We start from the raw sequence: 53,467 nt of genomic DNA on the forward strand, positions 1-53,467 counted from the left end.
GAGATTTCCGGACTGACCAAGCTCGGTGCCAGAGTCCACGCCAAGGCGAACGAACATCCCGAACGCCCATAAGCCAACATACCGGCGGCCAGCCCGCCGAACTCTCCGGAAATTCCGGACGGTTGCCGAAAACCATTGTGCGGTAAGGAGATTCCAACCATGCCAACCTACAAGGTCACCCTGCGCGTCTTCGAGGACGACCCCCTCAGCGAAGCAGCCGTCAAGGCGAAGATCTTGGACGCCTGCGAGGACGCGCCCATCAGCTTCGAGATCGATGGAGTGGAACTGGAGCAGTGATCGACCCCGCCGCCCTCAACGAAGACCCAGCCTATCCCTGCTACGACGGCGGCCGACACGCCTACCGCCAGTCGGACGACGACGCGCGGATCGAATGCCCCCGCTGCGGCGCGGAAGTTCTCACCGAGGAGCTGACCGAATGAGCACCGAGCACGAACCGAGCGGGCGGGAACCCAACAACAGAGTGGGTGGTCAGCCGTGACCAGCAACCCCGAACCAGACCTGAACTGGATAGACGAGTTGCTTCACGGAATCGACCACGAAGAGACAGAACACGAACACGGCTGGTGGGAGACATCAACCGGTGCCGCATTCGGCAAACGCATCCTGACCGAACTGAAACAACAGATCACCGCCCGCTACCACACCACCCCGGCCGACCATCACGTTCGAGATGGACGGCCGTAACACCCGCATGGCCAGCCAAGGCCGTACTCACGAGCAGATTCCCGGAGGCGACTGGATCGAGACCACAAACGGCGAGATCGCCTACTTTGTGCCGAAATTCCGGTTCGACCCACCCCCGACGATCACGTTCACAGGCGAGGAGGATCCGCGCGGCGGCTCGAGTTCTTCCCCGTAACCCGCTATCCTGGAGGTGCTTTCGTTCTGGCGCAACTTTCTTCGGCATCACGGCCGGTCGCGGTTCCCCTTCCGTGACCGGCCTTCCGCGTCTCTGCGGGTCGGCTCGAGATCGCCCCCGGTTTTCCCTACCCTGACAACCATGAGCAACCGGCAGTGCGCAGCGTGCAGTCGAGAGACCGACATGTTCCTGTGCTGGCACTGTTGCCGCACGCTACGGGACCGCCTGGAGACGGCGGCGTGGCTCGCAACCGAACTGGACGTCACCCTTGCCCGCCAGGATCGCATGGGCGGGCCGGGCAACATGGCGCGCCGCGGCGCGGAGATGCCCCTGCCGCTGCATCTCGCGGCCAGTGAAGCCGGTTGGGTTCTGCGCAACACCGTGACGGCGTGGGCTCGCGACGTCTGCGAGACTCGGGACATCGAATACCCCGACGCCGCCGGAACGGCGGACGTGGCGCGCTGGCTGGCCCGCAACGCCGTCTCCATCGCCCTGTCCGAAGGCGCCGGGCAGGCGTTCGAAGAGATCGACGCCGCAGTGAAATCCGCGCAGCGCGTCATCGACCGGCCGCCGGGACGGCTGTACGTCGGGCCGTGCGGTGCTGAATCCGACGGCGCGCAATGTCATGCCGACATCTATGTGCGGATGGGTAGTGAGGAGGCTCGCTGCCCAGTCTGTGGGACTGCCCACTCGGTCGAGCAGCGCCGGGAGGAGTTGCGTGCCCAGGTGCGCGAGTTGCTCGGCACGGCGGCGGAATTGGCGCGCCTGTTGCCGTGGATCATGGGCGCGCCGATCACCCGCAAGCGGATCACCTACTACGCGAACAAGGGCATGATCTCGCGGCGGGAGCATCGCGGGGAGACGGTGTTTCAGATCGGCGAGGTTATCGACGCGCACATCCAATGCGAGGGTCGCCGAGCGGCGTAGACACGCGATTTTCGGCGACCTGCAGGTATCCGCGCGAATGTTACGCTAAGCGCGTTGGCGCGTAGTGTGTCCCGCGCTGGACCGGATGGATGTTCCGGGAATCCCCGCGATTCCTCTCAGGAGCATCCATGCAGAACATCACCATCGGCCGATACGGCGACGACTGCGGCCTTGTCCATCGCGGCGAGACTGGCGCCATCGAGCGCATCGAGAAGACGCACGCCGGCTGGATCGAAGGCATCCGCGACGACGGTTCGGGTTGGATCATGTTCCTCGACGCCGAGGGCAGCCCGTGTGTCTTCTGGGCCTCGCGGGAGCCGGACGGCGGCGTGATCGGCGAAGGCATCCCGCTCGGCTGAGCGGGCCTATGGGTGGCAGCGCGTGAATCCGGTCCGACATTGTGCGAATCCGCCGGTAAGCGCCCCATGACCCCGAGACGCGCGGGAGAGGTCACCGCTGCGCGCTGCAACCCCCCAACGCCTTCCCTATGTTGGGGATCGTTCCGCCGAAGTCCTAGGGAAAGTTTGGCGGCCCCCGCTTACCACGACGAGGACCGCCCATTGTCGGCTCGCTACACCCGTTTACGCTGAACCTGACGCCAACCACTCAAGCGGCCGGATGCCCCGTCCCACAACGGGATTGCCGTCCCGCGTTCGTCCGGACTTGCGTCCGGCGTGTGGGACATCCCGCCGAGAGTATCGCGCACCACCGACAAGGGAGGTCGGATCGTGGACCACGTCGACGCGATCGAGGTCCAGCTGGTCGCATCCGTAACGAAGATCGCCGATGACATCAGCGCCATGCTCGCGGCGCCTTCCTTCGCCGACACCGCTGTGGCCACACTGCGGCCGACCTTGCGTGAGGCGGCTTTGGCTATCGAGGCAGGGGCGTTCTGATGGACCTGACGCAGATCCTTCTCCTGCTGATCGCCATCTTCACGGGCATCACGGCTCTGCGGAGCCTGCCGTTGTGGAGGCCCTGATGGACCTGTACGCCTGGCTGTGCACTCTCCTGCATCCCGCTCCGGCCGCAGTGCCGCAGGCACAGGAGATCCCGATCCGGGTGTGGACGTGGTGAGTGCGGTGAAGTATGCGGTTCTCCAGCTACGCCGCTGTATTGGCACACGGTTCCGCCGGGCTGGCTGGCACATGCTGGCCGCGCAGGTCGATACGGGACCGCGCGTGCGCCTGTGGGATGCCGATTGGAATCTGCTGCGTGACAGCGATCGCGGCGAGGATGTCAGCTTCGCATCGTTCGACGGGTCGGGCGCCAGGATGATTGTTTCCAAGCCCTTAAGCACGGCCCGATGGAGCGGTCGCGGTGCGTAAGCGGTTGGCGGCCTTGCTGATCCGTTTGGCGCACTGGATTCACCGGCCGACGGTCACGGAGTCGTGGACGCTGTCCGCCGCCGAATGGGACCGGCTGCTCAAGACCGCCCCGCGCGAATCCTGATGTCATGTCCGACGACGCGCAGCGGTACGAGGACGCCGAGCAGGACTACCGCGACGCCGTCGAGGCCCTGGAACAGGCGCAGCAGACCGTAGCCCGCGCGATGGCCGCGCGAATCGTTGCCATAGCCCGCGGCATCGCTTCTCGGACAAGGGGGTCCGATGGCTCGTAGCTGGTGGTTCCTGGCTCATGAGTGGGTTGTGCGGCTGCTTGTCCGTGTCGTGATGCGGTGAAGCTGCTCGATCACCCGATCGTCAAGACCGCGGTGGCACCACAAACGCAGATCAAGATTCACGGCGTTCTGCTGTTGGCCTACTTTCTCCAGATCCCGATCGCGGTGATCTGGTTGAGCGGTTCGATCTCGTACCTGACGTTCATCTCCGTGGAGACGGCGCTCGGTGCGCATTGGGCGGGCATCATTGCCGCGCTGTCATGGCTGTCGAGCAAGCGAGTAGAGGACAACGGATCGCCCTCGGGGACTGAGGCGGTGTCCGAATCGCCCGGCTGCTCCCGGTGTAGGTGCCGAGAAACGCCTGGTGAGACCGAAAACGGCGGTATGTAATTCCAGCCCGAACAAATCAGGAGTAGGCCATGGGCAGCGTCGATCTCGACACCCTCGTTCTCGTCGAAAAGGTCGGCCTCATCGTCATCAAGGCCGTCATCGAGATCATTGGCGCCCTGAACTGATGCCCACCATGAGCAGCCTCTCTGATTTCCTCAATCTCCCCACCACCATCCAACGATTGGAGAACACCATGGGACAGGTAGCCAACGCACTTACCGGCGTGACCGAGCAGCTGGCCAAGATCAAGGAGGAGGTTGCCCGCTCCGGCCAGATGGACGCCCAGGACCAAGAGGTCCTGCGCGCTGTGCGCGAAGGCATCAACGCCATCGACGAGATGAACCCCGACGTAGTCGACGAGCCGACTCCGGCCGAGCCCAGCGAGCCCGGCCAGCCCACTGAATAGCCCGGACCCATGGCGGCCGGATCCCTCGCAGGAATCTTCAAGCAGATGGTGAAGGCCCGCCACGAACTCGCCGGGCTGAAGGCGCTGGTGTCAGACCTGCAAACCTACCTCGCCAACACCGGCAGCCTCGACGCCGAGGCCAAGGCACGCATCGACCGCATCAACCTCGCCATCGATGCGGCGGACACCGAGATCCCCGTAGCCGCTGAGGGATCGGTACACGTGCACCCCGACTCCACGGCCTGACCGATGGCCCGAGCACGGCTACGTCCCTGCTCGCATCCGGGCTGCCCCCGCATCCAACCTGAAGCCCGATGCCCCAAGCATCGGACCGAGCGTGACCGTCAACTCCGCGCCACCACACCCACCAAGGCGACACGGGACTGGGCCGAACGCCAACGCCGAGCCCAGGCGGTAGCGCGACACCGATCCGAGCACGGTGACTGGTGTCCCGGATGGCAGCGACCAGCCCATCGGGCAACCGATCTGACAGCTGATCACGCCGATCCGGTAGCCAACGGCGATCCCACCGGTGCCCTGCGGGTCCTGTGCCGTTCATGCAACTCCGCCAAGGGAGCCCGCTAACCCATGACCACCGACGACCTGTTGGCCGCGGCGCAAGACCTGGCACAGCGGTACCCCCGAGCCGACCTCATCAAGAACAGCGTCGGCAACCTCGTCGTCGTGGACGAGGATGGCCAGTCGGTGGCCTACCTGGACCTGTCGACCGGCGAGATCGACACCTTCTAGCCCCACCCCAGGGGGAGGACCCCTGAGGCCCATCACCGCGCCACCCCGGCTGAGGGCGCTCGATGGTGCGAACGGTTCAACTTGCCCCCGACCGGGGGCGTTCTGCTGGTTCGGCGCGATGCCGTTCCGGTTCTGTCGCTGGTGGCGCGATGCCGCCGGAGGAGGTCGAAAAATGCCGCATGGAGGAGCGCGGAATCGTTCTGGGCCGCCTGTGGATCCGAAGTCGGGCCGCTCGGATCGCCGCGGCCTGACGTTCGCCCGGTTGCCGGTCGAGGGTTACGACGGTGAGGTGCCGGAGTTCCCGTTGATGCCTCGGCGTGTGATGCGCTGGGAGTACGGCGAGAAGGGGGCTCGCTGGCAGGTCGTCGACGCCGAGGCGACCGAGTTCGTCCAGCAGCGTGAGGCCGAGCTGTGGGGGTGGGCGTGGCGCACTCCGCAGGCGGTGGCGTGGGCTCGCGAGCCGTGGCGCTGGCAGGCGGTCGCGCATTGGGTGCGCACGTCGGTGATCTGCGAATCGGATGAAGCGATGGCTTCGGATCGCGGGTCGCTGCACCGGTTCGCGGACCAAATCGGAATGACCCCAGCCGGTTTGAAGGAGAACGGCTGGGCGATCGCCGCCGACGAGGTGGCGACGGCGCGGTCGGAGAAGAAGACGAAGGCGCCGAGTTCGGCACCGCCGGAGCGGCGGCTGCGGGCGGTGCCGGGTGGCGGGGACTGACGGCTTCGTCGTCGATTTCCCGACGATCGGCGATATCGCGGAGGCGTGGGTCCGGCAGCACTGCGTGATCCCGGACGGGTTCCGCCGCGGCGCGGAGTTCGTGTGGTCGGATTGGCAGTTCTGGTGCTCGGCGAACTACTACCGGATCAGGCCAGGGGTTGCGTGGCTGTCGCCGGATGAGCCGCTGCTGAATCAGGCGTTCGTCTATCGGCGTGCGCAGGTCGTGGCGCCGCAGAAGACCGGCAAGGGTCCTTGGTCTGCGTCGGTGACTTGCGTGGAGGCGGTTGGGCCGTCGCAGTTCCTCGGCTGGGCTGGCAAGGGCGACGGGTGGGCGTGCTCGGACTGGGGGTGCGGCTGCGGCTGGGAGTACGAGTACCAGCCGGGGGAGCCAATGGCGATGCGCCACCCCTCGCCGGTCATCCAGCTGACCGCGACGAACGAAGACCAGGTCGGCAACGTGTACCGCCCGCTCACGGCCATGATCAAGCTCGGTCCGCTGTCGGATCTGATGGCGGTGCGTGAGGGCTTCATCCGCATCATGGGCTCGGTGGGCGGGGACGACTTCGACCGGATTGACGCGGTCACCTCGAGCGCGACCGGCCGAGTCGGCAACCCGGTGTCGTGGGTGCTGCAGGACGAGACCGGGCTTTATACGAAGACGAACAAGATGGTCGGGATCGCCGAGACGCAGCGCCGCGGCGCCGCGGGTATGAACGGCCGGACGATGGAGACGACCAACGCGTGGGACCCGTCGGAGAACTCGACCGCGCAACGCACCTACGAGTCCCAGGCGCCGGACATCTGGAAGTTCTTCCGCATCCCGCCTGCGGGGTTGAGCTGGGGTAACAAGCGGGATCGGCGCAAGATCCTGCGCTACGTGTACGACGGGTCGCCGTGGGTGAATCTCGATTCGATCGAGGCCGAAGCGGTCGAGCTGAACGAGCTGGATCCGGCGCAGGCCGAAAGATTCTTCGGCAATCGGTTGGTGGCTCGGGCTGGTAGTTGGCTGCCGGACGGGTTGTGGGACAGCTGCTATGCCGAGAATCTGGCTTCCTAACCCTCCCTCGGGAACCGCTGTCTGCGCAGGGTTCGACGGGTCGGAGAACAACGACTGGACCGCCTTGCGCTGCGAAACACGGGACGGCTTCCAGTTCACTCCGCGGTACGGTCCCGACCGGCGGCCGACGATCTGGGCTCCCGAGCAGTGGGGCGGGCGCATCCCGCGCGGGGAAGTGCATGCCGCGATCGACGAGGTGTTCAACACCTGGGTCGTGCAACGGCTGTACGCGGACCCGCAGGATTGGCGGTCCGAGATCGGGGATTGGTCGCTGCGCTACGGCGCTGAGCATGTCTTCGAGTGGGCCACCAACCGCATCACCCAGATGTACGCGGCGATCCGGCGTTACGAGACCGACCTGAAGACCCACCGGACAACACACGACGGCTGCCCGATCACGGAGATCCATATGGCGAACTGCCGCAAGGTGATCAAGCCTGGTGACAAGTACGTACTCGGGAAACCGGCGGATCACCAGAAGATCGACGCGTCGATGGCGTCGATCCTCGCGCACGAGGCCGCCGCGGACGCTCGTGAAGCGGGTTGGGAAGACGTAGACGGTCGCATGTTCTGTTTCAGCTGAGGAGGTGAGCGTTGGTCGAATTGCGCACGAAGCTCACCGACGACGAGCGGGACATGGTCAATAAGCTGTCTGGCCGGTTGGGGACGCTGGCGAGGGCCGACAAGCTCAACGACGCTTATTACGAAGGCGCGCAACGGCTCAGGCACATCGGTTTGGCGGTGCCGGAGGAGTTCCGGATTTTCGAGCTGGTGGCGAACTGGCCCCGCATGTACATCGACGAGCTGTCACGTCGCCAGAAGCCCAAGAGCATCTACCGCCCGGGTGCCGACAGAGCGGACCCCGTGTTGCAGGAGGCATTCGACGCCAACAATCTTGCGGCGGAGGTGCCCATCTTGGCTAAGGAGAACATGATCTTTGGCCGGATGTTCACGGTGGTCGGCACCAACGAAGATGATCCAGAACATCCGCTGATCACGGTCGAGTCGCCGCGGCAGATGGCGTGCCTGGTGAACCAGCGTCGACGGCGCATGGACGCCGCGCTTCGCCGGTATCAGGAGCAAGACGGCACGCAGGTGGCGACATTGTTCCTGCCGGCCAAGACCATTCAGCTCGTCCAGTCTCGTGATGGCTGGGACATCGACATCGTGGGCTCCGATTCCGGCGTGGACGAGCACGGTCTTGGCCGAGTCCCCGTGGTGTTGTTCTTGAACCGGCGCCGATTGGGCAAATGGCACGGCACCACAGAGATGGCCGACATAATCCCCCTCACCGACGCCTGCGCACGCACCCTGACCGACCTGCAGTACGGCGTGGAAACCGTTGCCGTACAGAAGCGGTACGTCTTGGGCATCTCCAAGGGCGACTTCGTCGACAAGGACGGCAACCCGCAACCGGTGTGGAAGTCCTACCTTGACGCGCTGTGGGCGACGCAGAAGTCGGCCAAGGATGTCGCGATCGGGCAGTTGCCCGGGGCGGACCTGTCGAACTTCCACAACACGGTCAAGATGTACGCCGAACTCGCCAGCTCCGTGACCGGCCTGCCGTTCCGGTACTTCGGCGCCAACACCGCGAACCCGGCCGCGGAAGGCGCGATCCGCGCGGACGAGTCCCGCATCGTGTCCAACGCCGAGGAGAAGAACGCGCATCTGGGCGTGGGACTCGGTTGGACGCTGGCGATCTATGAGCGGTTCCGCACCGGCGAATGGCCCGCGGCGGGCGAGCCGATCGCGGTGGAATGGCGCAACCCTGCCACCCCGACCAAGGCCGAGGAAGCCGACGCCATCCAGAAACTCAACGGCGGTACCGCGGTGTTGTCACGTGAGGGTTCCTGGGACGAGATGGGCTGGGACGAGCATCGCAAGGCCCGCGAGCGGGGGCACTTCGAGTCCGAGGCGGAGAACTCGCCGCTGGCCCAGTTGAACCGGGGGCTGAACGCGGTCCCGACCAACCAGAACGCCGCCAATGCCAACGGCGCTGCTCCCGCAAACGTCGGCTGATCACTTCGCCGAACAGCACGCGATCAGCGGCTTGGTGCTCGCGGCTGTCGGCGAGATCTGGGGGCGGACAGCTCCGGACGACTTCGATGACTGGTTCGACGCCAATATCGATCAGATCGTCGCGGCGATCACGCTGGGACAGCGGCGAGCGGTCATCGGTGCCGACGACTACGTGGCCGCGGTACTCGCCGAGCTGGAGACCCCGGTCGAGGCGGACGTGGAGATCGACCCCGCCCCGCTGGTGGGAGTCGCCTCGGATGGGCGCGGTTTGGACGGACTGATGTATGGCCCGATCATCACCGCCAAACATCATGTGGCGCTGGGGGAGTCGCCGGGAATGGCGTGGTCGTCGGCTGGACAGGCCGCGTTGATGCAGGTTCAGACCCAACTCGCTGACGCGTCCCGGGTGGCCGTCGGGCTCGGAATTACAGCACGCCGGGGCGTTGGGTATGTGCGGATGCTCAACCGCCCCAGCTGCTCACGGTGTGCGGTGTTGGCTGGGCGTTGGTATCGCAAGGCGGGATTTCTGAGGCATCCGCGCTGCGACTGCCGCCACATTCCCTCGACACGGCGCCGCGCGCGCAGCCTGGCCACAGACGCGAGAAAGTACTTCGACAGCCTCACCGAGGCGGAGCAGAACCGCGCGTTCACCGTGTCTGGTGCGGAGGCGATCCGCGATGGATCCGATATCGCCCAGGTGGTGAATGCTCGCCGCGGCATGAACGAGGCGGGCGTCTACGGGCGGACCCTGCTCATCACGACCGAGGGCGTTACCCGGCGCGGCCTGGCGGGGAAGCGGATCCGCGCTCGTGGTCGGACCCCGAAAAGGACACCTCGACTGATGCCCGAGGCCATTTATCAGATCGCCGAGGACCGCGCAGACGTGTTGCGCCTGCTGCACCTGAACGGCTATCTGCGCTGACTTCCGCCGCGCGCGATGCGTGGCCGGATCACCCCCGCGATGGAGGACTCACGAATGACGGCACCTGCTACCGGAACCGCGCCTGCGGAGCCCGGGACGACAGAGCCCACCACGGCGCCGCAGGCGCCGGTGACACCGGCAGCGGAGCCCGCGACGGGCACGACGGACGGTGAACTCGGCGACGCCGGAAAGGCCGCGATCCAGAAGGAACGCGACGCGCGCAAAGCGGCGGAGAAGGCGCGACGCGAGGCCGAAGCTGAGTTGCAGAGGATCAAGGACGCGAACAAGTCCGAGGACGAGCGTCGCGCGGACCGCATCGCGCAGCTCGAGAAGGACGCCGCGAAGGCGCTCCGGTACGAGGCTGCCGAGAAGGCCGAACTGCCATTGGCCTTGGCCGCACGCCTGAAGGGCGAAACGCTCGACGAAATGATCGCCGACGCCCAAGAGCTCAAGCAGCTTCTCGGCGTCACCGCGACCACACCTGCGGCCCCGCCCACTCCGAAGCCCGACCCGCGGCAAGGCGGCGGACAAGCCGATGTCGGTGGGTCGATGGCTGCTGGCCGCGCTTATTACGAGGCGCGCAAGAACCGAACCTGACCCCCAGAAAAGGAGGGGAGCAATGGATCTGACCCTCAAGACCGAAACGTTCGGCCAGGACGATCAGTCGTGGCTGGCGTCGGCCGAGGGAACCGATCGTGCCCGCACGATCACCCTCGACCTGTCCACCTTCGCCGGAGCCGACTACACCGACGGCTACCTCAAGTCCGGCTGGACGTTGCGCAAGCTCGGCAGCGGCAAGTACGGCAAGCGCAGCGACGGCGACACCGAAGCCATCGCCGGGCACCTACTGACCGCGGTGCGCGTCCCCACAGGTGCCACCAAAGTGGCGGGCGCGCTGCTGTGGCACGGCGCCGTGTACGCCGCGAAGGTCCCCAATCCACCCAACGCTGCAGGCCAGGCCACGGCCAAGGCCGTCAGCTACTTCTGAGAGGAGGCGTAACCCATGGCACTCGTCATCAATTCGGACTACGTCACCCCCGCTGAGCTGACCGGCTACGTCCGTACCGCCCTGGCCGATCAGCCGATCAACGACCTGCAGCTGATCGACAACCTGCTGCCGGACACCACGGTCGACGACGTCGAGTTCCGCGCCAACATCACCCAGCGCGGCTTGCGGCGCGCCGGGCGGTTCCGGTCGTGGGACACCGAGGCACCGATCACTGGCCGCAAGGGCGTTACCCGGATCTCCGGTGAGCTGCCTCCGCTGTCGGAGAAGCGGCGACTCGGCGAGTACGACCGGCTGCGGCTGCGCAAGGCCGACAACCAGATCCGCGACCTGATCTTCAACGACGGTGTGGAGCTGGCGCAGGCGCTGCGGACCCGAATCATCATGGCCAAGGCATCGGCGCTGGTGAACGGCAAGGTCACCCTCGCCGAGAACGGCCTGGACCTCGAGGCGGACTTCCAGCGGCTGTCCGGCCATTCGGTGACCGCGGCGACTCTGTGGAGCGTCACGGGTGCAGGTGCTGCGGACCCGGTCGCAGATCAGGAGTCGTGGTTCTCCACGTTCCGGGCCACCCAGTCGGGCAACCCGATTCGGGCGATCACCTCCCAGCGGGTGATGTCGGCGCTGATGCGCAACGACAAGATCCGCGCCTACACGCTGCCGCCCGGCAGCACGCAGGGCATCGTGACCCGCGAGCAGGTGAACGCGCTGGTCACCTCGTTCGGGCATCCGCCGTTCGAGATCTTCGACGCCCAGGTGGAGGACGCGGACGGCAACGCCTCCCGGCTCATCCCGGACAACAAGATCCTCTACATCGGCGCCTCCCGAATCGGTGAAACCCTGTGGGGCACCACTGCGGAAGCGATCGAACCGGAGTACGGGATCGACGCGACCGACGCTCCGGGAATCGTGGTCGGCTCCTACATCGACAACGATCCGGTCGCACGCTGGACCAAGGCGTCGGGCATCGGGTTGCCGATGCTGCTCAACGCCAACGCCACCATGATTGCGACGGTGCTGTCATGAGGAAGCTGAACACCTACGTCCACGTGCACGACGGCGAGGGCAACACGCGCGTGTTCGGCCCCGACGACGACGTGCCCGCCGACATGGCGAAGCTCATCACCAATCCTGCGGTTTGGCAGTCCAATAAGGATGACCAAGCCGACGATGAGGATGAGGCGGGCTCGCGCAGCGGACGGCGGCGCGCGACCTCGTGACCGCGCTGTTCGATCTGACCGATGTGCAGGAAATTGCTGGCGAGACATACGAAGAACCCGAACTCACCCAGGTGAATCGGTTCATCGCGATCGCCGAGGCGAAGATCCGCAGCAAGGTCAGCCGGATCGATGACCGAATCGCTTCCGGCGATCTGGATCCGGTGCTGGTGAAGGGTGTCGGTGCCGAGGTGGTGATGCGGGCAGTCGCGACGCTGCGCCGCGGGCTCGGTGTGCGACGCACCGAATACCCCGAAATCAGCACCGAATACGAACCGGCAACCGCGCAAAACCTGGTCTACGTCACCGACGAGGACGTCGCCGACCTCATCGACACCGCCGAAGACGCAGACGCCTTCACCATCCGGACCGCGCTGTGAGCAAACTGCCCGAGCGGTGGACGCTGCTGCGACAAGGGCCTCCTACACAGGACCCCTCAACCGGCAACCACATCCCCGGCGTTGTCACAGAACTCCCCTGGTGGGGGCTCCTGCAGCAGCGAATCATCACAGATCCCCAAATCGAGGAATTCGACGACGGGCACGCGAGTCAGCGACTGACTCTGCTCCTGTTGCCGGGACTGCCGGGCGGCACCAACCGGCGGGACGTGTGGCGATTCGACGGTCCCGAGCATGTGTCAGACCTGGTTGCGGTGGGCGACACCGTCACCGTGCAGGGCACACCCCGGACACGCCGTCCCGCGGGGGGCTCTCGTAAGCCCGCCTACATCGCCGCGATCGTGCGGCACTCATCCGACCTCAAGGAGGGATGACCAATGATCGTCTCCTGGAAGGACTCCGACGGCCGCCAGCACTGGGGCGCCGAGGACTCCAAGGCATACCGCAAGTACCGCGAGGACAACCCCGACAAGCCTGCCGAACAGGCGGACGCGAAGCCGGAGAAGCCGGAGAGGACCACCGCGACGGTGGTCGTGACACCGGACGAGGCCAAGAGCAAGTGACTGTAGCTCGGCTGACGATCTTCGACGACATCGTCACCCGTTCCGCGCGCGTTTTCTCGACAGCCCGGCGCCGGGAAATCGCTGCAGATATCGCCGCGGAGGCGCGGGCCGCGGCGCCGGTGCTGACTGGGCAATACCGCGACGGTATCGCCGTGGAAGCCTCGGGCGACGACGTCCGCGTCGTCGACAACGACCCGGACGCTGTCTATAAGGAGTACGGGACCAGCGACACCCCGGCGCACGCCGCGCTGACCGACGCCGCGCGCAGGCGCGGTCGCTACTCCGGTTGGCAGCCGCGGTGACCCCGATCCTGTTCGCGCCGGGTGCCGTTCGAGCGTTCCTGGTGGCGCAACCGGCGATCACCGCGAGGGTACCCGCCGGATCCATCACCACCCGCGAGCTCCCGGATCCGATCAACGGGCCGTTCGTGATCCTGCGCGCCCCTGGAAACGTCGGCGTCGACCCGCTGCTGCGACGGCCGCTGGTCCAAGTCGACGCCTGGGCACCGAAGATCGAAATCCTCGGCGGCAGCACCGATCCCGAAGAGCTGACGTGGGACATCGCAGCCCTGGCAGGCGAACTGCTCGGGCGCGCACCCTCGCAGGAATTCCGCGGGTCCGCGTGGAAAGCAACCTGGACCGACGGCCCGATCACGTTCGTCGACACCAAACGCGGCGCCGACCAACCGCTGTTCCGGGCAACGGTCCGTGTCGAGCTGAAAATGCGCGCCCCGCGCGACTGACCCCATTCCAGCTCACATCCCGATGTGAGCGACCCAATCACATGGAGGAAACGTGAGCACTCACGCCAATCCCGAAAAGGCGTATGTGTGGCTGGATGGCGACGGCTACCGCGCCCCGGCAGGCACCGCGATCCCGACCAACCCGTTCGCCACCAGTCCCGTCACTGGCTCCCTCACCTGGGACGCCTACGGCGGCATCGAGGCAGGGTTTGAGCTGACTCCGACCCGCGACACCTCGCCGAAGCGGGTATGGAACCGGCGCCTGGCCCCGTACAAGGTCATCAAGAGCCCCACCGAGGAGCGGGTGAAGCTGCGCCCGGTCGACTACTCAGTGGCGACCGTGCTGACCGCGCTGCAGGGCGGCACGATCTCCGAGCTCAGCTCGGGGGTGTATCGGTGGAATCCCGGCGACGACGAAGAGTTCGCGATCCTGCTGGTCTTGCGCGATGAGGCCGCCACGCAGGCGTTCTACAGCGAGCGGGTCACCCTCACCACGCCGCCGCCGCGGACCTTCGGCGGTGAGGACCTGGACGGGTTCGAGATCGAGTTGCTGGCGCTGGAGCCGTTCGTTCCGCTCACCTCGTTCAACCCGCTCGCGACCAACGCGACCGTCACCATCGGCGGGTCCCCCACAGGTGGTACCTGGACGCTGACCTACGCCGGTCAGACGACCTCGGGTATCGCTTACAACGCCGCGGCTGCCGCGGTGCAGTCGGCACTGGAAGCGCTGTCGACCATCGGGTCGGGCAACGCGACGGTCACCGGGTCGTCCGGCGGCCCCTACACCGTCGTCATCGACACGCCCGGCACTCTCACCGGTAGCGGCGCGGGCCTGACCCCGTCCGGAACGGTGACCGTCAGCTGATGGCAGCCCCCAGGAAGGCCGCGGCGCGTTCCTCTGCTCGGCGTCCGGCACGGCCCAAGCTCAAGGCCGTGCCGGAGCCGCAGCCGATCGACATCCTCGCCGACTTCGGAACCGACGAAAAACCGCCCCTGCCAATCAAGCTCGGCACGGTGGAAGCGGACGTGCTGCGCGGATTTTCCGGCGAACAGGTGGTGAAGTTCCATCAGTTGGTCGGGGAAATGAAATTCGACGAGATGCTGGATCTGATCACCACCGACGGCGCCGGGCTGTGGGAGATCATCGGAGGACTCACCCCCGCCTACGCGTCCAAGGCGCTGAACCGGATCATCAAACTCAGTGAGATCTACGCGGGGGAACTCATCGCGCCCTTGCCGGGCTTCGGGATGGATCCCGCTGGGGCGCAACCTTCGCCAGAATCTACCGCCACTACGGACTGAACCTGCATATCGCGCTGGCGACCATGCCGTACCCGGACATCGCGGCGCTCATCGAGGATGCCGAAGCCCGCGACGCCCAGGCCGCCCGGGACAGCGAGAACCTGGCGATGCTTGTCGACCGCTCCGACTTCGACCTCAACTTCGATTACGTCACCGGCACAAGCGATCCCGACGATCCCGAAATCGCTCGCGAGCGGGCGCTACGCAAAAAGCACGGCATCAAACCGCCGCCGCTGCCGATCCTCGCGCCGGTCGCGCAACGCGACCCGAAGGTCACCGCCGAACTCATCGAACGCTATCGGGCGGCGCAGAAGCCGTACGAAATCCCCTCCGAGAAGCCCACATCCAAGCTCGACCTGCTGACCAGGTCCCGACGCGACGCGGGGAGGTGACCGTATGCCAGGTGGTCGGATCGATATCCTCGTCCACCCCGATACCCGCGAGTTCGTGGGCAAGCTGCGCAGCGGTCTCGCTCCAGCGGTCGGTGTCGCCGGGGCGATCGGCGGCGCGCTCGGATTGGCGATCGGCGGCGCCGCGGCGTTCGGCCAAGTCATCAAGATCGGCAACGAGTTCACGACCAGCCTGAACACGATGAAGGCCGTGGCCGGGGCGACCGCCGACCAGATGGCGCAGGTATCGGCCAAAGCCCGGCAGTTGGGCCAGGATGTCTCCCTGCCCGGCACCTCCGCCAACGACGCGGCGAGCGCGATGCTCGAGTTGGCGAAGGGCGGGTTCTCGGTTCAACAGGCAATGGATGCCGCCCGAGGGTCGCTGCAGCTCGCCGCCGCCGCGCAGGTCGACGCCGCCGAGGCCGCGCGCATCCAGTCCTCGGCGCTGCAGGCATTCGGCCTGCAGGCCGCCGACGCGGGCCGCGTCGCGGACGTCCTCGCCAACACGGCGAACGCGTCCTCGGCGGAGATCACTGACGTCGCGTACGCGCTGCAAAGCGGCGCGACAGTGGCCCATCAGTTCGGACTGACCATCGAGGACACCGCGGCGGCGATCGGTCTTTTCGCCAACTCGGGCATCAAAGGCTCCGACGCTGGAACCCTGCTCAAGACCGCATTGCTCGCGCTGACTGATCAGGGCAAACCCGCGCAGGCCGCGATACGCGAGCTTGGTCTGCGGGTATACGACGCCCAAGGCAGATTCGTTGGCCTGCACAAGTTGTTCGGGCAGTTGGCGGACGCGTCGCACCGGATGACCGACGAGCAGTACCAGGCCGCGACCGCCACCCTGTTCGGCTCCGACGCCATGCGGTTGGCGAGCATCGCCGCCGAGAAGGGCGCCGCCGGATTCGACGCGATGCACGCGGCGATGAGCAAACAGGGCTCCGCCGCGGCCGTCGCCGCCGCGCGGATGCAGGGCTTGCCCGGCGCGATGCAGCAGGCGAAAAACGCTGCCGAGGGCTTGGCGCTCGGCATTTACGACCTGGTCAAGGGGCCGCTGGAAGCGTTCACCAAGAAGACCGCCGACGTCATCACCGACGCGACGCCCGGCATCGTCGGCGGATTGCACGCGGGCGCGGACGCTGCGGTCGCGCTCGGGCGCGAAATCGCACCGCTGGCGAAATGGTTGGCCGATCTCCCGCCACCAATCCTTGCCGCCACTGCCGCCCTGATCGCATTCCGCGCCACCGGCATTGGTACCGCGCTGTCTAGCGCTGTGGGCACCAGCACCGGAGCGCTACGCGGCTTCAACGAGCAGATGGCGGTGCAACGCAGCCTCGCCGCCGCCAGCGGCCACAGCATCGGCGCATTCGGTGCCGCGGTCGCCACCCTCGAAACGAAGGTGCCTGTCCTGTCCAGGATGGGAGAGGCGTACCGCGCCACCGCCGAGTCGGCGTCGGTGTTCGCGCGCACCCAAGGCACGGTCGCCGCGGCCACCACCGGGCTACGTTCGGCCGCTGGCGGATTGGTCGGTCTGCTGGGCGGGCCGTGGGGCCTGGCGATCGCGGGCGCGACCGCGCTGGTCGCCGCGCACATCGAAGCATCGTCCAAGGCGCGCGCCATGCAGAGCACCCTGGCCGAGGCGACGGTGGCCGGTGCGAAAGCTCAAGCGGAGTTCGGCAAGGCGGTAGGAGCGGCCAACGGCGCCCTCAACCAGCAGTCCCTCGCTGCCGCCAACGCCGCGGTGAAGGCGAGCTTGGCCGAGATCGTCGAAGGCGCTGCGCAGGGCCAGTCCGCGATCGGCAGGCTGCAAAAGCAGCTGCAGGAGTGGCGGGTCCTCGCCGACCGCCCGATGAAGGACCCGATCGGCCTCGGGCTGGGCGAGGACACCGACGTCTACACCAAGCGGCAGCGCCAGATCGACGCCTACAACGCGTTGCGGAACGTGCTGGGGCAGTTGAAGATCGACATGAACGATCTCGGCGCGGTGGTCGCCAAGGGTGGCCCGCAGTACGACTCGCTGATCAGCAAGCTTCGGGCCAGCGGCGACGCGGGCGCGTACGCGGCGGACAAGCTGCAGGCCACCCACGAGCAGCTTGCGCAGGCACAACGCACCGCCGCCAACACGACCCGCGGCTATTACGACTTGGCAGCCGCGGTCAAGATCCTCGCCGACCAGTCCGCCTCTGCGGCCGACCGAGTAAACGCGATGAAGACGGCGCTGGACGTGTTGTCCGGCAAGCCCGTTCAGGCGCAGGAAGCGCTCGCGCAATACAACGAGCAGGTCCGCAACACTGCGGCAGCCACTCAGCAGGCGTGGGATCGCACCAAGGGGTGGGGCGATGCGCTGATCGGGCAGAGCGGCCAGGTCAACACCGCCACCGAGAACGGTAAGCGGCTCTACGACCAGCTCCAAGGCATCATCGACAAGACCGTGGGGGTTGCCGCGGCCGGTGGTGACGTGGCCCCGGTCCTGGCCCGCAACGGGCAACTGTTCGAACAACTCGCTGCTCAGGCCGGGCTATCGCGCGACCAGGTGGAGAGGATGGCCGCGCAGCTGGGTTATCTGCCGAAGAACATCGAGATCTTGGCGCAGCTCAAGGGCGCGGACGGTGTCGAGCAGCAGCTGATCGTGATTCAGGGTCTTCTGCAAGCCAACGCAGCCGGTGTCGACATCCCGGTGAACGCGGACACCGAAGCCGCGATCGCGAAGCTGAAAGAGGCAGGTGTCAAGGTCGAGGAGGTCAACGGCAAAAAGGGCGTTGTTCATGTATCGGCCGATGATGCCGAGGCTAGGCGAAAGCTCGATGAGCTGATCGCCAAACAATTGCCGGTCAAGAAGCAGAAGGTCGTTGTCGAATACGAGACCCGCGGCGAAGCGCTGGCCCGCGCTGGTGTCCCCCAGGACTTCGTCGGCCCCGTCCAGGTGCAACCGAGGGCCGAGGGCGGTGTGTCCGGCCCGCTCCCGAGCCAGGCCACCATCCAGGCCCCGCAGCCACGGCTGTATCAGTGGGCGGAGCCGGAAACCGGCGGCGAAGCTTTCATTCCGCTCGCGCCTTCGAAGCGGTCCCGGTCGGTGGATATCTTGGCCACCGTCGCAGGACATTTCGGCTTCGGGCTGACCCAGATGGCTGAGGGCGGCATCGCGGTCACGCGGGCGATGAACTTCCTGCGCGGCCAGTCGGGCAAGGCGTATCAGTATGGGGGAGTTGGCAATCCAAGCTGGGACTGTTCCGGGTTCATCTCAGCCGCCTACGCTCTGCTGAAGGGCCTGAGCCCGTTCACTCGCTGGTTCACCACCGAGTCGAACTTCGGGGCGCTCGGCTTCCGTCGCGGCCTCGACCCGACCGGGCGAGGACTGTCGATCGGCGTCTACAACGGCGGCGGCGGCCAGTACTCGCACATGGCCGGAACCCTCGCGGGCACGCCTCTGGAATCGGGATCCAACGGTGTGCGGGTGGGTACGGGAGCGGCTGGCGCCGCAGACGGCCAGTTCCCGAACAAGTACCACCTGCCCGGCAGTGCATTCAACCCACCTGACTCCGGCGCCGGATCCGGACGGGTAACGCTGACCGTTCGCGGCAGCGGCACCGGCCAGACCGGGACATGGGACGCCTCCGATGATCTCGAGTTGGAGTCGGCCCGCATCAGCCTGAACAAGGCTAAGCAGAGGCGCGATGAGGATCTTGCCGATCCGAAGAAGTCTCCGGACGACAAGCGGCAAGCCGAAATCGACGTGCAGCGTGCCGAACTTCGCGTGAAGGAGTTGGAGGAGAAGAAGGATCGCGCCGCGACCACGGGCGGCCCTGTACCCGAGGCACCTCCGCTGGCGGGGAATCTCACCGACGACGAAATCCGGCTGCAGGAACTGCATTTGGCGATCAAGCGCGCCAAGGATGAACGCAACGAGGTCTACAACGATCCCGAGGCGAGCGAGGATGACCGGCTCGCGGCGGATCTGGCCCTTCAGAGAGCCATGAACGCCCTCGCCGAGGAGCAGAAAAAGCAGCGCGAGGATGAAAATGCAGTCAGCGGGGGAAGCGGCAGCTCCAGCAGTCCCGTGGAGTTGCTCGGCGACGCGGTGAAAGAAGCCGTCGTCGGACAGGTGAGAGACGTCCTGACGGTGATCGGCCTCGGTGGCGACATCCAAGGCGTCACCGGCGCGGCGATCGGCATCGCCGCCGACCAATTCAAGAAGCAGCAGCGCAAGCCCGCCCCGGGGCCTTTCTCCCCCGACGAGTTGGCCAAGCAAGGCCCGGTCACTCCCGGTACCCCGAACTGGCTCGAGGAGATGATGAAAACCCTGCGCATCCCCGCCGTGATCCGTGACGAAGGCGGCCCGCTGCCGACTGGCACCGCCGCGATCAACACCTCCGGCGAGACCGAATGGGTATTCACGGGCGCGCAGATGCGGGCTGCGGCTGCTGGCCGGGCGGCGATGAAGCAGACCATCGACGCCTCGGTGCGTATAGAGAACCTTCACACCGGCATGAGTGCGGGTGAGTTCCAGCGCGAATGGAAGATGCTGCAGATCGGCCAGCGTGACCGGGCGCGGGCGTGGGTGGGCCGATGATCGACCCGCCGAAGGGCGTGCTGGTCGAGCTCGAGGGTTGCGATGGGGAATGGTGGCCGCTGTCGGGTGAAGGGCAGTGGGACCGCGGCGCGTGCCTCGCCGACGAAGATGAGGGCACCGACTTCGACGGCATGTATGACGCCCCGTTCACCGCCATCTACAACAGCACAGCGTTTCAGATCGGGGCTGAGTTCGGTGGAATCCGCGAGGAGAAATACGACTTCATCCTTGCAGTTCACCTTCTCGGCACCAAGCAAATGCCCTGGCGCTACGTGGATTCCGCATTCCGCAAAAGCCTCTCGCCGAAGCGGGACGCGCGCCTGTGGGTGACGACCGATGATTCGCGGCGGCATCTGCCGGTGCGGTTGGGTGCGAAACCGAAGATCAAGGCCGTCAACGATCCCGACGCCGAGCAGTACGGGCTCCTGCTGTTGCCGCTGGTGGGTGCCTATCCACGGTGGATCGAAGAACCGGCCAAGTCGACGTTCGTCACCCAGACCGACACCACCGGCGGCGGAACCGAAACCGGGTACGTCACCGTCTCGAACCCGCTGCCGGAGGACTACGAGATTTGGCTGCAATGGCGCATCCAAGCCTCCAACGCGGGCATGGTCGTGACCCTCCCTGACTTCTCCTGGGGCAATGACGAATTCGAGCGCGCCAGTCTGGACGCCGCCCGCAAGATCCAGCTCGCCCCACTGCTGGCCGGTGAGCACCTACTCATCGACACCGACAAGATGGCACTCAACGGCCAGTTCAACTCGTCGCTGGATACCGAGTTCTACCAGCGCATGGGCGGGATCCGCTTCGTGTACCACCTGCCCGGCAACACGCCGCCCACCCAAGTGCCCATCACCGTCACCAAGGCGCCGATCGGCACCGGCATTCAAGTGGTGTGCCCGCGGCCTTGGCCTCGGCCTTGGGGGTTGGAATGACCACTGTCGCGACCATCGACTTCGAGCAGGTCTTCGGCGAGATCGCCGAACGTCTCCGCAAGGATCATGAGCGGCGCATCCGGCCGCCGCTCATGCGGATCTGGGACGGCGATTGGAACCTGGTCGGCGAAGTCCACAACGAGATCAGCGCGAAGTTCACGCTGCCGGAGAACGAAACCGGTGTCGGCACAATCGAACTGCCGTCGAGCTATTACATTTCACGCTGGCTCACCGACCACGACGGCCGCTCCACTGCCAACGTGTTCATCACCGTCGACAAGGACGGCGCCCGCTGGTCGGGGATGCTCGACGACCTCGAGGCATTCAAGGACACCGACGGCCGACGCATCGTCCGCGCCACGTTCAAGAGCGACTACGAGCACCTCAAGCACATCATCGCCTACTCGAATCCCTTCTTACCGCCGGAGATCCAGTTCCCGCGGCTGTGGATCCTGTTCGGTCCGGCGAAGTGGGCGCTCAAACTCACGCTGCTGGTCAACATCCTGCGGCTCGAGGCGAACCTGTGGACGCTGCCCGACGATCCGCTGGACCCGTCGCAGTGGTTCAACCTCGACCAGTCCACCTGGTCGCAAGTCGTGGCACCGCTGGCGATCGAGAACGACACATCCCAGTTCGCGATCGTGCATTCCCGCTTCAAATACATGCACGACGTGTCGAAGCGGATCGTCGCGGACGCGCAACTGACGTGGGAGCCGCGGCGCTGGCTCACCGGCGATGATCCGCCGTGGCCTGGCGCGAACCTGCGCCACGGCACCCTTGTGTGGGACCTGGTCGACAACTCTGGGTGGGACAGCGAAACCAGCTTCGGCGGCGACCTGTTCAGCGGGCTGATTCGGGCGTTCACCTCCATCGGGTCCGACGGGATGACACAGGAGATCGACGTCATCGACGACCCTACGTTCCCGCCGGAGTACTCCACCCCCGGCTACAAGGGCACCAACCCGCGCGCGCCCGGCATCATCCTGCGCGACGGGGACCGAACCGGGGTGCAGTCCAACAGCTTTCACTGGAAACCCGCCACCGACACCGAGTTCGTCACCGGCGGCCACTCCATGCCCGGCGTCAACGAGCTGATCTCCGCGACGATCAACATGATCGGCGACCTGATCGCCGCGGCGCTGTTCGTTCCGCCGATCGGCGGCATGCTGGACGCACTCGCAAAACCCCTGTACACAGACGTGTTCCTAGCGTTCATGAAGTGGCAGGACATCGGGCGGGCGCAACGCCTCGGCTGGAGCCACTACCAAGAGACCTGGTGCGAAGGCGCCGACAGGGCGTACACCCTATCGGCCCTGATAGCCCTCCGCACCGGCATGTGGCGAACCCGTGAGCAGACGACCCACACGGTCACCGTGGCCGACGGGGTGGAGAACCTGCGAATCGGGCAGCGCGGCAAGGGCAACGCGTTCCTCGGCACCCGCATCGGCACCACGGTCCAGAACTGGGGGCCGCCGGGGAAGGTGTACGTCGACCGCATCACCGAACTCACCCTGTCGTGGGACCGCAAGACGACACCGCACTGGGACATCACAATCGGCCACCGCGAACCCGAGGACCCGGTGATGAAGGCTCTGGAGATGCTGCAGGACGTCATGTCGATCGCCCGCGATCTGGGCGTGCTGTAGGAGGGCGAGTGGGGAAGATCTGGCGCATCGAAGACGTCGACCCCGACAACCCGGAAGAGAGGTTTCTTCCAGCGCTGCAGTTCATCCCCATCGGGTTCGGCTCCGACGCGGGGGGCAGGCAGCGAATGGTGTTCCCCGAACCCATCGCGCGGGCGATATCGAAGCACCTCACTGAAGCGGGTTGCCCGCCGATGGATCCCGCGCTGGCGACCAAGAAGGTCCGGCGTCCCTTCCGCGGCGAGCAGCATCCGCTGAACGGGATGGGGGACTGGGTGTCGATCGACGAGCCTGACCCGGAGCCGGTGGTGATCCAGGACCCGGCATCGATGACGGTGGCCGAGCGGGAAGCAGTAGTCGAGCGGATGCGGTACATGGGGTACCGGATCAACGAGCCCGAACCGGGGAAGCCGGTCGCGAAGGTGGTCGATGCGATCGACGAGCCGCCGCGGTTCGACCCGAGCGTACACAGCGTCACCGAGGTGAACGCCTATCTGCGTGGCCTCGACGATGACGTGGAACGGCAGCGAGTGGTGTACGCCGAACGAAACGGCAAGGCGCGCAACGGGATTCTGAGACGGCATTAGGGGTGAGCATGAACCGTTACTGGCCCATGGAACGCGGGTTCGTGCTCACCAGCCCATTCGGCCCTCGTGAGGGTGGATTCCATTGGGGTGCGGACTTCGGCCGCGAAGGCGGAAGCGGTGGACTGCCTGTGTACGCGATGCAAGGCGGCACCGTCCACTATGCGGGGCGAGCAACAGGATTCGGGCTGTGGGTCACGATCGACCACCCAACCGAGGACGGCGGCGGGTACACCGTCTACGGCCACGTCGTCCCGGAAGTCGTCTCCGGGCAGCGGGTTGAGGCCGGGCAGCGCATCGCGCGCATCAATCCGGACCGCGCCACCAATGGGGACGTGGCCCCGCACCTGCACGTCGAGGTACACCGCTACACGTGGGTGCCAGCTCCGAGCCCGGATCGGCTCGACCCGCTGCCATGGCTGAAGGGTGCCGCGTACCCGGAAGGAGGTCAAACCGTGGACTCCCTGTTTGCGGACGTTTCGTATTTTCAAGTGCCAGTAGATGATTCGTATCCGTACCGGATCTTCTCGTTCCGGTCGAACGATGGAACATTCCGGGATCCGCACTTCGCCCATAACTACACCTGGGCGGCCAGGCAAGCCGACGCGGGCAAGCTCGCCTGCTTCATCGTCTACTTCTATTGGCGACCGAACTGGGCGGAAACCGTTGTCACCCATAAGGACATGGTCGAAGCGGCGGGCGGGCCGCACCCGCGGATGATCACGATGATCGACGTCGAGTCCGGCGGCAACCCCGGCGGCGACCAATCCGACGGCATCAACCGCGCCTACTGGGCGGCGGCCGAATGGCTCGGCGACAAGCGGCGCGTCATCGGCTACGCCAACACCCCAGACTTCAACAACATGTGGCGAACCCGCCCGGACGGCTTGCGCATCATCGGCGCCGGGTATGGCCGCAACCCGCGCCTTCCCGGGCAGATCGCGCACCAGTACACCGACGGGAACGGATGCGGCGGCGGGCTTCCCGAGGGCTGTCCGCCCTTCGGTAACTGCGACATGAACGTAGCCAACGGGCTCTCGCCCGAGGAGTTCGCCGCGGCCTGCGGCATAGGAGGAGACGACATGGCATTTCTCGACGAAACCATCACCAACTGGGCGGGCCACACGGTCACTGTCCGCGACGTACTGAAGTACGTCGACCAGTACAACGGGCTGATTCTGGACCAGCTCGTCGGCCCGGGTGCCCGCGAGCGGGGTGGCGATCCGACTCGATGGGAGATTTTGGGCAATCGGACGGTCGTCGAAGCCTTGGCCATCATCGGTGAAACCCTCGGCATCGAAGGGTTTGGGACGGCTGAGGGGAAGAGGAACGCCACCGTCGCCACTCCGATGGCCGGTGCTCAAGCTGATGCCCGGATGCCCGAAGGTGGCAAATGATGGGATCGCTCAACCCATTTGACTACGAGCCCGCCCAGATCGCGAAGGCTCTGGTCGCTGCGCTCACCGCTGTCGTCGGACTGCTGGGACTGCTCGCGTCCACCTTCAGTGACGGCCCCCTCGACGTGGCCGGGCAGTGGGCCGCCGCCGCGGCGCTGTTTCTGACGCCGATCCTGGTGTTCCTGAAGCGAGCGCAGCCGTGGATGGAGATGTTGCATCAGTCGTTGCCAGGGCGGACGCCGGACGGAACCGCTGGCGAATAAATGGTCGGGGATCTCGGCAACCTACCGTGGGACACCATCGCCCCCTGGGGGATCGCGGTGTCGCTGGCGTGGGCGCTGGTGCGGATGGTGCTGTCGGGCAGATTCATTCCGCGAGACCAAGTCGAGATGCTGATGGCGGACCTGCGCAAGAGCAACGAGTTTCTCCAATCCGCCCGCACCGCCGATGCCGCGACGATGGCTGGGCTGGTCAAGCAGAACGAGAAGCTATCCATGCAGGGCGAACTATCGCTGGCGCTGCTGCGTGCCCTGCAAAAGCCCGGCATGGCGGGCATCACGCACCCGGAGAGCCCTGACAATGTGGCGTCGACGCAGGAATAGCCCGCCAGAATCGGACGAGACCCGCAAGGCCCGGGAGGCCGCGGAGCGGGCTGAAGCGCAACGCCGCCGCGTCGAGGCCAGATGGCCGGACATCAACCGCATCGGCGCGGCATTGGAGAACGCGTTGCGCCGCAATCACTTCGGGGAGCAAATCGAACGATCTTTCGCACTCCGGAGGAACCGATGATCCGTAAGAACCGTATTGTGCTGGTCATAGCGACGCTGCTCAGTATCGCCATTCTGGCCGTCGTGCGCGACTACAACACCGCCGCCAACATCTTCCTGGGAGTTCTGGCGGTGAAGTGCTGGGTCTTCGTGCTGCTGTATGGAATTCGGAGCGACTGGCGGGCGACCGCACCGGGGCGCGCGATCATGCGGCTCGTGTTGTGTATCGGCCTGATCTGCACCCAAGGCACGGTGACCATCCTGACCAATGCGACCTATCCAGGTCGCCCGATGGTTCGTGTGATCCTCCTTGCCGGTGTGGCGTTGGCGGTTCTGGACCTGTTGGTGACTCTGGTAAGCAGCCAAAACGACGAGCGGGAAAAGACCGCCGGAGGCGGTGAATGACAACTCCGGGCGGGTCACCGACCAGTGACGCGTTCGTGGTGGGATCGGCCTACGGATCCGATCTCAACGAAGAGTCGGTGAAGGCCATCGCCACCGGCGGCGCGCGGGTGTCGTTCGAAGGCGTACAAAGTGGGGTCAATAGCCAGATTCGGACCCGGATCGACGGCGCGTACGCCGCCGTAGAGATCGCCCAGGGGTCGGCCGATCAGGCAGTAACCACCGCGCAGGCCGCAGCCAACAGCGCCGCCGCGGCAGTCGAAACCGCTGACATCGCCTACGACAACGCGAGCTACTGGGAATCCGAATGCGTGGTGGCGTCCGCGGCAGTCCTCCTCGGGGTCAACGAACTACTGATCGGACTCGCCCAGAACGTCCCCACCGGACGAACCCGCAAGATCACTGACCTGCACATCGCCCTGCTGTCCCAACCCAACGGGATGGTCATCGAGACGAAAAAGTTCAACTCGACGGGCACCTCCTCGAGCGTCGTCCACACCGCCAGCCTGGGGGCGAACGTCACCCGCATCAACTACCAGAACTTGAACATCAACGTGGCGGACAAAGAGCGAATCTTCTGGAACGTCGCGAGCATCACGGGCTCGACGGCTCCGACCGCGCTACAGATCCTCGTGTTCGGTGTCATCCTGTAGGAGGCCGCATTGGCGAAGGTTTTCGAGACGATCTACGCGGACGGCATCGGTCGGGAAATCACCGAAATACGCGACCATCAGTGGCACCTGTGGTGCGCAGCCTTCACGGTCCAGTCCCTGGAAGGGATGTTCGACCTCACTCCGGCAACACGAGCGATCCCTATCCTCGACGCCGCGATCGCCAGGTTCAACGCCGCTCCCGACGACCTGCGGACCGCCCTGCATCCCGAGGATTGGCTGATGCTGCGTGGCAACCGTCGACTGATGGAGAAGATGCGCGCCACCCTGGCCGATCACCCAGACGCGACGATCAGCGGAGTTCACGAGGATACCGAGTGAGCTTTCTCCTCCGGCGCAACCTGCCGTTAGCGTGGGCTGGATGGCTCGATGACTTCAAACGCCCGCCCGAGAATCCCGTCAAACGCCCGTGGGTGCACCTGGGAGACGGCACCACGGCGGATATCAACGCGCTGGAAGAGCTCCACATCCCCAGCAACTACGCGTCGAATAATGCTGGCGGGGAGTCGTACGAGTTCCAGCCGTTCACGCCCAACTCTGGCTTCGAAATGGAATTTTGGTGGCCTGTCGAGGGGTTGGCCGCTCAAGGCTTCGGGCTCTATTTCACCGACACATGGGCGCGGGTCGGTGCGACATTCGCGAATGCGGTAGGTGTACGGCTGTGGCATCGGGCCGAGGGGCTTGGCGGTGAGGAAGTTTATTTCGTCGAGTATCCGTCGATATTCGAAAGTGGAACCTTTCTGGGAGTATTCCAGTCGCCGGTACCCTTCTTCGGCAACACTCTGACTCTCCGAGTATGGTTCGACGACGACCGATGGATGCGGGCGTGGCTCAATGGGAACTTCATCGGTGCCCGCACCATCGAGCCCACTTTCCGGCTGGGTCCAGGAAGGCGCTGTATCCGCACTTCCAACACGGCGCTGTGCGACGCGTGGGTGCGATGGGTCGACCACTATGACCGCCCGAGCTCGATCCCCTCCGCGCAGGTGTGGAGCTCTGTCTTCTACGACGATTTCAATAGAGCCAACGGAGATCCCGGCAACGGCTGGACACAGATAGGGACGAACGCGTCGATTCAGAACAACAGTTGGTCGACGACCGGCACCACGGACGGGTCCCGCGGCTTGATCCGCGACACCGGTATCGCCAGCGGGAAGATCCGAATCGAAGCAACCGTCGGCGGCAACACCGGAATCAACAACACCGCCGACAGCGGGCTGGTGCTGTGCTCGAACTCCGCCGGAACGCAGGGGTTGTGCGCCAACATCTTCGGTAACAGGGTCTTCCTCTCCCGCTTCTCGACCGCGCTGTCCAGCAATCCGCCGACCTTCACTGACTTCGATGCGATGCAGAGCGGCATCGCGATCGGCAACGGAGACCTGCTCGCGTTCTCGGTGTACAACGGCAACGCCTGGCTGGAAGTTAACGGGGAGCGAGTGCTGTACGCGACCGGCATCCACAGTGTCGTACCGGCGACCAACTCGTACGCAGGACTGCGCGTCGAGCGCGCCAGCTCGAACAACTCCAACGCCTGGAACGATGTCCGCATCTACTCGGGGGTCTGAGCCATGACCGTGATCAGTCAAGCCATCACCGACATCGCTGGAACTCCGGAAGTCGACTCGATCAGATTCGCCACCTACGCGATCCGTGAAAGCGCGGAAGGGACAGCGCTTGTCACTACCAAGGTCCACACCTACCAGCCGGACGAGGACGGCGTTCTCACCACGGGCGATCTGGACCCTGGCCCAGCGAAGGTGATGATCGGCGCGCGTGCGTACGCGATCGAGATCCCCGATTCCGCGACGCCCATTCAGTTGTGGCCACTGATCGAGGCCGCGCTGCCTGTGCCGATCAGCGAAGAGGCGACCGCAGTACGCAACGGCGGCGGGTTCGCCCGTGGTCAAGTCATGACCGCCGCCGAGTACTCCGCACTGACATCCGTCACGACCCCGGATCCGGGATCGATGTTCTTCGTCTACTAACTCAAACCCCGAAACGACAACCCCGTCGCCGAGCCAGGCTGCGGGGTGTCCTGTGTGAGGAGGCCACGTTGCCGGTCAGCGCGAAATGGTACGGGAAGGCCATCGACTCGGCGTTCCGCAAGAAGATGGACCTGTCCGCGGACACCATCAAGGTCATGCTGTGCACGTCCTCCTACGTGCCCGACCAAGACACGCATGACTTCAAAGACGATGTCACGAACGAAGTTTCGGGCACCGGGTATGTCGCGGGCGGTGCCACCCTCGGCACTCCGACCCTCACCTACACCCCAGCCACAAACACCCTCGCGTTCGACGGCGGCGATGTGTCCTGGCCAAGCTCCACCCTCACCGCGAGGTACGCCGTCGTCTACGACAGCACGCCCGGCACCGACGCGACCCGCCCGCTGATCATGTACGTCGACTTCGGCTCCGACGTCAGCACCACTTCCGGCACCTTGACGATCACTTGGGACTCAGCTGGCCTCTGCTCGATAACGGTCGCCTGATGTGGCTGTCTATCAAGGCGGCCGAGAGCCGAACGCGATCTACGTCTGGGACCCGACACAGCACCTGATCGCCCAGATCTACTACTGGGACGACCAAGGCGTCGAGCACCTCCTCTACGACCAAAGCATCTCGGTCGTCGTCCCAGCGGTGAGGGCGCTCGCCTCGGCGACAGGACGCGTACCGGTCATCACCTCGGCTCCGGGCGCGGTCTTGCCGCCGCGCGCGACAGCGACCGGCACCGCCCGAGTCCCCGTGGTGTCTGGGTCTGCGGTCGTCCTCGTGCCGCGGGCGGTGGCGACAGCGGCTGCGGCGGCGCCTTCGGCGACTGCCGATGCGACGGTCGCGGTCACGGTCGCGACGGCCGCCGCGCAGGCGCGCCCCATCGTCCAGGACGCCACGGCGATCGTGCCGTTGGCGACGGCTACGGCGGTGGCGATCGTGCCCACCATCGAACCTCCGGGCGGCGTGATCCTTTCCCCGACCGCCGCGACCGCCGCGGCGATGGCTCATGTGCCTGCCGTGGTGGCGGAGAAGACGCTGACGGCAGTCGTGGCCACCGCGTCCGCAATGGCGGGCGTGCCTGGCGTGACCGCTGGAGTCGGCATCGCTCCCGCGGCTGCAGCAGCATCCGCGGCGGCCCCGACGCCGGGGCTCACGGCGGGCAGCTCGGTTCTCGCCGTGCGGGCGACGGCCACCGCGGCGGCAGCGGCCCCAGCCCTGTCGGCGGACGCGAATATCACCGTCCCCGCTGCCACGGCCACAGCCGCAGCAGCGGCGCCGACGGTGATGGGTACACCATTCCCGTCCACGACGCTCTACCCGTCCACGACTCTCTACCCCGGGAGCCCGTAAATGGCGTATTCGAAACAGACGTGGGCCGATTCGCCCGCCACAACCTCGCCTCTGTCTGCGGCGCGCCTCAACCACATAGAAGACGGCATCTTCGAGGCGGTGCCGCAGAATCCCTCCCGCACAATGACGTTGCCCTACTCCAATGGCGGGCTGGGTGGCACCGTCGCCACTACGTTGGCGGCGGGTACCGCGGGGAGCTACCGATTCGTCGTCAAGCTGCCGGTGACCACAACGCAATGGCGCATCAAGCTCCGCAATCAGGAGTACACGGCGGGCACCAAGACGGCGGCGACGCTGAAGAAGCTGATCGTCGGCAAGCACGCACGCGCGACCACCGGCACCGCGGGCGAGACCGGCAACTTTCTCGGCAACACGGCGACCACGATCGTCAGCACGGATCAAACGATCCCCGGCAACGGCACGTGGTACACGTCCCCGTGGGTGACCGCCGCAGGCGACCAATTCACCGCAGACACAGAGCATTTGATCGGAATCGGCTACACATTCGCGGCATCGACTTCGCTGCAAACGAGCTGCGGCCGTAGCTGGTTCTGGACCAATTCCACATCCGGCACCGATCCGACGATCGCCGGATCCGGGGGAACGCAGCAATACGTTCCTTTCGATTGGGTCATCGAATATCAGTGCACGACCCGACGGAAGGTAGCGCTGGTCATCGGTGACAGCATCTCCGAAGGCATCACCGGCACCAACTCCGCGCTGCAATCAACCTCGCTGTGGCACAACCCATTTTGGTTGTGGGCGGCGCGCTCGGACCGCCTGATCGTGAACCTCAGCCTCGCGGGCGTCGGGCTTGTCCATTACGCCACCAGCCCGGCCACGAACTACCTCTGGACTCGGCAGGACATCAATTCCGGCGCCTACACGATCGACGAGATCATCATCTCTGCCGGATCGAACGACTTCAACACCAGCCGGACGTTGGCGCAGATGCAGGCGGACGTACTCACGATCGTCAGCTACCTGACGACCACGCTCGGGCTCACGGCGCCGATCTACATGGCGACCCTGCTGGCTCGTGGCACGACAGGAGATGCGGTCCGCCTGACCTATCACGACTGGCTGGCCGAGGTCCCCACCTTCGCCCAGGCAGAAGTGATCGACTTCGACGGCGCCACCCGCGGCACATCGACAACGGCGATCTGGCCGCAATACGAATCGGACTCGATTCACCCTTCCCGCCTCGGCACAATGCGGATGGCGACCGAGCTTCACGCGACTCTGGGCTGAAAGGTGTTGCAGCCGTGATGAAATCAGGAATCGTGATCGCCTGGGAGGACGGCGAGTGCGGCTGTCCTACCGAATTCAAGGCCCCCGACTGTACACAGACCATCGCCGTCGGCGATCACGTCGGATTTCTCGACAGCGATCCCGACCCCGAGAAATACACCGCGGTCCCCTGCTGTCGGCCCTGCTGCGAGTCGGCCCCTAGCGGCGTTTAGCGCACGCACCCGCCTGAATCACTGCCAGGGGCCGGATTCGCTCAGCGCCACCTTGGCCGGGCCGAGCGGATGGACGGAGTCAGCCGCGCCAGCGAACGCGACCTTGAACCAGAGGCGACTCGGCGGCTTTCCGGGATCGGACACGTCACCCCACATCACAACCTCTAGCGGTGTCGGAAACGCGGCCGGTCCGTAGGTGGTGACTACGAAGCTCTTCTGGCTGGCCTGGGCGGCGATGACGCCTTTTGCGGTGGCGACCATCTCCTTCTTGCCAGCGTCGGTCTCGTAGTAGGTGACCGCCGCGGATGTGGTTTGTGGTGCGGAGGACTCAGTAACAGGTGAGCAGCCGATCACCGCGAAGGCGGTGAGGGTGGCGGCCACGGTCAGTCCGCGGCGGGGGTAGCGCATACCGTCATAATCGCCGCGGCGCGTGGTGTTGTGACCGTAAGTCGCAAACATTCTCGACGGTCGGCATGAGCTGGCCAAACGAAGCGGCCCCAACCCGGATGACGGGTTGGGGCCGCTTTTGCGTGGATCGGGCATGGCGTGTCTTTTCACGGACCCGGTGTCCATGTCGCCGAGCCGGTATCGCCCACGCAGACCAGAGTCGTGCCGTCGCGGGTCTCGGCGACTGCTGCGGCATCCGGATCGCACGGCGATCCTTGTGCGCGGGTGCCGATGAACGGCACCGACGACACCCACTTCGGTGTCACGCCCCCTGCTGTCGCGCACCGAAGTCGTCCACCGTTGGCGTCTTTCGCCCAACGGTCGGTAGCGAGATCGCACCTCTGCCCGACGGCGGGTGCCGTGGCCGGGAACTGCTGTTCGCTCGGTGCGGTCGTCGATGCGGTTGTCGGTGCCGACGTTGGCGAGATCGGCGGCGCCATGGACAAGTCGGGAAGCTTCACCGAGGCGGCGGCGGGTGCGGCGGCGACTGGCTTCAGGTCGTCGAAGCTCGTCCCGTCGAGCACCGACGCCGTGTACACCACAGCGGAGGGGTTGGGTTGTCGCAGCTGAGCCATCACCCATCCGATCGACTTGCCGGGAGCGGGCGGTGAGGCGATCTGCGGGAACTGGGCTTCGCATTCCGGTCCGACGTCACGGATGGTCACCTGCTGGGTGTAGCCCTGAGAATCCTTGACAGACAGGACGGTGAGCGCGAACCCGCTGGCGGGCCTGGACAGGGCCAAACGGCCGTTGTTGACGATCTCCATCCGTAGCCCGAGGATCGGGGAGTCTGGTGGCGCGAGGAGTGCGCACCGCGCGGGAACCGCTGCGGCGTCGAGGATCTTGATGATGCCGATGCGTTCACCGTTATCGGCTCGGGCGAACGCGATCTCGTCGCCGATGTTGCGATCTGTCGACGGCGCGGCGGCCGACGTCGAGGGCGACTGCGTCGAGGGGGTGCAGGCCGACAGGCCGATGCCGCAAGCGAGGGCGATGAATGTCGCCGCGGCGATTCTGAGCGAGCGGGTTTGCATGAGGGAGTCCTGGCGCGTAGGGCGATAGGTCCGGCCCTCCCCGACAAGAGCCCGTGGACATCATCGTCGATTCGCGCCCGTCGACACGCCAGATTCGGAGGCAATCCTAGAGGTCGGGTCCGGCTATGGTTCCCCCGCCTGGGTAACGGAACGGCCCCAACCCCGCGTGAGGGTTGGGGCCGCTTTCTGTGTCCAGGGGCTACAAACCCATCCGCGCCATCCCCCAGTCCAAGGCCCGATCTGGCTGGCTGGCGGGGATGCTGCGCGTGAAGTGCAGGGGCGGTGTTATCCAGCGGAGCCTGCGCCACCCGCGCCCCGGACGGACGGTCCATCCGCCGTACTCGCGGTGGCAGGCCCACCCCAGGTGGGCGTCGCGGTGACGCCACCGCCACACCGTGGCCCGCAGCCAGCGGGGACCCCACTCGCGGATCGGATGCCACTCGCCGGTATCGAAGTCGTGTTCGGCGCGGGGGCCGTTGAGTGTCGGCATGTGAGCAGCCCTTCGTCAGCAGGAGAGGATCGTGGCGGAGGAGCCGTTACCGAGGCGGGTGCGGCCGCCGACGGTTTCGGAGATATCGTACTCGCCGCGCCATCCGCCGGGGACGCAGTCGAGGTCCCGCACTGCGAGGTTCAGGTTCGGGCGGGGGATGTCGTTGGACGTGGCCCTGGCCCGTTCGATCCATTGGCCGCCTTGGCGGTGCTGGAGCTTGAGTGTGATCGAGAACCTGTCGACCGAGCCGTTGCATCGGACGTAGCCGCCGACGATGACGGCTCCGTGAAGCGTGAAGGGGCCTCGCGGTTCGAAGGTCCACCCGCAGACCCATTGCGGTTCTGCGTGAGCAGTGGGCGGTGCGAGACCGATCGTGGCCGCTGCGATGAACAGGGCGGCGGCGGTCTTGACGATATTCATCTTTGTCCCCCTTGGGTTTTCGGTTGTGACTACTTGGACGCCGCTATGGGACGGCGGGTTCCCCGACTTCGGCTATCGGGGGCTGGATTTGCTCGTCGGCGACTCCGACGAGGTCCTCGTAGGCTTCGGCGGTCTCGCGGATCTCCTGGTACGGATCGGGATGATCGTCGGTGATCGCTTCACGGATCACCCACGCGTCGACGCACGCGGCGATGGCGGCCCCGATACCGGGGACGCCCACCGCCGCGTCGGCCTGGTCGACCAGTACGGCCCGCTCGGACTCTGGACCGCCCCGCTTCCTCAAGCGATAAAGATCTTTCGCGGTCCGCAGGATCTGCTTGGCTCGAGGGTTGTCGCTGTGGGCGGAGCCGACCATGGCCAGCCGGAGCTTGCCGTGGTCGGGTAGTCGTCGTCGGGCGCACATCAGCCGACCCCTGTGTGCCGCCGCCGCAGGGCGTGCCACACGCTGCGCGGAAGTTGGTCCAGCACGTCGCCGAGGGGCGCGCCGTGATCGGTCCTGCGCCCTTCAGGGTTGGTGACGGAGACGACGTACAGCACTCGACCGCGCTTGCGCCAGCGCACCTCCCACCCGTCGATGCGTTCGATGTGCTCCTGATCGGCAGTCGTGCTCACCGCCTCACCTCCTGTTCGCACGCGGCCGCGACTGCGGCGAGCTCGGACAGGCGCACGAAATACGCGGGCACGGAAGGCTTGCGGATCCAGTGGCATGCGGGGTCGTTGCCACCGACCGGCAGCCGGACACGGCTGCCGCGCTCGGCCACGGCCGCGTCCAAGCAAGCGAGAGCGGCTTTCCCGGCAGGGTCGAGGCTGTCTGGGAAGGTCAGGACGCGGGTTCTCTCCTCGCCCGGGTATTCGATCGCGCCGACGTCGAGCTGGCGCAGCAGCGTCAACCAGGCCAGACGGGCGGGCATCGAGACCACGCTGTAGCTGGCGCACACCGTCATCTCGATCGTCGGCGTTGCGTCGGCGGCAGCGACGATCTCGACGGGGATGCGGAAGACGTCCCGGTACATCGCGCACTGCCGCTCCGCCAGGGCGAGCGCCGCTGACGGCGGGATGCCGTGGCTGAGGGCGGTCATTCTGCCGACCCCGTAGCACGGGCCATCGCGGCGGCGTACTGGCGGCAGTGCCCGTCGTGTCCGGCGTGGATGGTCAGGACGTAGCGGGCTTCGTCCAAGCTCGCGATTGGTGGCGGGGTGTCGTCGCAGAAGCGGTGCCGCTCGGCCCAGATGTCGCGCTGGTGCAAGGGGGCGATCATCGGCACACCTCCGACATCCGAAGATCGGGAACGAGCTTGCCGCTTCGACGAAGGACGTTGATCGCGGCGGCTTTCCGGGCGCAATAGCTCGGATCGCAAGAGAGGTGGCGCTGCATTGCCAGGTGCGCTTCGATGCCGCTGAGCGGTTTGTCGGGTGGTTCGTGCGGCCATCCGGCCGCCCACATGGTCGGGTCCATGGCGTCTTTGGATCTGAGCACCATCACCACAGCCAGGGTCACGTACGACAGGTACAGGCCAGCGGCTACGACGATGGTGGCGATGTGTGATGCGGGCATTCGGTGGTGCCCCTCGGGTGTGTTGGTTGTTGTGTTCGGGCGTGGCTTCCGCCGCCGGGGCGTCGCCGACCGGCATGGCCTGCGAACGCACACGAGGTGCGACGGTCGGCGACGCTCCCCTCTCGAGAGGGGCTTCGGGGCTCCCGGCGACGGGAGCTGATATCAGACTCGCAAGTCGGTGACAGTTCGAGTGACAGTAAAGTGACAGTGATCGCCCATGGACCTTGCGCGACAGCGGCGATACCCTCGTAAAACAAGGGGGCTCCAACCAGATCAAAGGCTGTCGTGGTGGCAACCGACGAAATCGGCGTACGAATCGCGCATGAACGTAAGCTCCGCGGCCTCACGCAGGCGCAACTCGCTGCGCGCATCCAGTACAGCCTGTCCTACCTCCGCAAGGTCGAGCGAGGCGTCGAGACCCCCAGCGAAGGCTTCAAAGCGGCCGTCGTCGCCGCACTGGGCGTCGATCCAGCCCAGCTCAGCGGAGCGCCCTATCTGGCCACCCTTGAAGAAGACGGGCCGATCGATGGCCTGGAAGAACTGCGCGTGATACTTGCGGAGGGCTCGTTCGTCCGTGGCATCGAACCGCCTGGGCATGAGGAGCTGGGTGCGGAGCTGCGCTCTGTCCAGAGCGCCCTCCGTAGCGACAGGACGCGTGCGGCGCTCGCACAGATTCCGGACTTGCTGCGAAAGCTGTACGGGGCGTTGGAAAGTTCACACGAGCAAGGCGAACGCAGCCGCATCTACAAGATGCTTTGCGAGACGTACATAGCGGCCGAAGGCGCGCTGTGCCGACTGGGCTTCACCTCGCTACTCGCCCTTGTGCTCGATCGACTGGATTGGGCCGCCGCTCAGGCGGACGATTCAGGCTACGTCGTCCGCAGCATGATGAAACGCGCTCGGTTGTTGATGGCACACGGATCGCTCGATGTCGCGATGTCACTCGTGGAGCGAGGCTTAGGAATGATCGTCGGCGGCGGCGAGGCCGAGCAGGTGCTGCGCGGGTATGGGCACCTGCGTGGCGCGATCGTCGCGGCCAGGGATCGCCAGCTGGAAACCGCGACGGATCACATTCGCGAAGCGCGTCGGATTGCGCAGCTCATCGGTCACGAAAGCGATATTTACACCACCGAGTTCGGCCCTGGGAACGTCGAAATCCACGCCTGCGCTGTCGAGCTCGAGGCCGGAGACCCCGGCAAGGCTGCAAGGCAGGGCGCGATGCTGTACCTGCCCGCCGATGTCGCCGCACCGCGAGCGGGTCATCATTGGCAAGACAATGCGCGCGCATGGTTGATGACAGGAAAGCCGGATGAAGCGCTCAAGGCGCTGAACAAGGCGAGATCGATTGCCCCGCAGCAGACTAAGTTGCATCCCTCGGTCCGCGACACCCTTTACGGGATCGCTGCGCAGGAGCGGTTCAGAAACGACAGCCTTGGAAACTTCGCCCGTTGGGTCGGCGTTACGCTCTGACGCGATGCCAGGATGGCCGCATGAATGCGACTGACTCTCCTGTCCTCTATGCCATTGTCACGGGCTCGCCGGTTGCGGGTGATGTGGGCGTGTTGGTGGATCTGGCCCAAGCCGATGGCTGGGAGGTCTGCGTTATTGCATCACCCGATGGGCGGCGGTTCATCGATGCCGATGCGCTTGCCGCCAAGACCGGATATCCGGTTCGCAGCCAGTACAAGGAGCCCGACGAAGCAGATGCACTGCCGCCTGCCACTGGGATGATTGTTGCTCCGATTACGTCGAACTCCCTGGCGAAGTGGGCTGCCGGGATTTCGGACACCTTGCCTCTAGGGCTCCTGGTCGAGGCTGTTGGATGGGGCAAACCGGTTGTCGGGGTGCCATATATCAATCGGGCGTTGTACAGCTTCCCGCCAGTGGAAGAAGCGATGCGGAAGCTTGCCGAGTGGGGTGTTTCCATGGTGGCAGAGCATGTACCGCATGAACCGCGAAGTGGTGGCGCGCGGGAGCAATTCCCGTGGGCGAAGGCATGGCAAACCCTGCTAGAACATCCGCGGCTCAGCCTTGATGACTGATCACCTTCCATCGAAAGCCGAGTGGTGACAGGCCGCATTCGTCGGCGGCCAGTAAATGACCGCGCCGCATTCCTCGCATGTCCAGCTCCGGTGGCCGCCTCGCTCTGCGGCGGCGCATCCTTGCCAGCCTGGGACCATCCGGCCGGAATGATGGTCGGGTCCGGAGCATTCGGCCGGTCGTGGCTCCGCCCACAGCCCGCCGCGCACGAGCCACAGCGGGCCGGGGTCGACCTCGCTTCCATCGGCGAGGATCCATCGCGGTCGCCACCCGCTCGAACGCATGTTCGAATGGTAGCGCGGGGATGTAGCGGTCGAGCGCACCCTGGGACGTCTATTGTGAAGCGGTGCCGATGACGAATCTGCCCTATAAGGGCTGGTCAGACAACTATGCCCTGTTCTGCACAATATCTACGATCAACGTCAACGGGATCCGTGCCGCGACCGGCAAGACCGGTAAGGGGATGCTCGAGTGGCTGGCCGTCACCGAGGCGGACATCATCTGCCTGCAGGAGACGCGGGCAACCGATGAGCAGACCCGGGCCGCGCTGGCCTCGGTGCTGAGCGACGGGTGGTATCTGGCGCATGCGGAACCGGGTTCGAAGGGGCGTGCGGGGGTGGGCATCCTGTCCCGGCGGGAGCCGCGCGCGGTGCGGATTGGATTCGGCAGCGCCGAATTCGACGGGATGGGCCGCTATATCGAGGCCGAATTCGACGAGGTGACCGTCGCCAGCGTGTACGTGCACACCGGCGAGGCCGACACCCCGATGCAGGACGAGAAGTACCGGTTCCTGGGTGAGCTGGGCGCGCATCTGAAGGCACAGACCCGCGACTTCGTGATCTGCGGCGATTGGAATGTGGCGCATACCGAACTCGACATCAAGAACTGGAAGGGCAATCTGAAGAACGCGGGCTTCCTGCCCGGCGAACGTGCCTGGATCGACGAGATGCTCGCGGCGGGCTACGTCGACGTGGTGCGCACCCTGCACCCGGGCGTGCCCGGCCCGTACAGCTGGTGGTCCTACCGCGGTCGCGCCTACGACAACGACGCCGGATGGCGCATCGACTACCACCTCGCCCGCGGCGATATCGCCGGGCGCGCCAAGCAGGCCGTGGTGGAGCGCGCCGCCGAATACGCGCTGCGCTGGTCGGATCACGCCCCGGTGACGGTGCAGTACCGATGAACCTGTCCGGCAAGCGTTTTCGCGGCCTGCTCGCGCTGGCCGGGCTGGCGATCGTGCTGGTGGTGGCCTTCCTGGCATCCCGAGGCACCTCCACGGACACCTCCGCACCCGCGGTGACGAGCACCAAGGCCGCGCCGACGAGCACCGTGGCGCCGACCCGGACCGGCGCCCCGGCGGCCGCCGAGCCCGGCCGAGCGCGGGGCGTACCCGATCGCGCCTACGACACCCTGCGCGAGATCGATGCGGGCCGCTGGCCCGACTCGGCGAACGCTCCGGGGACCAAGGGCGGCGAGGAGTGGATGAACCGCGGTGGGGCGCTACCAAGATCCGACGCCTCGGGCAACCGGATCACCTACCAGGAGTGGGACGTCAATCCCAAGCGCCGCGGCCAGACCCGCGACGCGGAACGCATCGTGACCGGCAGCGACGGTTCGGCCTACTACACCGGCGATCATTACCAGTCGTTCACCCGGATGCGCTGAGCTGTCCAGCAATCGCGAACAGGAGGGTACCGATGAGTTCTTCGATGACGCTGTCGCAGTTCCTGGCGGATGCGCGGGTGACCGAGCGGGCGGGGGCGCCGGTGCTCGGCGCGGTCGCGGCGGCCGACCGGGAGTTCAGCGGCGTGCGCTACCAGGCGCCCGCGGACTACATCGTGCGCGAACTGCGCGGTGACAAGATGCGCACGCTGGCCGGGGTCTACGACGAATTCGCCGCCGCGCTGCAATTTCCCTACTACTTCGGTGCGAACAAGGACGCCTTCGACGAATGCCTGCGCGATCTGGACGATTTCATCGGCCGCGCCGCCGGTTACGTCCTGGTCGTCCGGCATGCCGAGCAACTGCTGGCCGATCAGCCCGGCGAGCGGGAGTGGTTCGTCGAGGCCATGCGCGATTCGGCGGCCTACTGGGCCAAGCGCGACACCGCGTATCGCGTTGTGCAGCAGGGCGATCCGAAGGCGCTGAACGCCGTCGCCGTCACCCTGTCGTGAGCCGCTGGGCGAGATCCTCGCCCAGCAGCACGAAGACGTCGGTGGTGTGGGCGATCAGCTCGTCGCGGGTCATGGGCAGGTCGCCGTGCAGCCAGCCGGTGAGGACCTGGACCAGGCCGCCGACCAGGTAGGTCGCGCGGAAGGGGATCGCCGGGTCGACCCCCGCGCCGCCGATGTCGAGGTAGCTGCCCTGGGCCGCAACCAGATTCGCGAAGGAGCGGATGGTTTCCAGGGTGCGCGAGCGCAGTTCGGGGGTGGCGGCGCTGAGGATCAGCGCGACCCGGGCCTTGCGCGGGTCGTCGGTGAGCACCTCGATGCCCGCCCGGACCGCGGCCTCGGCCATGCCGCGGGTGTCGGCGGGCGCGGTGTGCAGCGCGGCGGCGATCGCCGCGGCCAGTTCCTCGGCCATGCCGTCGAGCAGGGCGATGAGCACGGCGTCGCGGCTGTCGAACTGCTCGTAGTAGTAGCGCTCGTTCAGCCCGGCCCGGGCGCACAGCCCGGCGACGGTCAGCTTGTCCACGCCTTGGCTGCCGATGATCTCCAGCGCCGCCTCGAGCAGGGCGGCCCGGCGTTGGGCGCGGCGCTCCTCGGCCGAGACTCCACCGTAGGTCCGCTGCGCCATCACGCGCTCGATTGTAGGAGTGCGGCCACTGCCGGGATCAATCTGGCGTAGCCTCTTGCCAGATTCCGAATTCTGGTGGAGCCTATTGCCAGATACTCGGTACAGGAGGCGACGATGCCCGGTTACTTTTCCGACGATTCGATGATTCGGCGCGTGATGCGCAAGCGGGCGGTCGGGCTCACCTATGGACAGCGGGCGCTGGTGGTGGGGGCCGTGCATCCGCTGCTGTATGTGGGGACGGCCGAGCACACCGCGCACCGGACCACCCCGTACACCCGGCTCGCGCTGACCGGGCGGCTGTTCGAGGCGGTCTTCCTGGGCACGAAGGAGGAGGCGGATCGGGCGCTGGCGTTCACCCGCAAGCGGCATGTGCCGGTGCGCGGGGCGCTCCCCGAGGACGCCGGAGCGCACCATCCCGCCGGGTCGCGCTACTCCGCACACGATCCGCATCTGATGTTCATGACGATGGCCTTCGCCTTCGACTCGGCCGAGGTCATGCACGATCTGCTGGTTCGCAGGCTGAGCGCGGGCGAGCGCGAGGACCTGTATCAGGACTACGTCCGCTGGGGCGAGCTGTTCGGTATGCCGCGCACCGCCGCGCCGGGCAGCTATCCCGAATTCCGCCGCTACTTCGACGGCTATCTGGCCTCCGACGAGCCGTTCCTCACCGAGGAGGCCCGCCTGGTCGGCTCCTATCTGGCCGGAAAGCAGGTGCCGCATCCGCTGCCGCTGCCGTTGCACCAGGTCGTCACGGGCGTGTACCTGCTGGTACAGGGCAGCCTGCCGCCGCGCATCCGCGATATGTACGGCATCGGCTGGGGCGTGCGCGAGGAACTGGCCTTCCGTTCCCTGGCCCAGGCGGTCCGCACGGCCCATTTCGCGCCGCCGCTGGCCCCGCGCGTGCTCCGCGGCACCCTGGCGGGCCGCAGCTATCCGGTCTATCGCCTGCTCAGCCGCCGCGAACACGACCTGGTCGCCGCGGGGCGGGCGAGCATGCCGGGGGTGGACCCGCGCAGCTACGCCGAGCGTCACGCCGCCGCGCCCCACTAGCGCGTGCGTCCAGTGGGGCATGGAAAGATCGGGGGTATGTCGAGTCCTGCTACATCCGGTGAGCGCAAGCAGCGGGTCCTGTCCGGGATCCAGCCGACCAGTGATTCCTTCCACCTCGGCAACTACCTTGGCGCGCTCCAGTATTGGGTGAAGCTGCAGGACGACTACGACGCCCTCTACTTCATCCCGGATATGCACGCCATCACGGTCCCGCAGGACCCCAAGCAGCTGCGCAACCGCACCAAGCGCGCGGCCGCCCAGCTGCTGGCGCTGGGCATCGACCCGAAGCGCTCGACGCTGTTCGTGCAGAGCCAGGTCCCCGAACATGCCGAGCTGACCTGGGTGCTGCAGTGCATCACCGGCTTCGGCGAGGCCAGCCGGATGACCCAGTTCAAGGACAAGTCGGCCAAGCAGGGCTCGGAGAACGCCACGGTCGGCCTGTTCACCTATCCGGTGCTGATGGCCGCCGACATCCTGCTCTACCGCCCGCAGCTGGTCCCGGTCGGCGAGGATCAGCGCCAGCATCTGGAGCTGACCCGAAATCTGGCGCAGCGCTTCAACACTCGGTACAAGAAGACCTTCGTGGTCCCCGAGGCGCATATCGTCTCCGGCACCGCCAAGATCTACGACCTGCAGGATCCGACGTCGAAGATGAGCAAGTCCGCGGCCACCGACGCGGGCCTGCTCAACCTGCTCGACGATCCGAAGATCTCGGCCAAGAAGATCCGCTCCGCGGTCACCGACACCGAGCGCGAGATCCGCTACGACCCGGAGACCAAGCCCGGCGTCAGCAATCTGCTGGTGATCTTGTCCGCGCTCACCGACACTCCGATCGTCACCCTCGAAAACGATTACGCCGGAAAGGGTTACGGCGACCTCAAGGGCGATGTCGCCGACGCCCTGGTCGAATTCGTCACCCCGCTGCAGGCCAAGGTCCAGGAATACCTCGACGACCAGGCCGAACTCGATCGCATCCTGGCCGCCGGGGCCGAACGGGCGCGAGAGATCGCGGGCAAGACGGTCGCGCAGGTCTACGACCGGGTGGGTTTCCTGGCTCGCTGAGCGGGGCCGAGGCGATGCCCCGCTCAGCGAGTTCCTTTCAGGGACGGCGGAATTCGACACCTCCGTCGAGGAAAACCCGCTGGATGCCGGGCAGTGTGCCGCCGCAGTCGACGGTGCCCGCGTCGGTGGTGATCGCGTCGACGGAATGGACCTCAGCACCGTTCAGCGGTCCGCTGGTGATCTTGATGAACAGCGTCGCCCGCAGCGCGAGCAGATCCAGGCTGATCTCGTAGTCGGCGGTCCCGTACTCGACGGTGACTCCGTCGCGATTCGTCCAGATCAGCCGCGCCGAGCCGGTGAACTTCGTCTGGGGGCAACCCGTCACGGTCACCGGCGCGTAGGCCAGCCAGGAGCTGTACTTCGACGCCGTTCCGTTGGGGGAGAAGCAATGGCGGTACGAAGCCGCGTAGATGCCACTGAAGACCCCGTGTTCGTTGATTCCGAAGTCGGCTTGACCGCCGACATCGCAAACCAGATCCGCCCCCACCACGGGCAATTGGGTGTCGCCCTGGGGAACCGGCGATGATCCGGCGAGCGTGGGGGCCGCCACCACGGTGCCGACCGTGATCGCAATGGCCGCGAGCGTGCGGCCCAGATTATTGATGCGCATGGCACACCTGACTTCCTAGTGCCCTATCGGGCACAACTCGTTCCACTTTCCCGACCGAGTTGGAGGTGCGCACCCCTAATACCTTGTCGCCGAGAATTTGCTGTCTGTTACTCGGCCAAGCCGCTGGCTTACCGGCCCGCCGAGCGTTTCCCGGAACACCCGTCCGGGTATCGGTGAGATGACCGACGCGCTGGGCAAATCCGCCGCTGTCGGCCATGCGGGTGCGACAGTTGAGGAAGATCACCACCGAGTGGGTTCCAGGAGGTCGGGTGTTCGACAAGATCAGGGGGCGGATCGAACGCGAGGTGCAGGCGCGGCCGTGGCTGGATCACGCGATCCGCGCGGGCGGACGCTATCAGCGGCAGCGCGGTGACTACTACGCGGCGGGCATTACGTATTTCACTGTGCTGTCGCTGTTTCCACTGCTCATGGTCGGGTTCGCGGTGACGGGGTTCGTGCTGTCGCGCAATCCGGAGCTGCTGCGCGAGGTGCAGGACAAGGTCGTCGAGAACATCCCGGGCTCGCTGGGCGGGCAGCTCAACGACCTCATCGATCAGGCGATCAAGTCGCGCACCAGCGTCGGCGTGATCGGTCTGCTCGGCGCCGGCTACGGCGGTCTGGGCTGGATGGCCAATCTGCGCGCCGCGCTCACCGAACAGTGGGAACAGAAAGTGCAAGAAGGCAATTGGTTCACCACCAAGCTCTCGGACCTGCTCGCGCTGGTGGGTCTGGGCCTGGCCATGGTGGTCTCGCTCGGCCTGTCGGCGCTGGCGGGCAGCGGCCTGGGATTGAGCCTGCTGAGGCTGGTGCGTCTGGACAAGGCACCCGGCGTGGGCATTGTGCTCACCATCGTGTCGCTGCTGCTGGCGGTGATCGCCTCGTGGGCGGTGTTCGTCTGGATCATCGCCCGGCTGCCCCGTCAGCCGGTGACCATCGTGAGCGCGGTCAAGGCCGCCCTCATCGCGGCCATCGCCTTCGAGATCTGGAAGCAGATCGCCAGCTTCTATCTGAAGAAGGTGGTGACGAGTCCGGCCGGTGTGGCATTCGGCCCGATCATCGGCCTGATGGTCTTCGCCTACATCACCGCCCGCATCATCCTGTTCGCGACGGCCTGGGCTGCGACCGCTCGGGAGAACGAGGAGCAGCTCGACGTCGAGCCGCCGCCCCCGGCTGTCATCGAACCGCGGATGAGTGCCGGAATGTCGGCCGGGGCGGGGGCCGTGCTGTTCGGGGCCGGGGCCGCGGTGGCGGCCCTGGCGACCGGACTGCTGCGCCGCAAATCGGGCTCGCCTTTCAGTGGCCGAGGGTGAGCTGCTGCCCCTGAATGAGGATCCGCTGAGCGGTCGGTAACCCATTGGGGCAGGTCAGCACGCCGGTCGGCACCGGTGCGACCAGGGCGACCAGCCGGTCGCCCGCGAACGGACCGCTGGTCACGGTGAGCGACAGGGTCGGCGGCGTCGCACTCAGTGCGTAGTCGGCCGTGCCCGGCTCGAGGGTCAGCTCTTCCCGGTTGACCCAGGTCAGGTCCGCCGATCCGGAGAAGCCGGTCTGCGGGCAGCCCGTCACCTGGATGGCCGGGGCGACGGCCAGGAATGAGCTGTATTTCTGGTAGGCGGGATTCGGCGACACACAGTTGCGGTGGGTCGAGGTGTAGATGCCACCGAGGGTGCCGCCGTGCAGCGCGAAATCGACCTGACTGAAGACATCGCAGGTCAAATCGACCGTGGGCAGCAGCTCGGTCTTGGCCGGAGCCGAACTCGCGACGGCGGGAACGGTCGCACCGACCGCGAGGAGCGTGGCCGCCAGGGCGCGGCCGAACAGTGTGATGCGCATGATTCACCGGCTTTCCTGCGCCCCTGCGGCGCAATTCGGTCCATGTGGATTCGAGGTGCGCACCTCTATTTCGAACCTCGCAAAAAGACCATCGGGCGTTACGTCACGATTCGATCGCCGCGACGCGTGTCGCGGCCATCCGCACGGCGCGCGTTCTCGAATTACATCGGCACGCTCGCGACCATTCCGCCCGTGGACAGGAGCAGTTCCCGATGACCGTCTCGAGAATAGCCATCGGCGCCGCCGTAATCGCCACCAGCGCTTCGATATTCGGCACCGCGGCGGCGACGTACTCCGACGGTCACCCGGTGTCCTATACCTGCACGAGCACGACCATGATCAAGGACTATGTGCTCGGCGCCCGCTGCACCGCGCGGGGCGGCGCGGCGGAGCAGGGGAGGACCGACGATGTGCTGATCGAGGGACCCAAGGGGTCGTTCCGGTGCGACAGCACCCTGGCCGGGGATGTGCGTGTGGCCGGTGAGGGCAGGGTGAAGACGCTGACCGGATACCGATGCCGCGCGGAGTAGTCAGCGGAACGGCGTGATATCCGAGTATCGGCCGTCGCGAATTTTGTCGACCCACTGTGGATCTGTCAGTAGTGCCCGGCCGACTGCCACGAGATCGAACTCGCCGCGCTCGAATTGCCGCCGCAACACCCGGAACCGCTCGGCCTGGGTCTCGTCGATCCGGTCGCCGCGAAAGACGCTGTCCACGCCGACCGAGCCAACCGTGATCACGGGCCGTCCGGTGATCTTCTTCGTCCATCCGGCCAGGCCGAGATCCTCGGCGTGGTCGGTGAATTCGGGCTGCCAATGCCGCCGCACCGAGGCGTGGAAAATGCTGACACCGGCCGTCACGAGTGGGGTCAGCAGCTGTTCCAGTTCGGCGGGGGAGTCGGCGATGCGGGCGGTGTAGTCGACGCCCTTCCACTGCGAAAAGCGGTAGATAATGGGAAAATCCGGGCCGACGGCCGCGCGGATGGCCGCCACCACGCGCGCCGGGAAGGCGGCGCGGCGGGTGAACGATCCGCCGTATTCGTCGTCGCGGCGGTTGGTCGCAGCCCACAGGAATTGGTCGAGCAGATAGCCGTGCGCCCCGTGCACCTCGATGCCGTCGAAGCCGATCCGCTGGGCCAGCACCGCCGACTCCACATACGACTCGACCAGGGTGTCCAGATCGGCGGCGTCCAGCGCCCGGCCCACCCGCCGGCCGGTGTGATCGACACCGGACGGGCTCACCGTGGGGACCTCGGGCTGGAAATTCGGCTGGTCGCCGCGCGTGACCCCGATGTGCCAGAGCTGCGGGACGATGGCCGCGCCCGCCGCGTGCACCGCATTCACCACCGCCTGCCAACCGGCGGCGCTGGCGTCGCCGTAGAATCGCGGCACATTCGGCTCCGATCCCGCCGCCGGGCCGCGGACGTAGGTGCCCTCGGTGATGATCAGGCCAACGCCCCCGGCCGCGCGGGCCCGGTAATAGTCGACATTTTCCGCATTTGGAATCCCGTCCGGGGACTGGTATCTGGTCATCGGAGCCATCACGAACCTGTTTCGCAGTCGCAGTGATGCGAGGTCGAATTCGGTGAACAGATCATCGAGATTGATCGAGGCAGTTTCGGTGCTGGATTCCCGCGACGTCATACCCATGCCCTTTCGAGGTGATGATCGAATGCCGGGACAACGCCTCTCCGCACACGCGCAATTCCTCCGGGGGGCTGCTAGTGAGATCTATCTCAGTCGTCGGCGTCGCGCTGACTCACCGTTCGAGCCGGTTCGACCGCGAGTAATTCGGTGACCTCGCGCGCGCAGCCCCAGGACAGGGTCACGCCGAGGCCGCCGTGGCCGTAGTTGTGCACGAGGGTGCGGCCGTCGGTGTGGTCGAGTTCGACCCGTACGGTCGGCCGTTCGGGGCGCAGGCCGACCAGGTGGGCCAGGACGGCCGCGTCGGCCAAGCGGGGCTCGATGCGCGCGCAGCGGGCGATGATCGCCGCGGCGGTCGCCGGATTGGGGGTGCGATCCCACGCGCCGGGGTCGGCGGTGCCGCCCAGCACGACGTGATCGCCATGGGTGAAGTACGCCGCCCACGTCGATTCGGCGTGCTGTTCGACGAAGAAGCCGTCCAGCCCGGGATTGGCCACGACCACATGCTGTCCTCGGACCGGGCGCAGTTCGGCGTCCGGTACGAGGAAGTGCGCGGCCGATCCGGTGCAGTTCACGACCACCGGGGCGACACCGGCGGTGTCGGCCAGGCTCGTGACCCGGTGGTATTCGATACGCCCGCCCGCGGTGGCGAATCGTCGGACGAGATAGGACAGATAACGCGGCATGTCGACCAGCGGCGCGGTCAACCACTGACCGGCCCGGAAGCCGGGCGGCAACTCCGCCGGATCGCAGCGCCGTGTCGGACTGATATGGGTCTCCCGGGCCAGCTCAGCGGCCCGCGTCGCCTCCATCCCGGTCACCACCCGCACCCCGGTATCCGGATCCTGGGCCTGCGCGAGCAATTCGTCCCGGGTCCGCGCGGCCCAGCCGCCCACCTTCTCGACCGGCCCGAGGGCCCCGCTCCCGCGCCCCCAAATCGCCCCTGCCACAGCGGAAGTCGTGGCCGCCGGATCGCTGTCGGTCCACATCAGCACGCTACGATCGGATTCGGCGAGCGTGATGGCCGTGGTGAGCCCGATCACTCCCGAACCGAGCACCAGTACATCCGGAACCGACGCCCCACCCGTCACCGCGACACCCTCCTTGTCATCTGTTCTCACCGTACCCGGGGCCAATGTCGTCTCGGGTGCGTCGACCGCGATCGGCCGGATTGCTGTTGATGAGCCGACTCTAGGCCGCGAGAATACGGCGCGGGCCGCGCGGCCCTCCTTCGTTCGCTTATCCCCGGCCGATCGTTCGTTGACTTTCGCGTCCGGTTCTGGGGGTGCGAGCGATAATTCTTGGTGGAAGGATTTTGATCACGTATAGTGAGGGCGCAGGCGGAATCTCTCGAAAGCGGTTCACTGTCAACAAGATTCGATGAATCTCCGCGTGGCTCCGCATTGCGCCTCGTGTCGTGCGAGCCGCGGGTCGGACCGCCCACGAAAGTATCCGGCACCCCATCGTCGGTCATGCGGTGTACTGCGAGCCCGGATGTGCACTGGAGGCATCGTGAGACTCATCGGTCGATCGCGACCCGGTAGCTCGATGCTGGCCATGCTGGCGGTGATACTGCTCGTCGTGCCGATGCTCGGCTGTGCGATGACCGAGGGCGTCACCCATACCCATGCCGAGGTCGGCCGGGCCGCTGTCGCGGTGTTCGACGGCACTGTCGATCAACTCCAAGGCCCGGACGAGTGCGGCCATCTCGGCCATGAGGTGCACTGTTCGCTGAGCCCCGCGCCGCCGAGCGCGGGCTGGCAGTCGCTCGCCCTGCAGCTGCTTCTCGTCTTCGGGCTGACAATCATTGGCGTCGTTGGTATTTCGGTGTCCGAGCCCGATCGATGCGCGAGTGGCCGGACCATCCTGACCCGTCTGTGTGTCGCTCGGCGCTGACCGGTCAGCGCCAGGCCGATGCCGTCTGCGCGTCGGTCGGTGCCCGCTGCCCGCTCACGCCGCCGCCCGCGGGGCGGCCTCGACCGAGAAAGCGACAGTCATGGACAAGATCGTGCTGGCCAGGCACGACGATCTGGCGACCGCCCTGGTGCGCGCGCCGATGGCGGCGCGACGTCCCCGAGATCTGGTGGGCAATACGCCCGTGCTGTGGATCGGGGCGCCGCTGGCGCCGACCGGCCGCGGCTTCTGGGCCAAACTCGAGGGATGCAATCCGGGCGGTATGAAGGATCGCCCCGCCCTGCACATGGTCCGCTGCGCACAGCAGCGCGGTGAACTCGCCCCCGGTGCCCGGGTCATCGAATCAAGCAGTGGCACATTGGGTTTGGGTCTGGCACTGGCGGGAATGGTGTATCGGCATCCCGTCACGGTGGTGACCGATCCGGGGCTGGAGCCGTTCGTCGCGCGGATGCTGGCGGCCTACGGGGCGCGGGTCGAGCTGGTGCGTGAGCCGCATCCGACCGGCGGCTGGCAGCAGTCGCGGCGCGACCGGGTGGCCGAACTGCTCGCCGGCGAACCGGACGCCTGGTGCCCGGATCAGTACCACAACCCGGACAATGTGGACGGCTACGCACCCCTGGCGCTCGAACTGGTCCAGCAGTTGGGCCGCATCGATGTGCTGGTCTGCTCGGTCGGCACCGGCGGCCACTCGGCGGGGGCGGCGCGCGTCCTGCGCCGGTTCAATCCCGAGCTGCGGCTGATCGGCGTCGACACCGTGGCGTCGACGATCTTCGGCCAGCCCGCGGGGCCGCGGCTGATGCGCGGACTGGGCTCGAGCATCTTCCCGCGCAATGTCGACTACGGCGCGTTCGACGAAATCCATTGGGTCGCACCGTCGGAGGCGGTGTGGGCCTGCCGCACGCTGGCCGCGACGCATCACGCCACGGGCGGTTGGAGCGTGGGCGCCGTGGCGCTCGTGGCGGGGTGGGTGGCGCGCACCACCGATCTCGGCACCCGGATCGCCGCGGTATTTCCCGACGGACCCGGTCGCTACTTCGACACCATCTACAACGACGCCTTCTGCGAGCGGAACGGCCTGCTCGACGCCGACCCCCCGATCGAACCGGACACCATCGCGCATCCGGCCGAACGGGTGGTGTGTGACTGGACGCGCTGCACCCGCATCGTGGATCCCTGCCGCCGCGCCGACCGAGATGGCCGGGAGCGCGCGTCGTGCTGACCGCCTTCCGTACCGCGCGTGCGCTTCCGCCGACGGTTCAGCTGCTGCTGGTCAATCAGTTCGGCGTGTATATCGGCTTCTATCTGCTGATTCCGTTCCTCGCCACCCATCTGCGCGACGATCTGCACCTGGCGACCGGGGTGGTCGGCGCGATCATCGGCATCCGCAGCCTGAGTCAGCAGGGCCTGACGCTGCTGGGCGGCTCGGCGGCCGACCGCATCGGATATCGGCCGTTGATCATCGCCGGATGTCTGCTGCGCGCGGTGGGTTTCGCCGCCTTCGCGGTGGTCGAGAGCGTCGTCGGACTGATCCTCGCCGCGGTGATCACCGGGGTGGCGGGTGCGGTCTTCAGTCCGGCGACGCGCGCCTATCTCGCGCACGAGTCCGGACCGCAACGGCTGCAGGCCTTTTCGCTGCTGAATGTGGCGGGGGAGTCCGGCACGCTGATCGGTCCGCTGCTCGGCAGCCTGTTGCTCGCGGTCGACTTCCGGCTGGTGGCGATCGCGGCGGCGGCGGTGTTCACCGTGTTGACCATCGCGCAGGTGCTGAAGCTGCCGCCGCGGCCGGTGACCCCCTCGGGGCAGTCGGTGCTCGCGGACTGGCGAGAAGTCCTGGGGCACCGCCGATTTCTGCTCTACGTGTGCGCGACCTCGGGAATCTTCGTGCTGTACAACCAGCTCTATCTGACGCTGCCCCTGGAGGCCGCCCGCGCCTCGGGTTTCGCGGGGGCCGCGGCGGTGCTGTTCACGGTGTCCACCCTCGTGACCCTCGGCCTGCAGGTCCGCATCACCGAATGGTGCAGGCGGCGGTGGGCCTCCCCGGTCTCCATCGCCATCGGCCTGGCGCTGTGCGGAATCGCGTTCGCGCCCACCGCGATCGGCAGCGCCGTCGAGCCGAGGGCCGGCGCGGGTCTGTGGGCGGCGCTGCCGTGGTTGCTGCCGACGATGCTGGCCACGGTCGTGCTGACTCTCGGCGTGGCGGTGGCGCAGCCGTTCGCGCTGGATCTGGCGACCGAGTTCGCCCGGCCCGCGCTGACCGGCACCTATCTGGGGATATTCGCGACCGCCTCCGGCGTGGCGGCGGTGATGTGCAACACCGTCGTCGGCTACACCGTCGACCTCGGCGCCCGGATGAGCGTGCCCTGGCTGCCCTGGTTGCTGCTGTCGGGCTACGGAATCGCCGCCGCCGCCCTGATCGCCGCCATGCGCGCTCGCTCCCTCTTCCCGCCCACCGAATCGGAAAATACTCGACAGCAGAGGACACAGCGATGAAGTACGACAACATCATCGACGTCATCGGAGGCACGCCGCTCGTCCGGCTCAACAGGCTCACCCGGGATTCCGACGCGGCCGTATGGGTCAAACTCGAATGCCTCAATCCCAGCGGGAGCGTCAAGGTGCGCCCGGCCCTCGCCATGGTGCGTGAGGCCCTGCGCCGCGGGCAGTTGACCCCGACCGGCACGATCGTCGAGGCGACCTCCGGCAATCTGGGCATCGCCCTGGCCATGATCGGCGCCGCGCTCGGAATCGACACCAAGATCATGGTCGACCCGCGCACCCCACCCTTCAGCGTGCGCAGCATCGCCGCGTACGGGGCGCGCCCCACGCTCGTCGAGGCCAGCGATGAGCACGGTAAATATCAGATCCCCCGAATACGCGCCGCCGAGGCGATCGTGCGCGAGACGCCCGGCGCGTATATGCCCAACCAGTGGAACAATCCGGACAATCCCGCCGCGCACAGCGTCACCACCGCGCAGGAAATCCTCACCGATCTCGACGGCGAGGTGCATGCCGTGGTGTGCACCACCAGCAGTTGCGGCCAGATCACCGGCATTGGCCGGGCGCTGCGGCAGACCGGAAGCCGCTGCCTCACCGTGGCGGTGGACGGCCGGGGCTCCACCGCCATCGGCGGGCCGATGGGACAGCACCTGCTGATCGGCCTGGGCTCCGGATTCACCCCCGGCAACTTCGACCGCGACGTGATCGATCACGCGTACTGGTGCGGGGATGCCGAGGCGTTCAGCACCTGTCGGTTGCTGGCCGCCGCGGAGGGTTTGCTGCTGGGCGGGTCCTCCGGAGCGGCCGTGTTCATCGCGCTGCGCGTCGCGCAACTGCTGGGCCCCGGGCACAACGTGGTGGCCGTGGCGCCCGATGGCGGTGACCGGTATCTGGAGACCATCTACGACGATGGATGGATCTCCGCGCACGAGGTGGCGCTCGCGACGACGATCGACGAATTGCGCAGTCGCTTGGCCGATTACGAGCCGTACCCCGGTGATCGGCTCGAGCCGTGGCGGCACTATCCGGTGGGTGGCACCGGCGTGGCGGGGCCGGTGGACTCCGACGGCCACACGCCCACGGGGGCCGCTGACGCTCGGAAAGCCCTGCGGTAGTTGTCGGGTCGCAGTCACAACGGGCGCGGGCCGTTCCTGCTCGCGCTCCGAACCATCGGACGGATGTGCTCCGAGCGATCTTGTGACCTGCGTTCAAGCTCCACCTTCACATCGTGAAGCGCGTCTTGTCGGATGAGCAGGGGACGGCCCCGACAGCGTACGGTAACCGTCGTGGACGGCGGTCGTCCGGCGCGGATCAGGAGGAAACCTTTCATGCGAAGGCTCGGCGCGGCAGGGAAATTCGCGGTGCTGCGGGTGGCGATGGCTGGTCTCGTGTCGATCACCGCCCTGTTCGGCGTCGATGCCGTGGCCACCGCCGAGCCGCCCGCGGTCGCCCCGATATCGGTGGTGCTCAGCGTGATTCCGGACGGCTGGGCGGGCCGGACCGACCTGGTGCCGATGCTGCAGGTGCAGGCCGATGGACAGGCGGTGAAGAGCCCCGACGCCATCAGCGAGGACCGCAAGCAGGGCGCCGCGCCGCAGCAGCTGAACGGCCGCATCGCGCCGGAGGTGCTCGCCGCGGCCCTCGCCGAGGCCAAGGCGTTGGCGAATGTCGACATGGGGACGCCGGAGGGCGGCTACCGCGGCAGCGCCCTGCTGGACTTCCTGGGCGCGACCCCGGATCAGGATGTCCACCTGGTCAATTACTCACCGGCCGTCACCGACGGCCTGTCCGAGGAGCAGATTACGGCTCGGCACCGCTTCGCCGACCTGTGCCGCAAACTGCTGGACGCGTTCGTCCAGAACCGCTGAGAGCTGGAGATCCCCGGCAGGCCCGAATTCGCCGCGCGCTCAGCCGAGGGTGAACGTCGCTCGGCCCGCGATGTGCTCCAGATCCACATTTCGCGGATAGACCTCGGAGTAGGTGGCGATCCACGCCTCCACCTTCCCCGCGCCCGGCCCCATACCCATGCCGATGATCACATTGTCCGGCGTGCCGACAGCCGTGGTGCCCTCGATCCGCTGTGCCTGTCCGATACTCCGTCCGGTGTCGAGGTTCCGCCAGTGCACGGTGAGGTGATAGCCCCCGCAGGACTCCCCGGTCTGCGTGATCTTCACCCGAACACCGAACTCACCGGATCGCGGCTGCGGCACGGTCTCGGCATTGATGATCGCGGCACAGTTGGGACCCGGTACCCGCGTGAGGGTCGGAGTGAATTGGACAACCGGATCGGTGGGGTTGGCACCGGCAGACCCGGCGAACCCGGTCAACGCGGCCGCGATCGTCGTGGTGACGACCGCCGTTCGGAACGAGAACTGTTGTAAGGAACGGTTTTTCAGACTCATGTCCCTTTTTCGCACTGTGACCCGACGGCGTTATCGATCCCCGAGCCCTCAATCCCATGGGCTCTACGTCGATCATCGCTTCCGCACCAGTAACTCCAGAGAGTTCGAACGTGCCCCACTGTGGACGGCTCGGTGTTCCCGATCCGATGCGGCCGGGCGTAGGGGAGATCCTTTGCTAACCTTCTGGTTTCGTGGGGATCGAGATGATGCTCGTCCACGCCTGCCAGCGCGCGGGACGGGGTGGCAGTCCGACCGTGGTGGCCGATGAGACGCCGCTGAGCGACTCCGAGCGGTGCTCACTACCGGGTGCGACGGGCGCATCGCACGGCGTGTTTCTCCAGTCCGACCGCCGGACTGTTTCCTTGCGTTTCTTCACTGCCGCCGGAGAGCTGCCTGCCTGCGGGCACGGTACCGTCGCCGCGTTGGCGGCGCTGGCCCACCGCGCACGGGTACCGGAATATGACGCCGTGCTGTGCTCCGGGGGCCGCACCTTTCGCGGCCGAGCCACCGGCGATGGCAACCGATACGAGGCCACCTTCGATCCGGGACCCGTCGAACTGGGCACGCCC

75 protein-coding genes (1 of these 75 cut by a window edge) are annotated in these 53,467 nt (G+C 66.5%); 60 read left to right on the forward strand and 15 right to left on the reverse strand.

Annotated features, from left to right (window positions below; translation table 11 throughout):
• Positions 1-159 precede the first annotated feature (159 nt).
• From NDR87_RS30830 to NDR87_RS31045, 45 genes are all read left to right on the forward strand, one after another.
• Positions 160-297 carry a hypothetical protein gene (locus tag NDR87_RS30830; protein WP_251919021.1) on the forward strand — a complete coding sequence of 46 codons (138 nt, stop codon included), beginning with the start codon at positions 160-162 and terminating at the stop codon, positions 295-297.
• Positions 294-440 carry a hypothetical protein gene (locus NDR87_RS30835; protein WP_251919018.1) on the forward strand — a complete coding sequence of 49 codons (147 nt, stop codon included), beginning with the start codon at positions 294-296 and terminating at the stop codon, positions 438-440. Before NDR87_RS30830 ends, NDR87_RS30835 begins: the two co-directional genes overlap by 4 nt.
• A gap of 55 nt (positions 441-495) precedes the next feature.
• Positions 496-705, forward strand: coding sequence for a hypothetical protein (locus tag NDR87_RS30840; RefSeq protein WP_251941260.1), 210 nt, complete (start codon positions 496-498; stop codon positions 703-705).
• A gap of 316 nt (positions 706-1,021) precedes the next feature.
• Positions 1,022-1,807 (forward strand): hypothetical protein, encoded by a 786-nt coding sequence (locus NDR87_RS30845; RefSeq protein ID WP_251917509.1) that lies wholly within the window; start codon positions 1,022-1,024, stop codon positions 1,805-1,807.
• Between the two features lie 128 nt (positions 1,808-1,935).
• Positions 1,936-2,166 carry a hypothetical protein gene (locus NDR87_RS30850; protein WP_251917508.1) on the forward strand — a complete coding sequence of 77 codons (231 nt, stop codon included), beginning with the start codon at positions 1,936-1,938 and terminating at the stop codon, positions 2,164-2,166.
• A gap of 369 nt (positions 2,167-2,535) precedes the next feature.
• Positions 2,536-2,703 carry a hypothetical protein gene (locus tag NDR87_RS30855; RefSeq protein ID WP_251917507.1) on the forward strand — a complete coding sequence of 56 codons (168 nt, stop codon included), beginning with the start codon at positions 2,536-2,538 and terminating at the stop codon, positions 2,701-2,703.
• 168 nt (positions 2,704-2,871) lie between these two features.
• Entirely contained in the window at positions 2,872-3,135 is a 264-nt protein-coding gene (locus NDR87_RS30860) for a hypothetical protein (RefSeq protein WP_251917506.1), read from the forward strand.
• Positions 3,128-3,259, forward strand: coding sequence for a hypothetical protein (locus tag NDR87_RS37470; protein ID WP_286014258.1), 132 nt, complete (start codon positions 3,128-3,130; stop codon positions 3,257-3,259). Before NDR87_RS30860 ends, NDR87_RS37470 begins: the two co-directional genes overlap by 8 nt.
• 4 nt (positions 3,260-3,263) lie before the next feature.
• Positions 3,264-3,428 carry a hypothetical protein gene (locus tag NDR87_RS30865; protein WP_251917505.1) on the forward strand — a complete coding sequence of 55 codons (165 nt, stop codon included), beginning with the start codon at positions 3,264-3,266 and terminating at the stop codon, positions 3,426-3,428.
• Positions 3,429-3,485: 57 nt separating this feature from the next.
• Positions 3,486-3,818, forward strand: a complete 333-nt coding sequence (locus NDR87_RS30870) for a hypothetical protein (RefSeq protein ID WP_251917504.1) — start codon at positions 3,486-3,488, stop codon at positions 3,816-3,818.
• A 124-nt stretch (positions 3,819-3,942) separates the two neighbouring features.
• Complete coding sequence (locus NDR87_RS30875) at positions 3,943-4,224, forward strand: hypothetical protein (protein WP_251917503.1); 282 nt, start codon at positions 3,943-3,945, stop codon at positions 4,222-4,224.
• A 9-nt stretch (positions 4,225-4,233) separates the two neighbouring features.
• The gene (locus NDR87_RS30880; RefSeq protein ID WP_251917502.1) at positions 4,234-4,470 is read left to right on the forward strand and encodes a hypothetical protein; all 237 of its coding nucleotides are present in this window, start codon (positions 4,234-4,236) and stop codon (positions 4,468-4,470) included.
• Positions 4,471-4,812: 342 nt separating this feature from the next.
• Entirely contained in the window at positions 4,813-4,974 is a 162-nt protein-coding gene (locus tag NDR87_RS30885) for a hypothetical protein (RefSeq protein WP_251917501.1), read from the forward strand.
• A 211-nt stretch (positions 4,975-5,185) separates the two neighbouring features.
• The gene (locus tag NDR87_RS30890) at positions 5,186-5,692 is read left to right on the forward strand and encodes a hypothetical protein (RefSeq protein ID WP_251917500.1); all 507 of its coding nucleotides are present in this window, start codon (positions 5,186-5,188) and stop codon (positions 5,690-5,692) included.
• A complete protein-coding gene (locus tag NDR87_RS30895) occupies positions 5,679-6,749 on the forward strand; it encodes a terminase (RefSeq protein WP_251917499.1) in 1,071 nt (356 codons plus the stop codon). Before NDR87_RS30890 ends, NDR87_RS30895 begins: the two co-directional genes overlap by 14 nt.
• 175 nt (positions 6,750-6,924) lie before the next feature.
• Positions 6,925-7,332 (forward strand): hypothetical protein, encoded by a 408-nt coding sequence (locus NDR87_RS30900; protein WP_251917498.1) that lies wholly within the window; start codon positions 6,925-6,927, stop codon positions 7,330-7,332.
• An 11-nt stretch (positions 7,333-7,343) separates the two neighbouring features.
• Entirely contained in the window at positions 7,344-8,768 is a 1,425-nt protein-coding gene (locus tag NDR87_RS30905; RefSeq protein WP_251917497.1) for a phage portal protein, read from the forward strand.
• The gene (locus NDR87_RS30910) at positions 8,734-9,690 is read left to right on the forward strand and encodes a hypothetical protein (protein WP_251917496.1); all 957 of its coding nucleotides are present in this window, start codon (positions 8,734-8,736) and stop codon (positions 9,688-9,690) included. Before NDR87_RS30905 ends, NDR87_RS30910 begins: the two co-directional genes overlap by 35 nt.
• Positions 9,691-9,744: 54 nt before the next feature.
• The gene (locus NDR87_RS30915; protein WP_251917495.1) at positions 9,745-10,287 is read left to right on the forward strand and encodes a hypothetical protein; all 543 of its coding nucleotides are present in this window, start codon (positions 9,745-9,747) and stop codon (positions 10,285-10,287) included.
• 22 nt (positions 10,288-10,309) lie between these two features.
• Positions 10,310-10,678, forward strand: a complete 369-nt coding sequence (locus tag NDR87_RS30920) for a potassium transporter (RefSeq protein WP_251917494.1) — start codon at positions 10,310-10,312, stop codon at positions 10,676-10,678.
• 15 nt (positions 10,679-10,693) lie between these two features.
• Positions 10,694-11,722: a major capsid protein gene (locus NDR87_RS30925; protein WP_251917493.1), complete on the forward strand. Its 1,029-nt coding sequence runs from the start codon at positions 10,694-10,696 to the stop codon at positions 11,720-11,722.
• On the forward strand, positions 11,719-11,916 hold the full coding sequence (locus NDR87_RS30930) for a hypothetical protein (protein WP_251917492.1): 198 nt from the start codon (positions 11,719-11,721) through the stop codon (positions 11,914-11,916). Before NDR87_RS30925 ends, NDR87_RS30930 begins: the two co-directional genes overlap by 4 nt.
• Complete coding sequence (locus NDR87_RS30935; RefSeq protein WP_251917491.1) at positions 11,913-12,293, forward strand: hypothetical protein; 381 nt, start codon at positions 11,913-11,915, stop codon at positions 12,291-12,293. Before NDR87_RS30930 ends, NDR87_RS30935 begins: the two co-directional genes overlap by 4 nt.
• 191 nt (positions 12,294-12,484) lie before the next feature.
• Positions 12,485-12,685 carry a hypothetical protein gene (locus NDR87_RS30940; RefSeq protein ID WP_251917490.1) on the forward strand — a complete coding sequence of 67 codons (201 nt, stop codon included), beginning with the start codon at positions 12,485-12,487 and terminating at the stop codon, positions 12,683-12,685.
• Between the two features lie 3 nt (positions 12,686-12,688).
• Positions 12,689-12,874, forward strand: a complete 186-nt coding sequence (locus NDR87_RS30945) for a hypothetical protein (RefSeq protein ID WP_251917489.1) — start codon at positions 12,689-12,691, stop codon at positions 12,872-12,874.
• On the forward strand, positions 12,871-13,176 hold the full coding sequence (locus NDR87_RS30950) for an HK97 gp10 family phage protein (protein ID WP_251917488.1): 306 nt from the start codon (positions 12,871-12,873) through the stop codon (positions 13,174-13,176). Before NDR87_RS30945 ends, NDR87_RS30950 begins: the two co-directional genes overlap by 4 nt.
• On the forward strand, positions 13,173-13,616 hold the full coding sequence (locus tag NDR87_RS30955; RefSeq protein WP_251917487.1) for a hypothetical protein: 444 nt from the start codon (positions 13,173-13,175) through the stop codon (positions 13,614-13,616). Before NDR87_RS30950 ends, NDR87_RS30955 begins: the two co-directional genes overlap by 4 nt.
• Before the next feature lie 52 nt (positions 13,617-13,668).
• On the forward strand, positions 13,669-14,481 hold the full coding sequence (locus tag NDR87_RS30960) for a hypothetical protein (RefSeq protein WP_251917486.1): 813 nt from the start codon (positions 13,669-13,671) through the stop codon (positions 14,479-14,481).
• Complete coding sequence (locus NDR87_RS30965) at positions 14,481-14,918, forward strand: hypothetical protein (RefSeq protein WP_251917485.1); 438 nt, start codon at positions 14,481-14,483, stop codon at positions 14,916-14,918. Before NDR87_RS30960 ends, NDR87_RS30965 begins: the two co-directional genes overlap by 1 nt.
• Positions 14,919-14,941: 23 nt before the next feature.
• Positions 14,942-15,310, forward strand: a complete 369-nt coding sequence (locus NDR87_RS30970) for a hypothetical protein (RefSeq protein ID WP_251917484.1) — start codon at positions 14,942-14,944, stop codon at positions 15,308-15,310.
• Between the two features lie 4 nt (positions 15,311-15,314).
• Complete coding sequence (locus tag NDR87_RS30975) at positions 15,315-19,880, forward strand: phage tail tape measure protein (protein WP_251917483.1); 4,566 nt, start codon at positions 15,315-15,317, stop codon at positions 19,878-19,880.
• Positions 19,877-20,815, forward strand: a complete 939-nt coding sequence (locus NDR87_RS30980; protein ID WP_251917482.1) for a phage tail protein — start codon at positions 19,877-19,879, stop codon at positions 20,813-20,815. Before NDR87_RS30975 ends, NDR87_RS30980 begins: the two co-directional genes overlap by 4 nt.
• The gene (locus NDR87_RS30985; protein WP_251917481.1) at positions 20,812-22,461 is read left to right on the forward strand and encodes a phage tail protein; all 1,650 of its coding nucleotides are present in this window, start codon (positions 20,812-20,814) and stop codon (positions 22,459-22,461) included. The genes NDR87_RS30980 and NDR87_RS30985 overlap by 4 nt, the downstream gene beginning before the upstream one ends.
• 8 nt (positions 22,462-22,469) lie before the next feature.
• A complete protein-coding gene (locus NDR87_RS30990; protein WP_251917480.1) occupies positions 22,470-23,045 on the forward strand; it encodes a DUF2744 domain-containing protein in 576 nt (191 codons plus the stop codon).
• 8 nt (positions 23,046-23,053) lie between these two features.
• Entirely contained in the window at positions 23,054-24,439 is a 1,386-nt protein-coding gene (locus NDR87_RS30995) for a M23 family metallopeptidase (protein ID WP_251917479.1), read from the forward strand.
• Entirely contained in the window at positions 24,436-24,702 is a 267-nt protein-coding gene (locus NDR87_RS31000; RefSeq protein ID WP_251917478.1) for a hypothetical protein, read from the forward strand. The genes NDR87_RS30995 and NDR87_RS31000 overlap by 4 nt, the downstream gene beginning before the upstream one ends.
• Positions 24,703-25,041 carry a hypothetical protein gene (locus NDR87_RS31005; protein ID WP_251917477.1) on the forward strand — a complete coding sequence of 113 codons (339 nt, stop codon included), beginning with the start codon at positions 24,703-24,705 and terminating at the stop codon, positions 25,039-25,041. It abuts the gene before it with no gap.
• 183 nt (positions 25,042-25,224) lie between these two features.
• Positions 25,225-25,611, forward strand: a complete 387-nt coding sequence (locus tag NDR87_RS31010; protein ID WP_251917476.1) for a hypothetical protein — start codon at positions 25,225-25,227, stop codon at positions 25,609-25,611.
• Positions 25,608-26,261 (forward strand): hypothetical protein, encoded by a 654-nt coding sequence (locus NDR87_RS31015; protein WP_251917475.1) that lies wholly within the window; start codon positions 25,608-25,610, stop codon positions 26,259-26,261. Before NDR87_RS31010 ends, NDR87_RS31015 begins: the two co-directional genes overlap by 4 nt.
• 9 nt (positions 26,262-26,270) lie before the next feature.
• Positions 26,271-26,600, forward strand: coding sequence for a hypothetical protein (locus NDR87_RS31020; RefSeq protein ID WP_251917474.1), 330 nt, complete (start codon positions 26,271-26,273; stop codon positions 26,598-26,600).
• Positions 26,597-27,844 carry a hypothetical protein gene (locus NDR87_RS31025; protein ID WP_251917473.1) on the forward strand — a complete coding sequence of 416 codons (1,248 nt, stop codon included), beginning with the start codon at positions 26,597-26,599 and terminating at the stop codon, positions 27,842-27,844. The genes NDR87_RS31020 and NDR87_RS31025 overlap by 4 nt, the downstream gene beginning before the upstream one ends.
• 3 nt (positions 27,845-27,847) lie before the next feature.
• Entirely contained in the window at positions 27,848-28,264 is a 417-nt protein-coding gene (locus NDR87_RS31030) for a hypothetical protein (RefSeq protein ID WP_251917472.1), read from the forward strand.
• Between the two features lie 68 nt (positions 28,265-28,332).
• Positions 28,333-28,770, forward strand: a complete 438-nt coding sequence (locus NDR87_RS31035) for a hypothetical protein (RefSeq protein WP_251917471.1) — start codon at positions 28,333-28,335, stop codon at positions 28,768-28,770.
• Position 28,771: 1 nt separating this feature from the next.
• Entirely contained in the window at positions 28,772-29,623 is an 852-nt protein-coding gene (locus NDR87_RS31040; protein WP_251917470.1) for a hypothetical protein, read from the forward strand.
• Positions 29,624-30,874 carry an SGNH/GDSL hydrolase family protein gene (locus NDR87_RS31045; RefSeq protein ID WP_251917469.1) on the forward strand — a complete coding sequence of 417 codons (1,251 nt, stop codon included), beginning with the start codon at positions 29,624-29,626 and terminating at the stop codon, positions 30,872-30,874.
• A 230-nt stretch (positions 30,875-31,104) separates the two neighbouring features.
• Here NDR87_RS31045 and NDR87_RS31050 read toward each other — a convergent pair whose 3' ends face one another.
• The 9 genes from NDR87_RS31050 to NDR87_RS31090 form a co-directional block, all read right to left on the reverse strand.
• Positions 31,105-31,494 (reverse strand): hypothetical protein, encoded by a 390-nt coding sequence (locus NDR87_RS31050; protein WP_251917468.1) that lies wholly within the window; start codon positions 31,492-31,494, stop codon positions 31,105-31,107.
• Positions 31,495-31,640: 146 nt separating this feature from the next.
• On the reverse strand, positions 31,641-32,567 hold the full coding sequence (locus tag NDR87_RS31055) for a hypothetical protein (protein WP_251917467.1): 927 nt from the start codon (positions 32,565-32,567) through the stop codon (positions 31,641-31,643).
• 199 nt (positions 32,568-32,766) lie between these two features.
• A complete protein-coding gene (locus tag NDR87_RS31060) occupies positions 32,767-33,057 on the reverse strand; it encodes a hypothetical protein (protein ID WP_251917466.1) in 291 nt (96 codons plus the stop codon).
• A gap of 15 nt (positions 33,058-33,072) precedes the next feature.
• Entirely contained in the window at positions 33,073-33,477 is a 405-nt protein-coding gene (locus NDR87_RS31065; RefSeq protein WP_251917465.1) for a hypothetical protein, read from the reverse strand.
• 43 nt (positions 33,478-33,520) lie between these two features.
• Positions 33,521-33,901 carry a hypothetical protein gene (locus NDR87_RS31070; RefSeq protein WP_251917464.1) on the reverse strand — a complete coding sequence of 127 codons (381 nt, stop codon included), beginning with the start codon at positions 33,899-33,901 and terminating at the stop codon, positions 33,521-33,523.
• Positions 33,901-34,110: a hypothetical protein gene (locus NDR87_RS31075; protein WP_251917463.1), complete on the reverse strand. Its 210-nt coding sequence runs from the start codon at positions 34,108-34,110 to the stop codon at positions 33,901-33,903. The genes NDR87_RS31070 and NDR87_RS31075 overlap by 1 nt, the downstream gene beginning before the upstream one ends.
• Complete coding sequence (locus NDR87_RS31080) at positions 34,107-34,577, reverse strand: hypothetical protein (protein WP_251917462.1); 471 nt, start codon at positions 34,575-34,577, stop codon at positions 34,107-34,109. The genes NDR87_RS31075 and NDR87_RS31080 overlap by 4 nt, the downstream gene beginning before the upstream one ends.
• Entirely contained in the window at positions 34,574-34,756 is a 183-nt protein-coding gene (locus NDR87_RS31085) for a hypothetical protein (protein WP_251917461.1), read from the reverse strand. The genes NDR87_RS31080 and NDR87_RS31085 overlap by 4 nt, the downstream gene beginning before the upstream one ends.
• Positions 34,753-35,052 carry a hypothetical protein gene (locus NDR87_RS31090; protein WP_251917460.1) on the reverse strand — a complete coding sequence of 100 codons (300 nt, stop codon included), beginning with the start codon at positions 35,050-35,052 and terminating at the stop codon, positions 34,753-34,755. The genes NDR87_RS31085 and NDR87_RS31090 overlap by 4 nt, the downstream gene beginning before the upstream one ends.
• 288 nt (positions 35,053-35,340) lie before the next feature.
• Between NDR87_RS31090 and NDR87_RS31095 the strand changes: the two genes are divergently transcribed.
• From NDR87_RS31095 to NDR87_RS31115, 5 genes are all read left to right on the forward strand, one after another.
• Positions 35,341-36,522, forward strand: coding sequence for a helix-turn-helix transcriptional regulator (locus NDR87_RS31095; protein ID WP_251917459.1), 1,182 nt, complete (start codon positions 35,341-35,343; stop codon positions 36,520-36,522).
• Positions 36,523-36,542: 20 nt separating this feature from the next.
• Positions 36,543-37,094 (forward strand): flavoprotein, encoded by a 552-nt coding sequence (locus NDR87_RS31100; protein ID WP_251917458.1) that lies wholly within the window; start codon positions 36,543-36,545, stop codon positions 37,092-37,094.
• Positions 37,095-37,444: 350 nt separating this feature from the next.
• Positions 37,445-38,275, forward strand: a complete 831-nt coding sequence (locus NDR87_RS31105; RefSeq protein WP_251917515.1) for an exodeoxyribonuclease III — start codon at positions 37,445-37,447, stop codon at positions 38,273-38,275.
• A complete protein-coding gene (locus tag NDR87_RS31110) occupies positions 38,272-38,757 on the forward strand; it encodes a ribonuclease domain-containing protein (RefSeq protein WP_251917457.1) in 486 nt (161 codons plus the stop codon). The genes NDR87_RS31105 and NDR87_RS31110 overlap by 4 nt, the downstream gene beginning before the upstream one ends.
• A 32-nt stretch (positions 38,758-38,789) precedes the next feature.
• A complete protein-coding gene (locus tag NDR87_RS31115) occupies positions 38,790-39,266 on the forward strand; it encodes a barstar family protein (RefSeq protein WP_251917456.1) in 477 nt (158 codons plus the stop codon).
• Here NDR87_RS31115 and NDR87_RS31120 read toward each other — a convergent pair.
• Positions 39,253-39,888: a TetR/AcrR family transcriptional regulator gene (locus tag NDR87_RS31120; protein ID WP_251917514.1), complete on the reverse strand. Its 636-nt coding sequence runs from the start codon at positions 39,886-39,888 to the stop codon at positions 39,253-39,255. The genes NDR87_RS31115 and NDR87_RS31120 overlap by 14 nt on opposite strands.
• Positions 39,889-40,002: 114 nt before the next feature.
• Between NDR87_RS31120 and NDR87_RS31125 the strand changes: the two genes are divergently transcribed.
• On the forward strand, positions 40,003-40,938 hold the full coding sequence (locus tag NDR87_RS31125; RefSeq protein ID WP_251917455.1) for an oxygenase MpaB family protein: 936 nt from the start codon (positions 40,003-40,005) through the stop codon (positions 40,936-40,938).
• Between the two features lie 36 nt (positions 40,939-40,974).
• Positions 40,975-42,000 carry a tryptophan--tRNA ligase gene (gene trpS / locus NDR87_RS31130; RefSeq protein WP_251917454.1) on the forward strand — a complete coding sequence of 342 codons (1,026 nt, stop codon included), beginning with the start codon at positions 40,975-40,977 and terminating at the stop codon, positions 41,998-42,000.
• A 37-nt stretch (positions 42,001-42,037) separates the two neighbouring features.
• On the opposite strand, the gene NDR87_RS31135 is transcribed toward trpS, so the two are convergent.
• Positions 42,038-42,610: a hypothetical protein gene (locus tag NDR87_RS31135; protein WP_251917453.1), complete on the reverse strand. Its 573-nt coding sequence runs from the start codon at positions 42,608-42,610 to the stop codon at positions 42,038-42,040.
• Positions 42,611-42,879: 269 nt separating this feature from the next.
• On the opposite strand from NDR87_RS31135, the gene yhjD reads away from it, so the two are divergent.
• The gene (gene yhjD / locus NDR87_RS31140; RefSeq protein ID WP_251917452.1) at positions 42,880-43,920 is read left to right on the forward strand and encodes an inner membrane protein YhjD; all 1,041 of its coding nucleotides are present in this window, start codon (positions 42,880-42,882) and stop codon (positions 43,918-43,920) included.
• On the opposite strand, the gene NDR87_RS31145 is transcribed toward yhjD, so the two are convergent.
• A complete protein-coding gene (locus NDR87_RS31145; RefSeq protein ID WP_251917451.1) occupies positions 43,904-44,443 on the reverse strand; it encodes a hypothetical protein in 540 nt (179 codons plus the stop codon). The two genes, yhjD and NDR87_RS31145, sit on opposite strands and share 17 nt — an antisense overlap.
• Before the next feature lie 212 nt (positions 44,444-44,655).
• Here NDR87_RS31145 and NDR87_RS31150 point away from each other — a divergent pair, with 212 nt between their 5' ends.
• Entirely contained in the window at positions 44,656-44,973 is a 318-nt protein-coding gene (locus NDR87_RS31150; protein WP_251917450.1) for a hypothetical protein, read from the forward strand.
• On the opposite strand, the gene NDR87_RS31155 is transcribed toward NDR87_RS31150, so the two are convergent.
• Positions 44,974-46,086 carry an NADH:flavin oxidoreductase gene (locus NDR87_RS31155; protein WP_251917449.1) on the reverse strand — a complete coding sequence of 371 codons (1,113 nt, stop codon included), beginning with the start codon at positions 46,084-46,086 and terminating at the stop codon, positions 44,974-44,976.
• Positions 46,087-46,178: 92 nt separating this feature from the next.
• Complete coding sequence (locus NDR87_RS31160) at positions 46,179-47,207, reverse strand: FAD-dependent oxidoreductase (RefSeq protein WP_251941263.1); 1,029 nt, start codon at positions 47,205-47,207, stop codon at positions 46,179-46,181.
• A 427-nt stretch (positions 47,208-47,634) separates the two neighbouring features.
• Between NDR87_RS31160 and NDR87_RS31165 the strand changes: the two genes are divergently transcribed.
• From NDR87_RS31165 to NDR87_RS31185, 5 genes are all read left to right on the forward strand, one after another.
• The gene (locus NDR87_RS31165; protein WP_251917447.1) at positions 47,635-47,982 is read left to right on the forward strand and encodes a hypothetical protein; all 348 of its coding nucleotides are present in this window, start codon (positions 47,635-47,637) and stop codon (positions 47,980-47,982) included.
• Positions 47,983-48,142: 160 nt separating this feature from the next.
• On the forward strand, positions 48,143-49,219 hold the full coding sequence (locus NDR87_RS31170; RefSeq protein ID WP_251917513.1) for a PLP-dependent cysteine synthase family protein: 1,077 nt from the start codon (positions 48,143-48,145) through the stop codon (positions 49,217-49,219).
• Positions 49,213-50,490: an MFS transporter gene (locus NDR87_RS31175; protein WP_251917446.1), complete on the forward strand. Its 1,278-nt coding sequence runs from the start codon at positions 49,213-49,215 to the stop codon at positions 50,488-50,490. Before NDR87_RS31170 ends, NDR87_RS31175 begins: the two co-directional genes overlap by 7 nt.
• Positions 50,487-51,611: a PLP-dependent cysteine synthase family protein gene (locus NDR87_RS31180; RefSeq protein ID WP_251917445.1), complete on the forward strand. Its 1,125-nt coding sequence runs from the start codon at positions 50,487-50,489 to the stop codon at positions 51,609-51,611. Before NDR87_RS31175 ends, NDR87_RS31180 begins: the two co-directional genes overlap by 4 nt.
• A gap of 213 nt (positions 51,612-51,824) precedes the next feature.
• A complete protein-coding gene (locus NDR87_RS31185) occupies positions 51,825-52,364 on the forward strand; it encodes a hypothetical protein (protein WP_251917444.1) in 540 nt (179 codons plus the stop codon).
• 39 nt (positions 52,365-52,403) lie between these two features.
• On the opposite strand, the gene NDR87_RS31190 is transcribed toward NDR87_RS31185, so the two are convergent.
• A complete protein-coding gene (locus NDR87_RS31190; RefSeq protein ID WP_251917443.1) occupies positions 52,404-52,898 on the reverse strand; it encodes a hypothetical protein in 495 nt (164 codons plus the stop codon).
• 206 nt (positions 52,899-53,104) lie between these two features.
• Between NDR87_RS31190 and NDR87_RS31195 the strand changes: the two genes are divergently transcribed.
• Positions 53,105-53,467, forward strand: partial view of a PhzF family phenazine biosynthesis protein gene (locus NDR87_RS31195; RefSeq protein WP_251917512.1) — the beginning only. The gene runs 474 nt beyond the window's last position; only the first 363 of its 837 coding nucleotides appear in the window; it begins with the start codon at positions 53,105-53,107; its stop codon lies beyond the right edge, outside the window.

Source organism: Nocardia sp. CDC159 (genome assembly GCF_023740735.1).
In the GTDB taxonomy this organism is placed as follows: domain Bacteria; phylum Actinomycetota; class Actinomycetes; order Mycobacteriales; family Mycobacteriaceae; genus Nocardia; species Nocardia pulmonis.

Excerpts from the sequence above, each read along its gene's own strand:
- NDR87_RS30910 (WP_251917496.1), top strand. The coding sequence starts at position 8,734 with ATGCCAACGGCGCTGCTCCCGCAAACGTCGGCTGATCACTTCGCCGAA.
- NDR87_RS31100 (WP_251917458.1), top strand. The coding sequence starts at position 36,543 with ATGAATGCGACTGACTCTCCTGTCCTCTATGCCATTGTCACGGGCTCG.
- NDR87_RS31150 (WP_251917450.1), top strand. The coding sequence starts at position 44,656 with ATGACCGTCTCGAGAATAGCCATCGGCGCCGCCGTAATCGCCACCAGC.
- NDR87_RS31005 (WP_251917477.1), top strand. The coding sequence starts at position 24,703 with ATGGTCGGGGATCTCGGCAACCTACCGTGGGACACCATCGCCCCCTGG.
- NDR87_RS31080 (WP_251917462.1), bottom strand. The coding sequence starts at position 34,577 with ATGACCGCCCTCAGCCACGGCATCCCGCCGTCAGCGGCGCTCGCCCTG.
- NDR87_RS30850 (WP_251917508.1), top strand. The coding sequence starts at position 1,936 with ATGCAGAACATCACCATCGGCCGATACGGCGACGACTGCGGCCTTGTC.
- NDR87_RS31050 (WP_251917468.1), bottom strand. The coding sequence starts at position 31,494 with ATGCGCTACCCCCGCCGCGGACTGACCGTGGCCGCCACCCTCACCGCC.
- NDR87_RS31185 (WP_251917444.1), top strand. The coding sequence starts at position 51,825 with ATGCGAAGGCTCGGCGCGGCAGGGAAATTCGCGGTGCTGCGGGTGGCG.
- NDR87_RS31135 (WP_251917453.1), bottom strand. The coding sequence starts at position 42,610 with ATGCGCATCAATAATCTGGGCCGCACGCTCGCGGCCATTGCGATCACG.
- NDR87_RS31015 (WP_251917475.1), top strand. The coding sequence starts at position 25,608 with ATGACAACTCCGGGCGGGTCACCGACCAGTGACGCGTTCGTGGTGGGA.
- NDR87_RS30920 (WP_251917494.1), top strand. The coding sequence starts at position 10,310 with ATGGATCTGACCCTCAAGACCGAAACGTTCGGCCAGGACGATCAGTCG.
- NDR87_RS31045 (WP_251917469.1), top strand. The coding sequence starts at position 29,624 with ATGGCGTATTCGAAACAGACGTGGGCCGATTCGCCCGCCACAACCTCG.
- NDR87_RS30985 (WP_251917481.1), top strand. The coding sequence starts at position 20,812 with ATGACCACTGTCGCGACCATCGACTTCGAGCAGGTCTTCGGCGAGATC.
- NDR87_RS31190 (WP_251917443.1), bottom strand. The coding sequence starts at position 52,898 with ATGAGTCTGAAAAACCGTTCCTTACAACAGTTCTCGTTCCGAACGGCG.
- NDR87_RS31090 (WP_251917460.1), bottom strand. The coding sequence starts at position 35,052 with ATGCCCGCATCACACATCGCCACCATCGTCGTAGCCGCTGGCCTGTAC.
- NDR87_RS31060 (WP_251917466.1), bottom strand. The coding sequence starts at position 33,057 with ATGCCGACACTCAACGGCCCCCGCGCCGAACACGACTTCGATACCGGC.
- NDR87_RS30925 (WP_251917493.1), top strand. The coding sequence starts at position 10,694 with ATGGCACTCGTCATCAATTCGGACTACGTCACCCCCGCTGAGCTGACC.
- NDR87_RS30915 (WP_251917495.1), top strand. The coding sequence starts at position 9,745 with ATGACGGCACCTGCTACCGGAACCGCGCCTGCGGAGCCCGGGACGACA.
- NDR87_RS30965 (WP_251917485.1), top strand. The coding sequence starts at position 14,481 with ATGGCAGCCCCCAGGAAGGCCGCGGCGCGTTCCTCTGCTCGGCGTCCG.
- NDR87_RS30875 (WP_251917503.1), top strand. The coding sequence starts at position 3,943 with ATGCCCACCATGAGCAGCCTCTCTGATTTCCTCAATCTCCCCACCACC.
- NDR87_RS31000 (WP_251917478.1), top strand. The coding sequence starts at position 24,436 with ATGATGGGATCGCTCAACCCATTTGACTACGAGCCCGCCCAGATCGCG.
- NDR87_RS30880 (WP_251917502.1), top strand. The coding sequence starts at position 4,234 with ATGGCGGCCGGATCCCTCGCAGGAATCTTCAAGCAGATGGTGAAGGCC.
- NDR87_RS31155 (WP_251917449.1), bottom strand. The coding sequence starts at position 46,086 with ATGACGTCGCGGGAATCCAGCACCGAAACTGCCTCGATCAATCTCGAT.
- NDR87_RS30980 (WP_251917482.1), top strand. The coding sequence starts at position 19,877 with ATGATCGACCCGCCGAAGGGCGTGCTGGTCGAGCTCGAGGGTTGCGAT.
- NDR87_RS31105 (WP_251917515.1), top strand. The coding sequence starts at position 37,445 with ATGACGAATCTGCCCTATAAGGGCTGGTCAGACAACTATGCCCTGTTC.
- NDR87_RS31180 (WP_251917445.1), top strand. The coding sequence starts at position 50,487 with ATGAAGTACGACAACATCATCGACGTCATCGGAGGCACGCCGCTCGTC.
- NDR87_RS31010 (WP_251917476.1), top strand. The coding sequence starts at position 25,225 with ATGATCCGTAAGAACCGTATTGTGCTGGTCATAGCGACGCTGCTCAGT.
- NDR87_RS31120 (WP_251917514.1), bottom strand. The coding sequence starts at position 39,888 with ATGGCGCAGCGGACCTACGGTGGAGTCTCGGCCGAGGAGCGCCGCGCC.
- NDR87_RS31055 (WP_251917467.1), bottom strand. The coding sequence starts at position 32,567 with ATGCAAACCCGCTCGCTCAGAATCGCCGCGGCGACATTCATCGCCCTC.
- NDR87_RS30845 (WP_251917509.1), top strand. The coding sequence starts at position 1,022 with ATGAGCAACCGGCAGTGCGCAGCGTGCAGTCGAGAGACCGACATGTTC.
- NDR87_RS30970 (WP_251917484.1), top strand. The coding sequence starts at position 14,942 with ATGCCGTACCCGGACATCGCGGCGCTCATCGAGGATGCCGAAGCCCGC.
- NDR87_RS30885 (WP_251917501.1), top strand. The coding sequence starts at position 4,813 with ATGACCACCGACGACCTGTTGGCCGCGGCGCAAGACCTGGCACAGCGG.
- NDR87_RS30830 (WP_251919021.1), top strand. The coding sequence starts at position 160 with ATGCCAACCTACAAGGTCACCCTGCGCGTCTTCGAGGACGACCCCCTC.
- NDR87_RS31065 (WP_251917465.1), bottom strand. The coding sequence starts at position 33,477 with ATGAATATCGTCAAGACCGCCGCCGCCCTGTTCATCGCAGCGGCCACG.
- NDR87_RS31070 (WP_251917464.1), bottom strand. The coding sequence starts at position 33,901 with ATGTGCGCCCGACGACGACTACCCGACCACGGCAAGCTCCGGCTGGCC.
- NDR87_RS31125 (WP_251917455.1), top strand. The coding sequence starts at position 40,003 with ATGCCCGGTTACTTTTCCGACGATTCGATGATTCGGCGCGTGATGCGC.
- NDR87_RS31165 (WP_251917447.1), top strand. The coding sequence starts at position 47,635 with ATGCTGGCCATGCTGGCGGTGATACTGCTCGTCGTGCCGATGCTCGGC.
- NDR87_RS30995 (WP_251917479.1), top strand. The coding sequence starts at position 23,054 with ATGAACCGTTACTGGCCCATGGAACGCGGGTTCGTGCTCACCAGCCCA.
- NDR87_RS30975 (WP_251917483.1), top strand. The coding sequence starts at position 15,315 with ATGCCAGGTGGTCGGATCGATATCCTCGTCCACCCCGATACCCGCGAG.
- NDR87_RS30930 (WP_251917492.1), top strand. The coding sequence starts at position 11,719 with ATGAGGAAGCTGAACACCTACGTCCACGTGCACGACGGCGAGGGCAAC.
- NDR87_RS31115 (WP_251917456.1), top strand. The coding sequence starts at position 38,790 with ATGAGTTCTTCGATGACGCTGTCGCAGTTCCTGGCGGATGCGCGGGTG.
- NDR87_RS30945 (WP_251917489.1), top strand. The coding sequence starts at position 12,689 with ATGATCGTCTCCTGGAAGGACTCCGACGGCCGCCAGCACTGGGGCGCC.
- NDR87_RS31145 (WP_251917451.1), bottom strand. The coding sequence starts at position 44,443 with ATGCGCATCACACTGTTCGGCCGCGCCCTGGCGGCCACGCTCCTCGCG.
- trpS (WP_251917454.1), top strand. The coding sequence starts at position 40,975 with ATGTCGAGTCCTGCTACATCCGGTGAGCGCAAGCAGCGGGTCCTGTCC.
- NDR87_RS30865 (WP_251917505.1), top strand. The coding sequence starts at position 3,264 with ATGTCCGACGACGCGCAGCGGTACGAGGACGCCGAGCAGGACTACCGC.
- NDR87_RS31085 (WP_251917461.1), bottom strand. The coding sequence starts at position 34,756 with ATGATCGCCCCCTTGCACCAGCGCGACATCTGGGCCGAGCGGCACCGC.
- NDR87_RS31170 (WP_251917513.1), top strand. The coding sequence starts at position 48,143 with ATGGCGGCGCGACGTCCCCGAGATCTGGTGGGCAATACGCCCGTGCTG.
- NDR87_RS31110 (WP_251917457.1), top strand. The coding sequence starts at position 38,272 with ATGAACCTGTCCGGCAAGCGTTTTCGCGGCCTGCTCGCGCTGGCCGGG.
- NDR87_RS31030 (WP_251917472.1), top strand. The coding sequence starts at position 27,848 with ATGACCGTGATCAGTCAAGCCATCACCGACATCGCTGGAACTCCGGAA.